Annotated in this window: 50 protein-coding genes; 27 read left to right on the forward strand and 23 right to left on the reverse strand. The window is 45.3% G+C overall.

Annotated features, from left to right (window positions below; translation table 11 throughout):
- Positions 1–79 precede the first annotated feature (79 nt).
- The 7 genes from Q0Z62_RS03545 to Q0Z62_RS03575 form a co-directional block, all read right to left on the reverse strand.
- Positions 80–514 (reverse strand): hypothetical protein, encoded by a 435-nt coding sequence (locus tag Q0Z62_RS03545; protein ID WP_298050889.1) that lies wholly within the window; start codon positions 512–514, stop codon positions 80–82.
- 77 nt (positions 515–591) lie between these two features.
- On the reverse strand, positions 592–978 hold the full coding sequence (gene mnhG, locus Q0Z62_RS03550; RefSeq protein WP_269901989.1) for a monovalent cation/H(+) antiporter subunit G: 387 nt from the start codon (positions 976–978) through the stop codon (positions 592–594).
- Entirely contained in the window at positions 975–1,256 is a 282-nt protein-coding gene (locus Q0Z62_RS03555) for a K+/H+ antiporter subunit F (RefSeq protein WP_269901990.1), read from the reverse strand. The genes mnhG and Q0Z62_RS03555 overlap by 4 nt, the downstream gene beginning before the upstream one ends.
- Positions 1,253–1,741, reverse strand: a complete 489-nt coding sequence (locus Q0Z62_RS03560; protein ID WP_298050897.1) for a Na+/H+ antiporter subunit E — start codon at positions 1,739–1,741, stop codon at positions 1,253–1,255. The genes Q0Z62_RS03555 and Q0Z62_RS03560 overlap by 4 nt, the downstream gene beginning before the upstream one ends.
- Positions 1,738–3,354, reverse strand: coding sequence for a monovalent cation/H+ antiporter subunit D (locus Q0Z62_RS03565; RefSeq protein WP_269901992.1), 1,617 nt, complete (start codon positions 3,352–3,354; stop codon positions 1,738–1,740). The genes Q0Z62_RS03560 and Q0Z62_RS03565 overlap by 4 nt, the downstream gene beginning before the upstream one ends.
- Positions 3,354–3,698 carry a Na+/H+ antiporter subunit C gene (locus Q0Z62_RS03570; RefSeq protein WP_269901993.1) on the reverse strand — a complete coding sequence of 115 codons (345 nt, stop codon included), beginning with the start codon at positions 3,696–3,698 and terminating at the stop codon, positions 3,354–3,356. The genes Q0Z62_RS03565 and Q0Z62_RS03570 overlap by 1 nt, the downstream gene beginning before the upstream one ends.
- Positions 3,698–6,616, reverse strand: a complete 2,919-nt coding sequence (locus Q0Z62_RS03575) for a monovalent cation/H+ antiporter subunit A (protein WP_298050906.1) — start codon at positions 6,614–6,616, stop codon at positions 3,698–3,700. Before Q0Z62_RS03575 ends, Q0Z62_RS03570 begins: the two co-directional genes overlap by 1 nt.
- A gap of 188 nt (positions 6,617–6,804) precedes the next feature.
- Between Q0Z62_RS03575 and hemN the strand changes: the two genes are divergently transcribed.
- Together hemN and Q0Z62_RS03585 are read left to right on the forward strand one after the other, a co-directional pair.
- Positions 6,805–8,205 (forward strand): oxygen-independent coproporphyrinogen III oxidase, encoded by a 1,401-nt coding sequence (gene hemN, locus Q0Z62_RS03580; RefSeq protein WP_298050911.1) that lies wholly within the window; start codon positions 6,805–6,807, stop codon positions 8,203–8,205.
- A gap of 12 nt (positions 8,206–8,217) precedes the next feature.
- Positions 8,218–8,907 (forward strand): Crp/Fnr family transcriptional regulator, encoded by a 690-nt coding sequence (locus Q0Z62_RS03585; protein ID WP_269901996.1) that lies wholly within the window; start codon positions 8,218–8,220, stop codon positions 8,905–8,907.
- A gap of 15 nt (positions 8,908–8,922) precedes the next feature.
- Here the strand turns inward: Q0Z62_RS03585 and Q0Z62_RS03590 are convergent, their stop codons facing one another.
- Positions 8,923–9,819 carry a recombination-associated protein RdgC gene (locus tag Q0Z62_RS03590; protein ID WP_269901997.1) on the reverse strand — a complete coding sequence of 299 codons (897 nt, stop codon included), beginning with the start codon at positions 9,817–9,819 and terminating at the stop codon, positions 8,923–8,925.
- Positions 9,820–10,078: 259 nt separating this feature from the next.
- On the opposite strand from Q0Z62_RS03590, the gene recA reads away from it, so the two are divergent.
- The gene (gene recA / locus Q0Z62_RS03595; RefSeq protein ID WP_298050922.1) at positions 10,079–11,161 is read left to right on the forward strand and encodes a recombinase RecA; all 1,083 of its coding nucleotides are present in this window, start codon (positions 10,079–10,081) and stop codon (positions 11,159–11,161) included.
- A 2-nt stretch (positions 11,162–11,163) separates the two neighbouring features.
- Positions 11,164–11,703 (forward strand): recombination regulator RecX, encoded by a 540-nt coding sequence (recX, locus tag Q0Z62_RS03600; protein WP_298050927.1) that lies wholly within the window; start codon positions 11,164–11,166, stop codon positions 11,701–11,703.
- On the opposite strand, the gene Q0Z62_RS03605 is transcribed toward recX, so the two are convergent.
- Positions 11,677–12,594, reverse strand: a complete 918-nt coding sequence (locus Q0Z62_RS03605) for a LysR family transcriptional regulator (RefSeq protein WP_298050931.1) — start codon at positions 12,592–12,594, stop codon at positions 11,677–11,679. The genes recX and Q0Z62_RS03605 overlap by 27 nt on opposite strands.
- Before the next feature lie 363 nt (positions 12,595–12,957).
- On the opposite strand from Q0Z62_RS03605, the gene Q0Z62_RS03610 reads away from it, so the two are divergent.
- From Q0Z62_RS03610 to Q0Z62_RS03625, 4 genes are all read left to right on the forward strand, one after another.
- A complete protein-coding gene (locus Q0Z62_RS03610; protein ID WP_269902001.1) occupies positions 12,958–13,521 on the forward strand; it encodes a DUF2889 domain-containing protein in 564 nt (187 codons plus the stop codon).
- Between the two features lie 75 nt (positions 13,522–13,596).
- Positions 13,597–14,757: an ADP-forming succinate--CoA ligase subunit beta gene (gene sucC / locus Q0Z62_RS03615; RefSeq protein ID WP_298050938.1), complete on the forward strand. Its 1,161-nt coding sequence runs from the start codon at positions 13,597–13,599 to the stop codon at positions 14,755–14,757.
- A gap of 18 nt (positions 14,758–14,775) precedes the next feature.
- On the forward strand, positions 14,776–15,657 hold the full coding sequence (sucD, locus tag Q0Z62_RS03620; protein WP_269902003.1) for a succinate--CoA ligase subunit alpha: 882 nt from the start codon (positions 14,776–14,778) through the stop codon (positions 15,655–15,657).
- Between the two features lie 77 nt (positions 15,658–15,734).
- A complete protein-coding gene (locus Q0Z62_RS03625) occupies positions 15,735–16,652 on the forward strand; it encodes a DMT family transporter (protein WP_269902004.1) in 918 nt (305 codons plus the stop codon).
- A gap of 56 nt (positions 16,653–16,708) precedes the next feature.
- Here the strand turns inward: Q0Z62_RS03625 and Q0Z62_RS03630 are convergent, their stop codons facing one another.
- The gene (locus Q0Z62_RS03630; RefSeq protein ID WP_269902005.1) at positions 16,709–17,542 is read right to left on the reverse strand and encodes a pyruvate, water dikinase regulatory protein; all 834 of its coding nucleotides are present in this window, start codon (positions 17,540–17,542) and stop codon (positions 16,709–16,711) included.
- A 148-nt stretch (positions 17,543–17,690) separates the two neighbouring features.
- Here Q0Z62_RS03630 and ppsA point away from each other — a divergent pair, with 148 nt between their 5' ends.
- Positions 17,691–20,054 (forward strand): phosphoenolpyruvate synthase, encoded by a 2,364-nt coding sequence (gene ppsA, locus Q0Z62_RS03635; RefSeq protein WP_269902006.1) that lies wholly within the window; start codon positions 17,691–17,693, stop codon positions 20,052–20,054.
- A 65-nt stretch (positions 20,055–20,119) separates the two neighbouring features.
- On the opposite strand, the gene Q0Z62_RS03640 is transcribed toward ppsA, so the two are convergent.
- A complete protein-coding gene (locus Q0Z62_RS03640; RefSeq protein WP_298050946.1) occupies positions 20,120–21,694 on the reverse strand; it encodes an ABC transporter substrate-binding protein in 1,575 nt (524 codons plus the stop codon).
- Between the two features lie 180 nt (positions 21,695–21,874).
- On the opposite strand from Q0Z62_RS03640, the gene Q0Z62_RS03645 reads away from it, so the two are divergent.
- On the forward strand, positions 21,875–23,176 hold the full coding sequence (locus Q0Z62_RS03645; RefSeq protein ID WP_298050949.1) for an NAD(P)/FAD-dependent oxidoreductase: 1,302 nt from the start codon (positions 21,875–21,877) through the stop codon (positions 23,174–23,176).
- Here the strand turns inward: Q0Z62_RS03645 and smpB are convergent.
- A complete protein-coding gene (gene smpB, locus Q0Z62_RS03650; RefSeq protein WP_269902009.1) occupies positions 23,173–23,634 on the reverse strand; it encodes an SsrA-binding protein SmpB in 462 nt (153 codons plus the stop codon). The two genes, Q0Z62_RS03645 and smpB, sit on opposite strands and share 4 nt — an antisense overlap.
- A gap of 55 nt (positions 23,635–23,689) precedes the next feature.
- Here smpB and Q0Z62_RS03655 point away from each other — a divergent pair, with 55 nt between their 5' ends.
- Together Q0Z62_RS03655 and Q0Z62_RS03660 are read left to right on the forward strand one after the other, a co-directional pair.
- The gene (locus Q0Z62_RS03655; RefSeq protein ID WP_269902010.1) at positions 23,690–24,127 is read left to right on the forward strand and encodes a type II toxin-antitoxin system RatA family toxin; all 438 of its coding nucleotides are present in this window, start codon (positions 23,690–23,692) and stop codon (positions 24,125–24,127) included.
- A 28-nt stretch (positions 24,128–24,155) separates the two neighbouring features.
- Positions 24,156–24,494, forward strand: coding sequence for an RnfH family protein (locus tag Q0Z62_RS03660; RefSeq protein WP_269902011.1), 339 nt, complete (start codon positions 24,156–24,158; stop codon positions 24,492–24,494).
- Here Q0Z62_RS03660 and Q0Z62_RS03665 read toward each other — a convergent pair whose 3' ends face one another.
- Complete coding sequence (locus tag Q0Z62_RS03665; protein ID WP_298050954.1) at positions 24,495–25,424, reverse strand: folate-binding protein; 930 nt, start codon at positions 25,422–25,424, stop codon at positions 24,495–24,497. It lies immediately after the preceding gene.
- 115 nt (positions 25,425–25,539) lie between these two features.
- Here Q0Z62_RS03665 and mltG point away from each other — a divergent pair, with 115 nt between their 5' ends.
- The 5 genes from mltG to Q0Z62_RS03690 are packed head-to-tail and all read left to right on the forward strand — an operon-like array spanning position 25,540 to position 29,817.
- Positions 25,540–26,544 carry an endolytic transglycosylase MltG gene (gene mltG, locus Q0Z62_RS03670; RefSeq protein ID WP_298050957.1) on the forward strand — a complete coding sequence of 335 codons (1,005 nt, stop codon included), beginning with the start codon at positions 25,540–25,542 and terminating at the stop codon, positions 26,542–26,544.
- An 8-nt stretch (positions 26,545–26,552) separates the two neighbouring features.
- On the forward strand, positions 26,553–27,191 hold the full coding sequence (tmk, locus tag Q0Z62_RS03675) for a dTMP kinase (protein WP_269902014.1): 639 nt from the start codon (positions 26,553–26,555) through the stop codon (positions 27,189–27,191).
- Positions 27,176–28,213, forward strand: coding sequence for a DNA polymerase III subunit delta' (gene holB, locus Q0Z62_RS03680; RefSeq protein ID WP_298050961.1), 1,038 nt, complete (start codon positions 27,176–27,178; stop codon positions 28,211–28,213). Before tmk ends, holB begins: the two co-directional genes overlap by 16 nt.
- An 8-nt stretch (positions 28,214–28,221) precedes the next feature.
- The gene (locus Q0Z62_RS03685; RefSeq protein WP_298050964.1) at positions 28,222–29,010 is read left to right on the forward strand and encodes a TatD family hydrolase; all 789 of its coding nucleotides are present in this window, start codon (positions 28,222–28,224) and stop codon (positions 29,008–29,010) included.
- A gap of 12 nt (positions 29,011–29,022) precedes the next feature.
- On the forward strand, positions 29,023–29,817 hold the full coding sequence (locus Q0Z62_RS03690) for an ankyrin repeat domain-containing protein (protein ID WP_298050967.1): 795 nt from the start codon (positions 29,023–29,025) through the stop codon (positions 29,815–29,817).
- A gap of 74 nt (positions 29,818–29,891) precedes the next feature.
- On the opposite strand, the gene Q0Z62_RS03695 is transcribed toward Q0Z62_RS03690, so the two are convergent.
- The 4 genes from Q0Z62_RS03695 to ugpB all read right to left on the reverse strand — a co-directional run bounded on the left by Q0Z62_RS03695 (position 29,892) and on the right by ugpB (position 34,176).
- The gene (locus Q0Z62_RS03695; RefSeq protein ID WP_298050970.1) at positions 29,892–30,977 is read right to left on the reverse strand and encodes a sn-glycerol-3-phosphate import ATP-binding protein UgpC; all 1,086 of its coding nucleotides are present in this window, start codon (positions 30,975–30,977) and stop codon (positions 29,892–29,894) included.
- A 26-nt stretch (positions 30,978–31,003) separates the two neighbouring features.
- Positions 31,004–31,849, reverse strand: coding sequence for a sn-glycerol-3-phosphate ABC transporter permease UgpE (gene ugpE / locus Q0Z62_RS03700; RefSeq protein ID WP_269902019.1), 846 nt, complete (start codon positions 31,847–31,849; stop codon positions 31,004–31,006).
- 8 nt (positions 31,850–31,857) lie between these two features.
- Positions 31,858–32,739, reverse strand: a complete 882-nt coding sequence (ugpA, locus tag Q0Z62_RS03705; protein ID WP_269902020.1) for a sn-glycerol-3-phosphate ABC transporter permease UgpA — start codon at positions 32,737–32,739, stop codon at positions 31,858–31,860.
- A 129-nt stretch (positions 32,740–32,868) separates the two neighbouring features.
- A complete protein-coding gene (gene ugpB, locus Q0Z62_RS03710; RefSeq protein WP_269902021.1) occupies positions 32,869–34,176 on the reverse strand; it encodes a sn-glycerol-3-phosphate ABC transporter substrate-binding protein UgpB in 1,308 nt (435 codons plus the stop codon).
- Between the two features lie 174 nt (positions 34,177–34,350).
- Here ugpB and proC point away from each other — a divergent pair, with 174 nt between their 5' ends.
- The 6 genes from proC to Q0Z62_RS03740 all read left to right on the forward strand — a co-directional run bounded on the left by proC (position 34,351) and on the right by Q0Z62_RS03740 (position 39,554).
- Positions 34,351–35,190: a pyrroline-5-carboxylate reductase gene (gene proC / locus Q0Z62_RS03715; RefSeq protein WP_269902022.1), complete on the forward strand. Its 840-nt coding sequence runs from the start codon at positions 34,351–34,353 to the stop codon at positions 35,188–35,190.
- A complete protein-coding gene (locus Q0Z62_RS03720) occupies positions 35,190–35,750 on the forward strand; it encodes a VUT family protein (RefSeq protein WP_269902023.1) in 561 nt (186 codons plus the stop codon). Before proC ends, Q0Z62_RS03720 begins: the two co-directional genes overlap by 1 nt.
- A 184-nt stretch (positions 35,751–35,934) precedes the next feature.
- Entirely contained in the window at positions 35,935–36,861 is a 927-nt protein-coding gene (gene livH, locus Q0Z62_RS03725; protein ID WP_269902024.1) for a high-affinity branched-chain amino acid ABC transporter permease LivH, read from the forward strand.
- Positions 36,861–38,087, forward strand: coding sequence for a high-affinity branched-chain amino acid ABC transporter permease LivM (livM, locus tag Q0Z62_RS03730; RefSeq protein WP_298050977.1), 1,227 nt, complete (start codon positions 36,861–36,863; stop codon positions 38,085–38,087). The genes livH and livM overlap by 1 nt, the downstream gene beginning before the upstream one ends.
- Positions 38,084–38,851, forward strand: coding sequence for a high-affinity branched-chain amino acid ABC transporter ATP-binding protein LivG (gene livG / locus Q0Z62_RS03735; RefSeq protein WP_298050980.1), 768 nt, complete (start codon positions 38,084–38,086; stop codon positions 38,849–38,851). Before livM ends, livG begins: the two co-directional genes overlap by 4 nt.
- Before the next feature lies 1 nt (position 38,852).
- Positions 38,853–39,554, forward strand: a complete 702-nt coding sequence (locus Q0Z62_RS03740) for an ABC transporter ATP-binding protein (RefSeq protein WP_269902027.1) — start codon at positions 38,853–38,855, stop codon at positions 39,552–39,554.
- An 80-nt stretch (positions 39,555–39,634) separates the two neighbouring features.
- Here Q0Z62_RS03740 and Q0Z62_RS03745 read toward each other — a convergent pair whose 3' ends face one another.
- Together Q0Z62_RS03745 and Q0Z62_RS03750 are read right to left on the reverse strand one after the other, a co-directional pair.
- On the reverse strand, positions 39,635–40,243 hold the full coding sequence (locus Q0Z62_RS03745) for a glutathione S-transferase N-terminal domain-containing protein (protein WP_298050984.1): 609 nt from the start codon (positions 40,241–40,243) through the stop codon (positions 39,635–39,637).
- Positions 40,240–42,135, reverse strand: a complete 1,896-nt coding sequence (locus Q0Z62_RS03750) for a S9 family peptidase (RefSeq protein WP_298050986.1) — start codon at positions 42,133–42,135, stop codon at positions 40,240–40,242. Before Q0Z62_RS03750 ends, Q0Z62_RS03745 begins: the two co-directional genes overlap by 4 nt.
- Before the next feature lie 189 nt (positions 42,136–42,324).
- Here Q0Z62_RS03750 and Q0Z62_RS03755 point away from each other — a divergent pair, with 189 nt between their 5' ends.
- Genes Q0Z62_RS03755 through fumC form a run of 3 tightly spaced genes read left to right on the forward strand, consistent with a single transcriptional unit; the run spans position 42,325 to position 45,613 of the window.
- Entirely contained in the window at positions 42,325–43,107 is a 783-nt protein-coding gene (locus Q0Z62_RS03755; RefSeq protein ID WP_298050988.1) for an SDR family oxidoreductase, read from the forward strand.
- Complete coding sequence (locus tag Q0Z62_RS03760; RefSeq protein WP_269902031.1) at positions 43,097–44,158, forward strand: glyceraldehyde 3-phosphate dehydrogenase NAD-binding domain-containing protein; 1,062 nt, start codon at positions 43,097–43,099, stop codon at positions 44,156–44,158. Before Q0Z62_RS03755 ends, Q0Z62_RS03760 begins: the two co-directional genes overlap by 11 nt.
- 51 nt (positions 44,159–44,209) lie before the next feature.
- Complete coding sequence (gene fumC, locus Q0Z62_RS03765) at positions 44,210–45,613, forward strand: class II fumarate hydratase (protein WP_298050993.1); 1,404 nt, start codon at positions 44,210–44,212, stop codon at positions 45,611–45,613.
- On the opposite strand, the gene Q0Z62_RS03770 is transcribed toward fumC, so the two are convergent.
- Positions 45,614–46,042: a universal stress protein gene (locus tag Q0Z62_RS03770; protein WP_269902033.1), complete on the reverse strand. Its 429-nt coding sequence runs from the start codon at positions 46,040–46,042 to the stop codon at positions 45,614–45,616.
- Positions 46,043–46,172: 130 nt separating this feature from the next.
- On the opposite strand from Q0Z62_RS03770, the gene Q0Z62_RS03775 reads away from it, so the two are divergent.
- The gene (locus Q0Z62_RS03775) at positions 46,173–46,508 is read left to right on the forward strand and encodes a c-type cytochrome (RefSeq protein ID WP_298050998.1); all 336 of its coding nucleotides are present in this window, start codon (positions 46,173–46,175) and stop codon (positions 46,506–46,508) included.
- Between the two features lie 74 nt (positions 46,509–46,582).
- On the opposite strand, the gene modD is transcribed toward Q0Z62_RS03775, so the two are convergent.
- Genes modD through modA form a run of 3 tightly spaced genes read right to left on the reverse strand, consistent with a single transcriptional unit; the run spans position 46,583 to position 48,822 of the window.
- Positions 46,583–47,437: a ModD protein gene (gene modD / locus Q0Z62_RS03780; protein ID WP_298051001.1), complete on the reverse strand. Its 855-nt coding sequence runs from the start codon at positions 47,435–47,437 to the stop codon at positions 46,583–46,585.
- The gene (modB, locus tag Q0Z62_RS03785) at positions 47,434–48,090 is read right to left on the reverse strand and encodes a molybdate ABC transporter permease subunit (protein WP_298051004.1); all 657 of its coding nucleotides are present in this window, start codon (positions 48,088–48,090) and stop codon (positions 47,434–47,436) included. The genes modD and modB overlap by 4 nt, the downstream gene beginning before the upstream one ends.
- Positions 48,091–48,105: 15 nt before the next feature.
- On the reverse strand, positions 48,106–48,822 hold the full coding sequence (modA, locus tag Q0Z62_RS03790) for a molybdate ABC transporter substrate-binding protein (protein ID WP_298051007.1): 717 nt from the start codon (positions 48,820–48,822) through the stop codon (positions 48,106–48,108).
- Positions 48,823–48,923: the final 101 nt, after the last annotated feature.

A 48,923-nucleotide genomic window follows, 5' to 3' on the forward strand; every position in this document is an offset into this window, starting at 1 on the left:
CGCCCACATGTCGCTGGTACACGTATTAGTATTGTCTTTCCTGGTCCTAGAATAGGCACTGGACTAAGACGTCGTTTGCCTATTCGCGCATAGGAAACGTGGCAGGAGCAGACTCAATAATTGAAGTTTGTGCAGGTTGTTGGGGTTGACCCGGGATAACAATTGTTGTTTTGCGCAGTACGCCACCGCCTTCGACAGAACCATAGACTTGGGTGTCATGTTGGCCCGTCATTTGAGCAATACAATCTGCTTTTTTTGATTCAGGCAGGGCGTCACAGCGGCTTAAGCGGTTATTTTCTGTGGGGTTAGAGCTATGCATGCGTTGATTTTTAGCTTGGTTAAAAGCTGCATTTGCATCTCGAGTACAGTTTGTTTTGGCCTCTGCCGTTAATGTGTTGCAGTGATCTAAGGCATCTTGGCGTGCTTGCTCTGGGGTGAGGGTCTGAGCCTGAATCAATCCGGATAAGCACAACCCCATTATTGCCGCACCTAGTGTCATTGTATTTTTCATCATCATAGACTCCATTTGATTTGATCAGATAGTCAGTGTAACAAGCATCTAAGTAACAGAAAGTAATAGCTTGCTGAGATTTACGTAATTTCTTTGTGACAAGCTGATTTGGTTGGCATATCCATATAGCCGGGCTCGTCCGGAGCATAATCGGCAACGCGTTGGCGCAATTCACGTTTAATTGCCGCGCGCATCAGCAAAATGGCAGTAACGGGCGAGGTAATGATTAATAAGACAGTAATAATAAATGGGTAGATCAGCAGTTGTTTGGCACTAAAGCTAGCAACTAGCGCGCAAGCTATCAGTATACAAAACACCCCTAAGGTGTTGCCTAAGGTTGGAGCATGCATTCTGGAGTAAAAATGCTTTAGTTTTACAAGACCTAAAGTGCCAACTAAGGTGATGAGTCCACTTGCTACGATGAGTAGACTAATGATGATGTTGAGCCAGAGGGGAAAATCATTCATGGTTCAATGACCTCAGCACGTAATAAAAACTTAGCCATTGCCGCAGAGCCAACAAAGCCAAAGAGGGCAATCAATAAGGCAATATCAAAATACAGGGTGGAGCCAAAACGTAGGCCTAAGGCAAGTAAAGCCATTAAGCCATTGCTGTACATCGTATCTAGAGCCAGTACACGATCTGCAGCGGTGGGTCCGGTTACCAATCTATAAGCAGAAATGCCAATACCTAAGGTGTAGCACAGAAGGGCAAATAAGCTTGCCCAGTAAATCATTACACTCATTCAAATATCTCGATTAAAGGCGCTTGATAACGTTGTTGGATGGTGTCTAACCAAAACTGTTCATCGGTTAAGTCTAAGATGTGCAGTGTCAGTATATTGGTTTTTTCATTAAAACCAGACCATACCGTTCCTGGGGTGTAGGTAATAATGCAGGCCAGTGCCGCTAAGCCGTGTGGGTCACGGAGTGTAAGGGGAATATCTAGAAAACCCGGTGTAGGCTGGGCTGATTTAGTAAAAAGAACAATATACGCGACCTCGTAGTTGGACTTTACAATATCAATGACTACGCGCCACCATAGTTTGATGACAGCAAAAGGGTGTTGCATACTGGCGCGTACAGGGCGAAATGGGATAGCAGCGATACTGAGTAAAACCGCTAAAAAAATGGCAAGGACGATCTGACCCTTTGAAAAGCCATTTAATAATATCCATAAGAATGCCAAAAGTAATGGCAGGAAAATAAAACGAAGGTGTTTTTTTATCATGGCTCAGCTCCTACCGAGCGAATCGGATCTCGGGCTAATACGGCGGAGATATAGCTGCTAGGTTGATCTAAGTAGGCAGCTGTTTGTTCTAGGTAGTTGGTAATGGGGCCCGCACGCATGGCGAGTAATGCACATAAAGTAATAAGACTGGCAACGGGTAAAGCCTCGTTAAGACGTAGTCTAGGGACTTGTAAGTCATTAAAGCTCCAAAATAACCGGATCCCAGTACGAGACAGCGCCATAATGCCTATAAAGCCAGAGATAAGTACAGCGGCGGTTAACACCCATGCATTTGTTGTGGCACCAGAAGACTTTAACGCCGCAGATAATAGAGATAATTTAGCCACAAAACCAGAAAGTGGGGGTAATCCTATAATCAATAGCGCACAAGCAATAAAGGACATACCTAAAAATACCATCGCCGCAGGAATAGCAATCCCCACTACATCATCTGAGCTATCCTCGCTTTCCGGGTCAGAAAGATCAAAGGCTTCTTGGCTGACTGCAAGTAAGTCAGCCCCAAAACTTTGGACTCGACCAATCATTTCGAGCAGCATGAAAAAAGCACCTAAAGCCAGAACGGAACTAAGTAGATAGTATAAGGCTGGACCAGTTAAAATAACGCCTGGCATGCCTAGGGCAGCTAATAACGTACCTGAGGAAATAATAATGCAGTAGCTGGCCATGCGTTCTGGTTGGTGGGCTGCAAGCATGCCGAAAGAGCCAAAGGCAAGGGTAGCAATCCCGACGGGAAACATCCACTCGCCCCCAAATGCGGCAGGCGCCCCCGTAGGAAGTAATAATGAGCCGATGCGCAATAAGGCATAGATCCCCACTTTAGTCATGATGGAAAACATGCCGGCTACAGGTGCACTTGTATTGGCGTAGGTATCAATGAGCCAATAGTTTAGAGGCCAAGCTGCCGCTTTAATTAAAAAGGCAACGCCCAAGATAGCAACTGCGGCTTCAAAGACCAGACGGTCAGAGCCCGATAACAGCCCTGCTTTTAGGGCTAAATCTGCCATATTTAAGGTACCACTAATACCGTAAATAACCGCAATAGCTATTAATAATAGAAAAGATGAAATGAGGTTGACAGCAATGTAGTGCAAACCAGCTCGTACACGATCACGGCCTGAGCCATGCAACATCAAGCCATAAGAGGCTGCCAAAAACACCTCAAAAAATACAAAAAGATTAAAAAGATCGCCTGTTAAGAATGCACCGTTTAATCCCATAATTAACAGTTGGAATAAGGGATGGAAGTGTACGCCTGAACGATCCCAGCGTGCCGTGGCATACCACCAAGTGGCACTGGCTAGAATGCTGGTGAGTACGAGCATAATGGCCGCTAAGCGATCCACAACCAGTACAATTCCAAAAGGGGCAGGCCAGTCACCTAATAAATAAACGCCAACCCCATGTAGCCAGTTCGTTTCGATAGAGCCATCAGCCATGCCCAGAAGGCTGAGTGCTACATAAAACTGTAAGGCAAGAGAGACAATGCCTAAACTGAGTTTGATGCGACGGTGTTTATCACGCAATAGCAGCATGATAGCTGCTGTCATGAGCGGAATAGCAATAGGGAAAATGGGAATATGTTGTTGCCACATCAGGCTTTCTCCTCGCGGCCATCAACGTGGTCTGTACCTGTAAAACCACGGTTAGCCAGTAGTACGACGAGAAACAACGCCGTGGTAGCAAAACCAATAACGATTGCTGTCAGTACCAAAGCCTGGGGGAGTGGGTCAGCATATAGACTCGGGTCAGCGCCCAGATCTGTGGAGAGTACGGGGGGAGCGCCTAAACGAATACGACCCATCGCAAAAATAAATAGGTTAATAGCGTAAGACAGTAACGAGAGACCCATAATAAATTGAAAGGTGCGGGGGCGTAGCACCAGCCAAATTCCCGATCCGGCTAAGATGCCAATGGCTAACGATAAAATAATTTCCATTAGGCTTCCTGTTTGTTTTTTAGGGCTTTTTGAATAGAGGGCAACTTACGGTAGAAGCGTAAAGACTGGTGGGCGATAGCGACTAGCATTAAGACGGTGGAACCAACTACAAGCATGTAAACACCAATATCAAATAGCAAAGCACTGGAGGTGTGTATGGTGCCTAACCAAGGCAACGCTATATCCCAGTTTTGAGCGGAAAGAAATGGCTTAGCATAAAACCAAACAAGCATGGCTGAGACTCCAGCGGTAAGCATACCTAGAGCTATCCATGTTTGAGGTTGAATCAATGGCCTAGACTCAACCCAAACAATGCCACCAACCATGTATTGCAAGATAATCGCGGTAGCCATGATTAAGCCACCTACAAATCCGCCCCCCGGTAAATTATGGCCTCGTAATAAGAAATAAATTGAAATTAACGCGGCAATTGGAAGTAATAGGCGAGTCAATAACGCCGGAATTTTCATAATGCCTTCAGGTAATAATGCATTCGGATCGGGCTCTTCAAAGGTGGTGTGCAAGACATTTTGTTGATTTTGACGTCGAGTTAGAGGGGCAGCAACTGTTTCAACCGGAGGACGGAATCGGCGCAATAATGCGTAAACGCTTAGGGCCACTACGCCCAGTACTGTAATTTCGCCAAAGGTATCAAAACCACGGAAATCAACAAGAATGACGTTTACCACGTTTGCACCACCGCCTAAGGGCAAGGCTTTTTCGACCAGAAAACTAGAAACACCATCGGGTTGAGGTCGGGTCATCATGGCAAAGGCTAAGGCCGCTAAACCAGAGCCGCCCAGTATTGCAACCAACAAGTCCCTGGTACGGCGAAAGCGCGCTCTAGCGCGTGAAATACCCAGTCCATCTGGTAAAGGAACACGTTTTGGTAGCCATCTTAGACCAAGTAGAATCAGTACAACGGTGACAACCTCTACTGCCAATTGTGTGAGAGCTAAGTCTGGGGCGGAGAGCCAGGCATAACTGAGGCTCGTTACCAAGCCTGCCCCACCAGAAAGCAGGAGTGCGGCAGGCCGATGAAACTTAGCATAGTAGGCGGCAGCCAAGGCGCAAGCCGCCCCTGCAACCCACATCAAAGCAAATAAGGGATCGATAGGGCTGAGTTGTTCTATAGCAAACCAAGAACCTCGGCTTAGAGGTAATAAAGCAACGGCTAGCGTGGCTAAGATGATTAATAAAACTTGGCGTTGTAGGCGCGCAGAGTAGCTGTAGTTAATGACAAAATCTGCTCCGGCCTCAATCCAGCCCATCAGCCATTCAAAGATGCGGCGTCCATTAATTTGATAAATCAGAGGCGCTCGATCTGAGCGTCCTTTACGATAGCGATTTAAGACCCAAATAAGCATCATGCCACCAAGCGTGGCGATAATACTCATAATGAGTGGTAGATTAAACCCATGCCAGACGTTCAAACTATACTCTGGGGTTTCAGCACCTAATATAGAGAAAACAGCAGTATGTAATAAAGGGCCAACGGTATAGGAGGGAAATATACCCACAATTAAACAAATGAAAACCAAAATAGCACTGGGGATAAGCATTAGCTTAGGTGGCTCATGCGGTTCACGGGGCAGACTTTTGGTAGGGGGGCCAAAGAAAACCTGTGAAATAAAGCGCAGTGAATAAGCCACGCTAAAAATACTGGCGATAACGGCCATAATAGGCAGTGCTTTGCTAAACACATCGCCATTTGAGGCAAACATGGTCTCGGTAAAGAACATTTCCTTAGAGAGAAAGCCATTGAGCAATGGAACACCTGCCATTGAGGCCGCAGCCACACAGGCTAGGGTGGCGGTGATAGGCATATAGTGACGTAAGCCAGATAGGCGATTTAAGTTTCTGGTGCCAGTTTCATGGTCTACAATGCCAGCCGCCATAAATAGCGATGCTTTAAATGTGGCGTGATTGATAATATGGAAAACAGCCGCCACCAATGCCATAGGGGTGCTAAGACCAAGCAGCAGAGTAATTAAGCCAAGATGGCTAATGGTGGAGTAAGCCAATACCCCTTTCATATCCCGCTGGAAGGTCGCCACATAAGCGCCTAGGGTTAAAGAGATTAAACCTGCCCCACTGATAACCCACATCCATTCTGGCGTGCCAGACATAACAGGCCAAAAACGCGCTAATAAAAACACGCCCATTTTCACCATAGTGGCCGAGTGCAGGTAAGCGGAAACCGGAGTGGGCGCTGCCATGGCCCTAGGTAGCCAGACATGAAAGGGGAATTGGGCGCTTTTGGTCAGAGCCCCCAACGCAATCAGTGCTAATAAAATAGGATACCAATGGTGAGATTGGATTTGTTCTCTGGCCTGTAAAACGGTGCCTAAATCATAACTACCTGCTACTTGGCCCATCATTAGTACACCCGCTAATAGGCATAAACCGCCTCCGCCAGTGATAACTAAGGACATGCGTGCGCCACGGCGTGCATCGCGACGGTGATACCAATAAGCGATCAGCATAAAGGACGACAAACTGGTTAGTTCCCAGAACACAACCAGCTGAATCAAATTGCCAGAGATAACCACCCCAAGCATGGAACCCATGAAGGCTTGTAAGAAAGCGAAAAAGCGACGGGCGGGGTCTTTGGGTGATAGGTAATAGTGGGCGTAAAGGGCAATTAACGCACCCATGGCACTGACGATTAAGCTAAATAGCCAAGCGAAGCCATCCATGCGTAAGGTGAAGTCAATGCCATAGGCGGGAATCCATTCAGAAGAAAATAGAATGGTTTGACCGTTAAATACCGCTGGTGCATAGGCCAACGTAAAAAACGCGCACAGTAGGGCAACCGCACCAGCCAGTAAAGCGTGAAGTTTTCGTTGAGAGGCGGGAAGTAGGGAGGCGATCAGGCTACCAATAAAGGGTAGCACTAAGATTATGAGCAGGTACATCAGGCTCTCAGTAGCAAAATAGATGATTTAGCCCTTAATAATACGACATTTGTGGCTATTTGCGGCAAAAAAACTACTAAATTTAATAAAGTCATTGGTTTGGGGCTTGACCTATATCAATTAGAGGCGTTGCAGTAAGAGGCATAATTACTGTCAGGATATTATTGTTTATGCAGCAGGAGCTAACTATGAGTGTCATCGCTGACCCGATTGATACGGTACAAATTTCAGAAAATCTGATTCGACGTTTTGATCGTTCGGGACCGCGTTATACCTCGTATCCCACAGCAGATCGTTTTATTGACGATTTTAGTGCAGATAATTATATAACGGCTTTAGCTCATCGTCAGCAACTTGTAAGCCCGCCCCCTTATTCGGTGTATGTGCACCTGCCTTTTTGTGCATCGCTTTGTTATTTTTGTGCTTGCAATAAAATTATTACTCAAGATCAGAGCCGTTCAGAGAGTTATGTGGCTGCCGTTTTAAATGAATTGCGACTACTGGACCCACACCTAGGAGAGCAACGACTAACAGGGCAACTGCATCTAGGAGGCGGAACGCCCACTTTTTTGCAAGAGGAGGAGCTAACAGCCTTAATGAAAGGTATTCAGCGTCATTTTCATTTTACGCCAGACGCCGAGTTAGGCATTGAAATTGATCCACGAACAGTAACCGCCCAAACTTTATCATTTTTAGCCGAATTAGGATTTAACCGCACGAGCTTTGGTGTGCAGGATTTTGACCTGAGTGTCCAAAAAGCCATTAATCGGGTGCAGCCCATAGAGATGGTTGAAATGGCTATTGCAGCCAGTCGGGCTGTGGGGTTTGAGTCGATTAATACCGACTTGATTTACGGTTTGCCTAAACAGAGCATAAACAGCTTTAGCCAAACGGTAGAGGGTTTAGTGGCATTACGTCCAGATCGAATCGCTTTGTATAACTACGCACATCTACCACAACGATTTAAAGCGCAGCGATTAATTAATCCTGACGATTTGCCTAGCGCTGATGAGCGCTTGCAGATTTTTTTGATGGCGGCTCAGCGATTGTTAGATGCAGGCTATGAGTACATCGGCTTAGATCACTTTGCTTTGCCTAATGATGAGTTAAATTTGGCACGTTTAGATCATAGCTTGCATCGCAACTTTCAAGGTTACACCACACGGGCTGATAGTGACTTGATTGGCTTGGGTGTTTCTGCCATTGGAAAGGTAGGAGGCACTCATATTCAAAATCAACGCTCTTTAAAAGCATATCGTGCTTGCATGGCAGATAATCAATTAGCCACATTTAGAGGCTATAAGATGGATCAGGATGATGTGCTCAGAGGTGACGTTATTATGACGCTAATGTGCAGTATGCCTGTTGACTTTGCCTTATTTAATCAACGTTATGGCATTGATATGGCGGCTTATTTTGCTACGGAAATTCAGGCATTAGCTCCTTACGTACAAGCTGGTTTAGTGCATGTTGATAATGAACACATTCAAGTAACAGCAAAGGGGCGTTTATTTGTACGTGCGATTAGCATGGAATTTGACCGTTATTTACGCCAAGCAACCAGTGCTACTTATTCACGTTTAATTTAGATTGAGCCCATTATGTCTACGATGTCAGAAGCTGTGCTGCTTACACCTAAACGTCTGGTTAGCCATTCGTTGTTTCAGGGTTGGGGGCAAACAGAGCTAAAGAGACTTTTTACCGAGTCGGATTTTTTGTATTTTTCGCCTAATGAGCTTATTTTTAAGCGAGGAGACTACAACACGGGTTTCTATATCATTGATGAGGGGCAGGTTCAGTTGCAGATTTCTTCACCGGGGGGCGTCACAAAAAAAATAAAAAATTTAAAGGCGGCGGATAGTTTCGGGGATGCTTGCATGTTAATGAATACGCCGCATCGAGTGGATGCTTTGACGTTGACGAAGGTGAGGGTGTTAAAAATTGCTAAAAATCTGTTTTTTGAGCGATTGGCTCAGCAGCCTGAGTTAATGCGTAACTTAATATCCACACTGAGTGAGCGTCTCTATAATGTATTAGGCGATGTATTGACTGCGAATTTGCATTCAGGCACGCAACGGGTTATTTGTTACTTAATAGGAAACGCACCCTTGCGTAATGGCATAAAAATTACGTTAAATAGTCCTAAAGCACAAATTGCCGCCTCTTTGAATTTAACGCCAGAGCATTTCTCAAGAGTGTTACATGATTTGTCTGCCCGACATTTTATTGCCGTAGATGGGCGGCAAATTGTGCTGTTAGATGTGGATGGGTTGTGTGGTTATGATCGCTAAAGAGGTTATTGGGCTTTAGATGACCTTTTTCTCGCCACCCAGAGCTTCTAGTAGTTCCGTGATTAGACCGTTAAATTCAGCACTCATAACCAAAAAGGCACTATCAAAATCTTGAGCTTCGTCTTGGGCGTTTTGCTCTTGTTGATTTGTTAACAGATCGGTGGGAGCAAGGCGTTTAATTTCTAGACCATCGGTTAAAACAAAAGAAATCTTATCTGCCCATGTCAACGCTAAACGCGTACATTGTTTACCGTCCGTGATGTGTTTGCGGATTTCATCGCTATCTAGATGGTGGCGAGCATAACGCACAACCGAACGACTTTCCCCGCTGGCTCGTAGCTCCGCATCTTGATCAATAGAAAAGGGGTAGGGGGCATTGAAATCAGCGAGCCAGCCTGTCATGGCAGCCGAAGGCGATTGCTCTGTGTAGACGGGTACGGCGGGAAATAGCTCAAAGGTTTTAGCCAGTAAGCCCATGATCTCATCTGCTGTGGCTGCGGCTGCAGCATCTACGGCTAACCATCGGTTTTCAGGGTCAATCCAAACAAATACTTGACGCTCTATGCTAAAAGCACGGGGCAAGAGCTCGGTAATTAAGTCTTCTTTTAGCTCTTTCATTTGCTTGCGGCCAACTTTATAACCTTGCTCAGCCTCTTTGTCTTTAGCACGAGCACGAGCGATTTGGTTAATGACGGTCGAAGGCAGCAGTTTTTTTTCAGCCTTAGCACACAATAAAATTTGACCATTAATGCGATGGACTAGGTCAGCCTCATCGCGTACCGAGGTCCAACCTAGGCTAAGAGGTTCTTGACTGTTTCCAGGCGTAAAGGCATGTGCGGCGACATCCTCATCAATAGAATCCATGGACCAATCAGGGTGTAGGCGGAAAAAGCGTAAATTTTTAAACCACATAATGAAGCCAAAAGTAGATTAGGGAACCGCTAGATTGTACGCGTAAAGACTACGGCGTGCAGCGGGTGGGATAAGTTTAACTATGCTTAATAATACATACAGCTAAACCCTTTTAAATAAGCTAAGCTAAAATAGCACTGGTACAACAACCTTAGCGGTTGATGCTATCGCAATTAGCTATCTGTGTTTATATACAGTATAATTGATTTTGCATTGGATATAGATATGGGCCGCGCCCATCACTACAAAGGACATTTACATGGACGATAAGCGCAATAAAGCCGTCGCCGCCGAGCGCGAAAAAGCCTTAGCTGCTGCACTGACTCAGATTGAGAAACAGTTTGGTAAAGGCTCTGTAATGCGTTATGGGGACAATCAAGTTGAACATGATATTCAAGTCTGTTCTACCGGTTCGTTAGGTTTGGATATTGCTTTGGGTGTGGGTGGCTTACCGCGTGGTCGTGTGATCGAGGTCTATGGTCCTGAATCCTCGGGTAAAACCACACTAACCCTCGAAGTTATCGCTGAGATGCAAAAAATAGGGGGTACATGTGCTTTTGTGGATGCAGAGCATGCACTTGACGTACAGTACGCTTCAAAACTGGGGGTTAATCTCAGCGACTTACTGATTTCTCAACCAGACACAGGGGAACAGGCCTTAGAGATTACCGAAGCACTGGTACGCTCTGGTTCCGTAGATTTAATTGTGGTTGACTCTGTGGCCGCTTTAACCCCAAAGGCCGAAATCGAAGGCGATATGGGTGATTCACTGCCAGGCTTACAGGCTAGACTCATGAGTCAAGCTCTACGCAAGCTCACTGCGACGATTAAGCGAGCTAACTGTATGGTTATCTTTATTAACCAGATCCGCATGAAAATTGGTGTGATGTTTGGTAATCCAGAGACCACTACAGGTGGTAATGCCCTAAAGTTCTACTCCTCAGTTCGTTTAGATATACGTCGTATTGGGGCGATTAAGCGTGGCGACGAGGTCGTAGGTAACGAAACTCGGGTCAAAATCGTCAAAAATAAAGTCGCACCTCCTTTCAAGCAGGCGGAATTCGACATTATGTACGGTGGTGGTATCTCCAGAGAGGGTGAGATCGTAGATTTGGGCGTACAGGCGGGTATTGTAGATAAGGCAGGTGCTTGGTATAGCTACGAGGGTACTCGCATTGGTCAGGGCAAAGATAATGCGCGCGAATACCTACGAGAAAATCCGGCAATGGCTCGTGATATTGAAAATAAAGTACGTGCCCATCATGGCATTGTGGCTTTAGCCGCCGTCGAAGATGCTCCTGCTCCAGCCGCTACGAAGGCACCAGAGGCCGAAGACAAATAGTTATGCATGATTTCAGTTTTGATGCCGATGAGGAATTCGAGCAGCTGGAATTTGAAAGTCTAGAAACGGATGCAGGGTTTACGGCGCCAACGGTGCGTCGTGGCCCTTCGCTAAAGGCTCGCGCTGTGGACTTTTTGTCCAGGCGCGAGCACTCCCGTGCGGAACTAAAACGCAAGCTACAACGTCACTGCGAGTCCGAGTCCGAAATAGACGCCTTACTCACAGACTTAGAAAAAGAAAATTGGCTCTCTGATGAGCGATTTGCTCATAGTTTAGTAAATCGTCGAGCCTATAAATTTGGTGCACGTCGAGTTCTACAAGAATTGCGTCAAAATGGGGTGCCTGATGAACATATTTCTACTGTCTTAGAGCAACTCCAAGACACGGAATATGATCGCGCCCTAGAGGTATGGCAGCGTAAATTTGGCTCTGCGCCCGCAGACCAGAAAGCGTACGCAAAGCAGTATCGATTTATGGCTAGTCGGGGGTTTAGTCCCGACCTCTTACGTCGAATACTAGATCGCCTCAATGATTCCCTTTAAATGACTAAAACAGGTGCTTCTGGCCTGAGTCAAAAAAGCGGTGATGTAATCGGCATCCATATCCTCGGTGCGACTGGCGGCATAAAGTGTGCGCCATATCCCTTGCTCTCCTAATTTGGCGGTGCGTAGCCAGCCGCTATGCTGATATTCACTCAAGGCCCAGTTAGGTAGTGCTGCCACACCTCTTAGGCTAGCTACCAGTTGCATAATAATAGGAGTGAGCTCTGCTTTTCTTACTTCGGCGGGCTCCACATCAGCAGGGTCTAAAAATTGAGTAAAAATATCTAAACGCTGCTTTTCAACCGGGTAGGTAATAAGGGTTTGATCTGCTAATTGGCTTGCTTCTATGTGATGATTAGAGGCCAAGGGGTGTTTAGCAGCCATAGCAAGAACCAGCTCATAGCGAAATAAAGGGGTGTAATCAATTCCCGGCATTTCCTGTGGATCAGAGGTAATCACCATATCTAGATCGCCCCGTAATAATGCTGGCAACGGTGCAAAAGAAAAGGCCGCAGACAAATCTAGACTGACATCTGGCCAGCTGACCCGAAACTCGTCTAAGGCGGGCATTAGCCATTGAAAGCAAGAGTGGCAATCTATGGCTAGATAGAGGCGGCCAGTGTGGCCGGCTGCAAGACGTTCAAGCTCACGTTCAGTGGCTTTAATTTTTGGCAAAATATCATCAGCTAGGGTCAGGATACGTAATGCCGCCGTAGTCAGTCGAGCAGGGCGTGTGCGTCGATTGAGTAATTGTACGTTTAGGCGGATTTCTAAATCTCGTAGTTGATGGGACAGAGCCGATTGAGTGACGTGCAGGGTTTCAGCTGCGTCCTGTAAGCTGCCTGTGGCTCGGATGGCGCTTAACGTCTCTAAGTGTCGAATTTCTAACATAGTCGTATATTGTGTGAGTAATTTTCATTTTTAATTATGGTGCTTGATTTTTATTTTAAACCTTAGTCAGCATAATCTTTTATCTACTCTACTTATATGTCATTTTACTATTAGCTTATGGGTTTTACCTATATGATGATTTCTCATGATTTATGCTGCCTGTTCTAGGCAGGGGAAACCTCGTATCGCTCCTCGATAACTCGTTATTTAGCCTCGTTTCTTTTCAGCACTAGGCGCTTTTTCCTTGATTCCTGCTTTTTTGCTTACAGCTTGCTGACATAGGTGGGAAAATTGCTGTGCAATACTGTAGGTGCGTTATACTTAGAGCGTTTTATTATTGGCTATTTGTTTAGGTGTATTTTTATGTCCTTGTCGAAAAAGACGGTAGCGCGTACGCCACTACATAAGCGCGCCATTACCGTAGAGGTATTTGAGCGTGAAGATGGTCTCTGGGACTTAGACGCACAACTGATTGACACCAAAGCCTATGATTTCCCCCTCTTTGAGGGCGGCGAGCATCCCGCAGGTCAGCCTGTGCATCAAATGCTAATACGTATTACTATTGATAGTACTTACACTATTATTGATGCAGGCGTAGATTATGACGCGGCACCTTATAAAATCTGCAACACCATCGCTGACAGCTATCAACAATTGGTAGGGCTAAACCTATTACGTGGTTTTAGGCATGATGTACGCACCCGGTTGGCAGGTAGGCAGGGCTGTACGCATGTCACTGAACTGACCAACGTATTGCCTACAGCGGCTATACAGGGGATTGCTACTCGATTAAATCGTGTAAAAGCAGCCCATGAGCAAACCACACGGCCATTTCATATTGATGGTTGCCATGCCTTACGTGCTGATGGTGAGATTGTGCGGGTTTACTACCCTAAGTGGTACGAGAAACCCGACTCAACGCAGTAATACGAGTTTTGCCAATTTGTAATGGTATACAAATAGGCAATTTTTTTAATGTGTTCTTAGACTGACAGGTACTAAATGAAAATTCATGAATATCAGGGCAAAGCACTGTTAAGAAAGTACGGTGTAGCAGTGCCAGAAGGCATTCCTGCGTTTTCCGTCGATGAAGCAGTTGCAGCGGCCGAAAAGCTAGGGGGCCCAGTATGGGTTGTTAAAGCGCAAATTCATGCCGGTGGTCGTGGTATGGGTGGTGGGGTTAAATTAGCTCGTTCTATGGACGAAGTAAAACAACTCGCTACTGAAATCCTAGGTATGCAATTAATTACGCACCAAACTGGCCCTGAAGGTCAAAAGGTTCGTCGTTTGCTTATCGAAGATGGCGCGGATATTAAAAAAGAATACTACGTAGGTATTGTGACTGATCGTGAGTCTCAGCGTATTTGTGTGATGGCTTCTGCTGAAGGTGGTATGGAGATCGAAGAGGTCGCCGAGTCCAACCCAGAAAAAATCCTAAAAGCCTTTGTAGATCCTAAAGTTGGTCTAACAACCGAGCAAGCCATTGGTTTAGCTGCTGGTATTGGTATCCCTGAGGCTTCCCAAGCTCAGGCCGCTGATCAGTTACAAAAACTGTACCAAGTATACTGGGATACAGATGCTTCATTGGCTGAAATTAACCCATTGATCTTGACTGGTTCTGGCGACATTATGGCGTTGGATGCGAAGTTCAACTTCGACACGAACGCTTTGTACCGTCAAGCAGACGTGGTTGAGTTCCGTGACTTAGACGAAGAAGATCCTGCCGAAGTCGAAGCCAGTAAGTTCGATTTAGCTTATATTCAACTAGACGGTAATATCGCATGTCTAGTGAACGGAGCGGGTCTAGCTATGGCAACAATGGATACCATCAAGCTATTTGGTGGTGAGCCAGCTAACTTCTTAGACGTGGGTGGTGGTGCTACAGCTGAAAAAGTAACCGAAGCATTCAAAATCATGTTGAAAAATGATGATGTGAAAGCCATTTTGGTTAATATTTTCGGTGGCATTATGCGTTGTGACGTGATTGCCGAGGGCGTGATTGCTGCGTGTAAAGCAGTGAATCTAGACGTACCTTTGGTTGTTCGCATGAAAGGGACTAACGAAGAGCTAGGTAAACAAATGCTAGCTGATTCGGGTCTACCTATCATTAGTGCAGACACCATGGCCGAAGCCGCAACCAAAGTGGTTGCCGCCGCTAAATAACCGGAAAGGATTTTTTACATGTCAATTCTGATTAACAAAGATACTAAGGTTATTACACAGGGTATTACTGGTAAAACCGGTCAGTTTCACACTCGTATGTGCCGTGAATACGGTAATGGGATGCAGGCTTTCGTAGCGGGTGTAAACCCAAAACGTGCCGGAGAGGACTTTGAAGGTGTGCCTATCTACGCTTCCGTTAAAGAAGCTCGTGATGCAACAGGCGCAACCGTTTCTGTTATTTATGTACCCCCAGCAGGCGCAGCCGCTGCTATCTGGGAAGCCGTCGAAGCAGATCTAGATCTCGTTATTTGTATCACTGAAGGTATCCCTGTACGTGATATGTTGGAATTACGCAATCGTATGCGTGAAGAAAACAAAAAAACTTTGCTGTTAGGCCCTAACTGCCCAGGTTTAATTGTTCCTGACGAAATCAAAATCGGTATTATGCCTGGTCATATTCACCGTAAAGGTCGTATTGGTGTGGTTAGCCGTTCAGGTACATTGACTTACGAAGCTGTTGCTCAGTTAACTGAGTTGGGCTTAGGTCAGTCTGCTGCTGTAGGTATTGGTGGCGATCCTATCAATGGTCTAAAACACATTGACGTATTGAAAATGTTCAATGATGATCCGGATACAGATGCTGTTATCATGATCGGTGAGATTGGCGGTCCTGACGAGGTAAACGCTGCACTTTGGGCTAAAGACAACATGACTAAACCCATCGTTGGCTTTATCGCTGGTGTAACAGCGCCTCCCGGAAAACGCATGGGCCATGCTGGCGCATTGATTTCGGGTGGCGATGACACTGCGGATGCAAAAATGGCAGTTATGGAAGCGTGCGGTATCAAAACCACACGTGATCCTTCCGAAATGGGTAAATTGCTGAAATCAATTCTATAATTGATGAAGTAGGACGCGCAGAACCCCGCTTAGGCGGGGTTTTTTGTGTCTACATAAAAAATAAACAGAGACAACTTATGGATATGACACGACGTGCTTTAGATTTACAAGCCACCACCTTGATGGTGCTGCTTTGCCTCACCTGGTCTTTGGCTCAAATTGTTTTGAAATATACAGCCGCTGATATGGCGCCTACTCTACAAATAGCACTTCGCTCAGGTGGGGCGGCGGTGTTGACATATTTACTGGTGCGATGGCGAAAAATGCCCGTATTTACGGTTGCTGGAGCGTGGAAGCCTGGTCTATTGGTAGGTGCTTTATTTGCAGGAGAGTTTTTTCTTTTAGGAGAGGCCTTGCGTTATACCACAGCGTCGCATGTGTCTATCTTCCTCTATAGTGCGCCTTTGTTTGCAGCCTTGGGTCTGCATTTTTTCTCGCCAGAAGAGCGATTAAATCGCTTGCAGTGGTTAGGGATCATTGTGGCTTTTTCTGGTATTGCCATTAGCTTTTTAGGCAGGGATGGCACATACAACACCCTTGAGAGCCCAAATATGTTGCTAGGCGATGCCTTGGCGATTTTAGGGGGGATGTTTTGGGGAGCGACTACAGTGGTAGTGCGAGGCTCACGACTCAAAAATGCCACGGCCACAGAGACATTATTTTATCAATTGATTGCGGCTTTTGTGATTTTAGGTGTGGGGGCAATGGGAATGGGGCAAACAGATATCCATTGGTCTACCCGTTTGGTGGGCAGTCTGATATTTCAGGTTGTCTTGGTGTCTTTTGTGAGTTTATTGATTTGGTTTTGGCTCTTACGTCACTATCTGGCATCTCGTTTAGGCGTTTTGTCTTTTATGTCCCCCTTGTTTGGTGTGATTCTAGGGGTGTGGTTATTAAACGAGAAAATAGACCAAAGCTTTGTGATTGGTGCGCTGTGTGTGGTGGTGGGTATTTTATTAGTGAGTGGTCAGGAGTGGTTTTTTAAGAAGAAATAAAAAGGCCTGCTAAATGTGAGTCCTTATCCATATCTAGCAGGCTTTTTTAAAAAGTCTTAATAAATTCGTTGATTTAAACCCACCTCTTCGAGGATTTTGGTGGAAATTTCCTCAATGGATTTAGTGGTGGTAGAAAGCCAGGAGATGTTCTCTAAGCGCATTAGACGCTCAGCCTCTGCTACCTCATTAATACATTGTTTTAATGAGGCATAGGTACTGTTGGGGCGTCGTTCGTTGCGTACTTCTGCTAGACGATCTGGATGAATAGATAAGCCAAATAGTTTTTTACGATAAGGCACTAATGATAGAGGTAGAGCACCACGCTCAAAGTCATCTGGAATCAAGGGGTAATTGGCAGCCTTAACCCCGTATTGCATCGCAAGATAGAGACTTGTTGGGGTTTTGCCACAACGAGATACCCCCACTAAAATAACGTCAGCTTGCTCTAAGCCATTAATAAGCTGACCGTCATCGTGAGCTAAACTGAAGTTAATGGCCTCGATGCGATTGCTATATTGTTTAGACATGACGTTGCTGTGAGATCTACCCACAGAGCGATCAGACTTAGTCCCTAGAGCACGTTCTATATGGCGCACGAAACTGCCAAATAAGTCCATAAAGATGCAGTTGGCTGCGCCAATAATGCGTGCCATTTTTGGATCTACAAGCGTGCTAAATACCAACGGTTTCTCACCCGTTTCATCAAAGCAGCGATTGATACGGCCAGCCACATCATGTGCTTTTTCAATGGTATCAATGAAGGGGACGCGTACAGCTTGGAACTTAAATTGTTGAAATTGTGATAAAACCGAATGGCTAAAGGTTTCAGCGGTAATGCCAGTGCTGTCTGAAACCACGAAGACAGTACGATCTATAGGGGAATTTGTCATATTTAATAGTACACACAAAGGCGATAAACGGTACAATCGCAAAGAGTAACAACCATTGCTTAGCTAAGCAAGGCGAGTTTGCCTAGTACATTGCGATATATCTAATGTATTACACAAACTTGCTTTTTACTTTTTTAAGGTGACTTTTATGTCTTATGTATTGCCTTTCGAGACGCTGCGCATGACAGACGTCGAAATTGTTGGTGGTAAAAACGCGTCTTTGGGCGAAATGATTAGCCAGTTGGCCAATGCCGGTGTGCGTGTGCCAGGTGGTTTTGCTACAACGGCCGAAGCATTCCGTGAGTTTTTACGTGCTGACAGCTTGGACAAGCGTATCGAAGAGCGTTTATCCACGCTGGACCCGGATGATGTACGTGCTTTGGCCGAGGCCGGTGCACAGATCCGTCAGTGGATCATTGATACGCCATTTCCTGCTTCCTTAGAACAGCAAATTCGCGATGGCTTTGCCAAACTAGATGCTGATGGTAAAGGCTCGTTTGCAGTACGTTCTTCTGCTACTGCAGAGGATTTACCAGATGCTTCTTTTGCAGGCCAACAAGAAAGCTACTTGAACGTAGTGGGTATTGATGACGTACTAGAAAAAATTCATCTGGTTTTTGCCTCTTTATACAACGACCGTGCTATTTCATACCGTGTACATAAAGGCTTTGAGCACGCTGAGGTTGCTATTTCTGCCGGTGTACAACGTATGGTTCGTTCCGATAAGGGCAGCTCAGGCGTTATGTTCACTATAGACACGGAATCTGGTTTTAAAGACGTCGTATTTATTACATCCGCTTATGGATTGGGTGAAACCGTGGTTCAGGGCGCCGTAAACCCGGACGAATTCTACGTGTTTAAACCTTCCTTAGCTGCTGGTCACGATGCGATTATTAGTCGTCGTATTGGTTCCAAGCTATTGCGGATGGAATTTGATGAAAAACGTGAAAGTGGCGAAGCAGTACGTACTGTAGATGTCCCCGTTTCCGAGCGCAATCGCTACTCCCTATCTGACGAAGAGGTGAATGAGTTAGCGCGTTACGCCATGATTATTGAAAACCACTACCAGCGTCCTATGGATATTGAGTGGGGTCGTGATGGGATTGATGGCAAAATTTATATTCTTCAAGCTCGTCCAGAAACCGTTAAATCACAACTTGGTAATAATGATGTCCAAGAGCGCTACAAACTAAAAGCGACAGGCGAAGTTCTGGTCACAGGCCGCGCTATTGGTCAAAAAATCGGTTCAGGTAAAGTCCGTTTGGTGGGTGATGCCAGCGAAATGCATCATGTTCAAGCGGGCGACGTATTAGTGACTGATATGACAGACCCGAACTGGGAACCAGTGATGAAATTGGCATCCGCCATCGTTACAAACCGTGGTGGTCGTACATGTCACGCTGCAATTATTGCACGTGAACTAGGTATTCCTGCTGTGGTTGGCTGTGCTGATGCGACAGACGTATTAAAAGAAGGCCAAGAGGTCACCGTGTCGTGTGCAGAGGGTGATGAGGGCCGTATTTACGACGGTTTACTTGAAACTGAAATCGAGGAAGTTCGTTGGGGTGAAATGCCAGAGATTGGCATGAAAGTCATGATGAACGTCGGTAATCCACAGTTAGCTTTTGATTTCTCTCAGATTCCTAATGATGGGGTAGGTCTAGCTCGTCTCGAGTTCATCATTAATAACAATATTGCTATTCACCCTAAAGCCGTTTTGGATTACCCGAATGTAGACGCTGACTTGAAAAAAGCAGTTGAGTCCGCTGCGCGTGGTTACGCCAGTCCGCGTGCTTTCTATGTGGAAAAGCTAGCCGAGGGTATTGCTACCTTAGCTGCCGCCTTTTACCCGAAAACCGTTATCGTACGTATGTCTGATTTTAAATCAAACGAATACCGTAAGTTAGTCGGTGGTTCACGTTACGAGCCCGAGGAAGAGAATCCAATGTTGGGTTTCCGTGGTGCAGCCCGTTATGTATCTGATGACTTCCAAGAGTGCTTCCGCATGGAATGTGAGGCGCTGAAAAAAGTTCGTGATGAAATGGGTTTAACTAACGTTGAGATCATGGTGCCTTTTGTGCGTACACTGACTCAAGCTGAAAAAGTGGTTAACTTGTTGGCGGATAATGGCCTAGAGCGCGGTAAAAACGGTTTACGTTTGATCATGATGTGTGAGGTTCCATCTAACGCTATTTTAGCAGAGGAATTCTTGCAATTCTTTGATGGTTTCTCTATCGGTTCTAATGATATGACGCAGTTAACTTTAGGTCTGGATCGTGACTCAGGGATGGAGTTACTTGCTGCAGATTTTGATGAGCGTGATGCTGCCGTTAAATTTATGTTGAGCCGTGCTATACAAGCATGTCGCAAGGCTGGTAAATACGTAGGTATTTGTGGTCAAGGCCCTAGCGATCATCCTGATTTAGCTGAGTGGTTACGTGATGAAGGGATTGTGTCTATTTCACTGAATCCTGACACAGTAGTAGATACGTGGCAGCGTTTAGCTAAATAAAGAAATGCTGACATAAAAACGGGGCTGATATAAAATCAGCCCCGTTTTTTATTGCTTATTAAGCACTAATCAATAGTGACCCATTTAGGGGTTAAATGATTATTGGCACGATGGACTACATGCACATTTTTAGCCATAGCCCAAGGGATAACCTGATCATGCAATGGAATATGGCCTACCTCTTTGGCATGAATCGTTAAGGCCTCATGAATGGCTGCATTCCGTTTTTGAGGGTCGGTTTCGACTTTGATTTGATCTATCAGCTGATCGACTTGGGTATTACTGTAATGCCCAAAGTTAAAAGCACCATCAGCACCTTCACCTTTACTGTGGATGAGGCTCTGTAAGGTATAAAGCGCATCAAAAGTAGGCACGCCCCAGCCAAACAAATAGGCACTTGTGTCATAGGCATGCAATTTGGGGAAGTAAATAGCACGCGGCATGGTATTTAACGTGGCTTTGACACCTGCTTTAGCCCACATGTTGATAATAGCCTGACAGATGGCTTCATCGTTGATATAGGTGTCGTTAGAGCAGTCTAGGGTGAAGCGCAACTCGTTTGGACCGTAGCCTGCTTCGGCTAATAAATGTTGCGCTTTTTTCAGATCGGGGGCGGGGCGTGCTGCTAGGGCCTCTGTCCAACCGTTAACTTGTGGGGCGATCATGGTTCCGGTGGGTAACGATGCGCCGCGCATAACGATTTTTTGAATGGCTTGGGTATCTATTGAGATATATAAAGCCTCGCGCACACGCTGGTCGGTAAAAGGGTTTTTTCCTTTAATAGAGCTGTATTTTAGCTCGGGGCTGTGTTGATCTAAACCGATGTAGATCGTACGGAACTCATTGCCTTCTATTACTTTGGCTTGTTGTTTAAGACGTGCTAGATCTTGGGCCGGAGGATCTAAAATAAAATCAATTTCGCCAGAAAGTAAGGCAGCGGTACGTGTTGCGTTTTGAGCAATAGGCGTATAGACCACACGGCTGACATTCCCTGTTTTTTCTGCTTGACCCCACCAGTTTTTATTCTCAGTATAGATAGTACGTACATCTGCCTCGCGTGACTCTAGCTGATAAGACCCTGTGCCATTGGTATGATGGGTTGCGAAATTTTCTTCTTTTTTGCCAAAGTCTTGTGGGGTAGTGGCATTATTTGCCTCTGCCCATGATTTACTCATCATGAACACATTAGTAAGTAGACGCAGTAATACAGGGTTGGGTGCAGCGGTTTCAATTTCTACGGTGTAGTCATCTATTTTTTTTATGTCTACAAATCCGTCCACATAGGCTTTGAATCCAGAGGTGGGCGACATAGCACGTTGGAACGAAAACACCACATCATCGGCAGTAAATGGGCTGCCGTCATGAAAACTAACATTTTTACGTAAATGAAAGCGCCATAAGGTATCTGATAGCTGTTCCCAAGAACGAGCTAAAGCCGGAACTATGGTGAACTCTTTATCATATTCAACTAAGGGTTCATAGACATAATTGGAAAAGTTATTAGTGACACGTTCATTTTGCGCATGGGGGTCTAAGGTCAGTAAATCCCCTTGACTAGCCCAACGCAGGGTTTTGGCATGACTAGTAAGCGGAATAAATAAGCTAGCAGTGAGGGTGGCAATAGCCAATTTTTTTAGCATGTTTTGTCTTAGTGGTAGGAGTCAATCAGGAGCATGATGGTGCCTGAGTATCGAAGAGGGTGTCAACGATAAGCATAGAACCTAAAAGTATAAAGAATGAAAGGTTTTGTTTGCCGCTTATAGGCAATGATGCCGCATTGCAGCATAATAGATAGAGATCAACATATTAAGGAGTATTCAATGACCACAAGCCCTATAGTCATCGTAGGTGGAGGTGCGGGAGGCTTAGAGTTGGCTGCTAAGTTAGGACGCCAGTATGGGCCCAGTCAAGTATATTTGATTGATAAAGATACAGACCATATTTGGAAACCGTCCCTACATGAGGTTGCCGCAGGCACATTGGATATTCATCGGGAGGGACTGTCCTATTTTATGCTGGCACGAGATTGTAACTTCACCTTTATCTTGGGCGCACTCGAACAATTAGATAAAGAAAAAAAGCAGATCCAACTTGCTCCCGCTTATAACGAGGCAGGACAACAACTATTTCCGCAGCGCACCATTACCTATGGCACATTGGTAATTGCCGTAGGTAGTAAATCAAATTTTTTTAATACGCCAGGTGCGGCTGAATATGCAATTACCCTAGATGCAACAGCTCAAGCAGAGCAATTTAGAATGCAGTTGCTGCATGCTTTAACCCAATTTCAGGGGGATGTGGTGGCGAATCAGCAGCCAGCACCATTGAATATTGCTATTGTAGGCGGTGGGGCAACCGGTGTAGAGCTGGCTGCAGAGCTGACGGAGGCGGTGGCTAGCCTACACTTTTATGGTGCTAATATGCAAACGCCAGAACGTCATTTGTCTATTACCCTAATTGAAGGGGCGGAGCGCATTTTGGTGGCTTTGCCTGCAGAACTCTCAGTCCGAGCCACTCAATTGTTGGCTTCACGCAAAATTAACGTTTGTACTGGGGTGCGGGTAACAGAAGTAAAAAAAGATCGGTTAATTGATCAAAATGGCACCAGTTATGCGGCAGACTTATGCGTGTGGGCTGCAGGGATTCAAGCTCCTGCTTTTTTAACAACCCTAGGCCTAGAGACGAATCGTATCAATCAGCTGGTCGTTAATGAGCGTTTAGAGACCGCCGACCCGCATATTTATGCCCTAGGTGACTGTGCCCAAGCCCCTTGGTTGGGTGAGCACGGCTATCTACCCGCACGTGCTCAGGTCGCGCATCAGCAGGCCAATTATCTCTATAAGGTTATTAGGCAAAAAAGACGTCAAAAGACGGTCGTAGAGCCTTTTAAATACAAAGACTACGGTTCTTTAGTGTCTGTGGGACACAGCAAGGGAGTAGGTAGTCTGATGGGCGTTTTATCAGGTAAAAGCTGGTTTGTAGAGGGATTAGTGGCTCGAACTATGTACATGAGCCTACATTTAATGCATCATGCAGCGGTTTTAGGCGTATTACGAACGGCTAGTTTGGCTTTAGGCCGATTGTTATTAAAACGCTCGGCCCCACGGGTGAAGTTGCATTAATCTTCCCGGCGACGCGTGTCATGCTTCATCCAACGCTCTTGCTCGCGTTGCCAGTCTCTATCCCTAGAGGTGTCGCGTTTATCGTGGTGTTTTTTACCCTTACCTAAGCCGATATCCATTTTGATGTGGCTGCGGCTGTAGTGCAGGTTGAGAGGAATCAGGGTGTAACCACGTTGTTCCACGCGACCGATTAGCTTACTGATTTCTTCGGATTTCAGTAAAAGCTTACGAGTTCGTGTGGCTTCGGGGGAAATATGCGTTGAGGTGGTGGCTAATGGGCTAATATGCATACCTATTACCCAGATTTCACCATCACGTATCACAATATAGCTTTCAGCTAGTTGCACATGACCACTGCGGATGGCTTTTACCTCCCAACCCTGTAATACTAAACCTGCTTCGTAGCGTTCTTCAATAAAATATTCGTGACGCGCTTTACGATTTTCAACAATACTCATGAATTCATCACCTATCTTAGGTAAAATCGATCTATTTATCCACTAAGCCAAATCGATGCATACAGTAAAACGATCCGTATTAGTTCCTTTTTCTTCTGCCCAGATGTTTGATCTGGTCGCCGATGTTGCCCGTTATCCTGAGTTCATGCCATGGTGTGGCGGGGCTGTGGTACATGAGCAGACTGAACAAGGCATGAAAGCCTCTGTCACCATTAGCATTGCCGGAATCAAGCAAACCTTTACTACCCAAAATACCCACGACTATCCGAATCATATTCGTTTACAGTTGGTCGATGGTCCTTTTTCTGACCTAAAAGGCGATTGGTATTTTACGGCCTTAGGCGAAGATGGGTGTAAGGTTGAGTTCGTCATGGAGTACGCGTTTGCGAGTCGAGCTTTAGAAATGGTGGTTGGCCCAATTTTTAATCGAGTCGCCAATAGCTTTATTGATTCGTTTACGCGTCGTGCCCATGATCTTTACGACAACGAATGAACGCGTCATATAACGGGCTGAACTAACTATGATAACAATTGAATTGCTGTTTGCGGCAAAAAATCGTGTTTGGCAGCGATTTTTAACTGTGCCTAAGGGCACTACCGTATCCCATGCCTTAGCGCAAAGTGATCTTTATCAGGTGCATCCAGAAGCCAAAGAGCTGGCTTACGGTATTTTTGGTGAGCGTTGTCAACCAGAGACGGTGTTACAGGACAAGGATCGTATAGAGGTATATAGGCCGCTGGTTTTTGATCCGATGGATTCTCGACGGCGTCGTGCTGCGCACCGCGCTGAGCAAAAGCAAAATACAAAAAAACGCCGCAAACCAAGTATTGCGGCGAGTATGATTGTTAATCGTGATTAATTAGTATTTAGCTATTTCCCAGCCATAGGGCAAGGCCATGTTTTGAATGATTTTCCCCATTTCGCTGGCTGTGCATAGTGTTTTTTGTTCAAGGCCATCAATGAGGACTTCCATTAATAAGACTTGTCTTTGCCAAATGGCGTCATAGGCGGTATTAATGATGCGCCCAAAGGGGCGTTCAGGTTGTGCTGCATCAAAAATGTCTTGGCCTGCAAGTAAATCCAGTGCCTGATCAGACGAAATAACTCCTAGTGCTGCACGACGTTTAGCCGTGGTGCGATAGTGCAGTCGTGCCACGACTTCTTGGCCAGGAAAGCAGCCTTTTTTGAAGTTGACACCCCCAATAATATCTAGGTTGATGTCCTGAGGCAAAAACGCTTCATAGGTGGATTCTTGAATCCAGGCTAAACCGGCATACATATCAGCTGTAGACCATTGTGATGCGTCTGCCGAGGCGGGTGGGGCTTTATCAGCCTCGCAAATAAGCCAAGCCCTTGCTGTTTCGTTGTGGCTTGGGGCTGCAATGAGCGTACCAAGCGGGCCTTGTTGCACAGCATAGCTAGTAGCAGGTAGGGCAAAGGCAGAGGTAGGCGCGCCTTGGCTTATTCCGAAAACACGTAAATCGCTAAGAATAAGTTCAGCTTTAGCGCGTAATAAAAACATAGAAATACGTTTACGTACGGTTTCGGCGATGGAGCGCGGTAAAATGGCATAGAGGTTCTGAGCGTCAACGGGATCTGCATACACAATCATGGTTGCCTGTAGACGACCTTTAGCTTGGCAAAAACCAGCCAGAACGGCTTGCTCTGAGCTTAGAGCGTCAACAGCATTGGTTAATTGCGCTTGCATAAACGAGCGCGCCTCAGGCCCTTTAATGTGCAATACGGCAAAATCATCAAGTGCACAGAGTTGATCAGAGGTAAAGGTCATAGTATTCATTTTTAGGCAGCACTGAAAAATTGAGTGGATTCTATATAATAGCTGTCTTAACTAAAATAGATACCTATATCACCAACGATAGGTAGGATAAACGTGGACAGTCATCATGAGAGTTAAATACATCGTAATCAGCCTAGTGACGCTAGTAGTTGGTCTTGCTAGCGCTGCTTATACAGGCTGGTGGTGGGTCACTGAGCGCCCTGTGCCTATGTCAGAGCCACGCATTGATTATGTGATTGAATCTGGGGCTGGCCCCAAGGCCATAGCCCGTACTATGCGCCAAGCGGGTATTGACATTGACGAGCAGCAGTTTGCTTTAGTCGCGCGATTGAGTGAAAAAGACAAATTGCTGCAAGCTGGCGCTTATGAGGCAGTACGTGGTGATAGTTTGTGGCGATTACTGCAACGCATGGCTCAGGGCGATATGATGCAAACACGACTTACCTTTGTCGAGGGGTGGGACTATAAACGGATTCGTCAGCATCTGGGCAGTGATGTGAATGTGAAGCAAACACTGATGGAAACCAGTGATGCTGAGCTATTGCAACGATTAGGGGCTGATGCAGATCATCCTGAGGGTTTGTTTTACCCTGATACGTATGTTTTTGTACCTGGCACCAGTGATTTTGATGTGTTACGTCGTGCCTATCAGGCACAAAAAGAGCTGCTAGAGACGCTTTGGGCGCAGCGTGATCCTGACCTGCCCTTAAAAACACCCTATGAGGCCCTCATTTTGGCGTCTATTGTAGAAAAGGAAACGGGACATAGTGCGGATAGAGACCGTGTGGCGGGCGTGTTTATTAATCGTTTGCGTATTGGTATGCTTTTACAAACGGATCCTACAGTTATTTATGGGATGGGTGAGGCTTATGATGGGCGTATTCGTAAACGAGATTTGCAAACCGACACAGCGTGGAATACGTATACGCGGGCCGGGTTACCGCCTACTCCTATAGCCAGTCCAGGCAAAGCGGCTTTGATGGCAACATTGCATCCCGAAAAACATGATTTTCTTTATTTTGTATCACGGGGTGATGGTACCAGCGAGTTCTCTAAGAATTTGAATGATCATAATCGCGCGGTTCGTAAATATATTTTAAAACGCAATTAGGCTTATACATGTCAGCAATAAAAAACGGGCTATTTTTAAGTTTGGAAGGGGTGGATGGTGCAGGAAAAAGTACGCATATCCCTTTTATTGAAACACACCTGCAGCGACTAGGCATTGAGGTGGTGGTGACAAGAGAGCCAGGTGGCACGGTGTTAGGTGAGACTTTACGTGAGCTGTTACTGCACAAGGACATGGACATAAGAACAGAGACCTTATTGATGTTTGCTGCCCGTAATGAGCACATTAAACAAGTGATTGAGCCCGCGTTAGTTCAAGGGAAATGGATCTTGTGTGATCGGTTTTCTGATGCCAGTTTTGCTTATCAGGGGGGCGGTCGAGAGTTAGGTGCGACTGCTATTGAAACCTTAGAGCAATGGGTGCATCCAGATTTGCAACCGGATCAGACATGGCTCTTTGATTTACCCCTAGAAATTGCCACTCAACGTTTACAAAATAGCCGTGTTTTAGATCGATTTGAGCAAGAACAGGCAGCATTTTTTGTGCGGACTCAACAGTTCTACCATCAACGAGCGCAACAGGATCCTCACCGTTTTTCCTTAGTGGATAGTAGTCAGCCTATTCACACCATCCAACAGCAACTGCAGCAGCAATTGCATCACCTGGTTGAATTATGGCAGAGCCGTTAACTGCATTGCAGTATTATCCTTGGCAAAAAGACGTCGCTGAACATTGGCTTTCTCATCAAGAGCGCTTTGCGCATGCCTGGTTAATTCATGGCTTAGCTGGCATTGGTAAGGTGCAGTTTGCTCTAGCAGGAGCCGCCGCCTTATTGTGTGAGCAGCCCTTGCGTCATATAGCCTGTGGTCACTGTGCCTCGTGTCAGTGGGTGTTGTCGGGTAATCATCCCGATTTGCGGTTTATTCGGCCTGATGCCGTCACCGCAGAGCAAGACCCTGAGTCGTTAGCCGGTACAAGCACGACTAAAACACCCTCTAAGCATATCCGAGTCGAACAACTCAGAGAATTATCGACTTGGTTTAATACAGCAAGCCATCGTGGGGGGTATAAAGTGGCGGTCTTGTATCCAGCCGAAAGTTTGAATGCTATTTCGGCTAATGCATTGCTAAAGGTGCTAGAGGAGCCTAATGAAAAAACCGTGTTTTTAGTGGTAGCAGACCATTACGAGCGTCTTTTACCCACGATTATCTCTAGATGTAGACGTTTGCCATTAGCTACACCAACCAAAGAGCAAAGCGTAGCGTGGCTCGACGGACAGATCGCGCAGCCAGAGCAATGGTTGGCAGCTGTTGGCGGAGCGCCTGTGGCAGCGTTAAAGGCCTCTCATACTCATCACAAGCCGTATCCAGACTGGCTAGATCAGTTATGTCAGTATTTGGCGCAAGGGCGTCATAAGGCGATTATTGCTTTAGCACCCCAACTCGAGGCAGTAGATCCCTCCATTTGGATAGAAACCTTACAGCGACTGCATGTGGACATACAGTTATGTATGCAAAACAGTTCAGTGCGTTATTACCCGCATTTACAGCCTTCACTTGAGTCTATCGCTGCACGCATGTCGGCGTTGGCTGTACAGCAGCAGTGGAAATGGCTTGTCACACAAAAACGGCATGCGGAGCATCCGCTAAACGCTAAACTATTGGTTCATACCGCCTTAGAACGTATTGCCCAAAGCCTTAGAGCAAGTTGATTTTTATTATGTATATCGATTCTCATTGTCATGTGGATTTTCCTGATCTAGCTCAAAACATAGATCAAATTTTACTCAATATGCAGCACAACCGCGTGTCTCAGGCGATGGTGGTGAGTGTTTGCTTAGAGGATTGGCCCGGCTTAATGGCATTGGTTGAGCAGCATCCGGAGTTTTTTGCTTCGGTAGGGGTGCACCCCGGCTATGATCAAGTGCCAGAGCCAAGCTATGCGGATTTATTTGAGCGAGCTCAGCATCCTAAAGTGATTGCCATTGGCGAGACGGGACTGGATTACTATCGCTTAGTGGAGCCTTTGGATTGGCAGCGTGATCGATTCGCCTTACATCTACAAGTCAGTAAAGACACTGGATTACCCAGTATTATTCATACACGTAATGCCATTGATGACACTCTGGGGATAATGCATGAGTTAGATGCAGGGCAGGTGGGTGGTGTAATGCATTGCTTTAGCGAGGACTGGGAGGCAGCGAAAAAAGCACTCGATTTAGGTTTCTATATTTCACTGTCTGGTATTGTGAGTTTTAAAAGTGCGAAGCAGGTTCACGAAGTAGCCACTAAAGTGCCTTTGGATCGTTTGCTCATAGAAACAGACTCTCCCTATTTAGCTCCGGTGCCGTATCGTGGCAAAATTAACACCCCAGCCTTAGTGGTGCATGTGGCAGAGCACATTGCTCAGTTACGTGGCATCCGAGCTGCAGATGTGGCGGCACACACCACCGAGAATTTTTACACCCTCTTTAATAAAGCTCATCCATTGACTGAGACATTGATCTAAAGGATTTACGTTATGACATTAATAAAATGGACGGCTATGCTTGGTTTAAGCCTTAGTTTGCTAAGCACGGCATATGCCGTAGAGGATGACTTTTGGTTAGATGTACAAAATAATAAATCCTCTTCGGTTATGCGTTATTTAGCGCAAGGCGTGGACCCCAATATCAAAAGCCGCGAAGAGCAGCCTGTGATTATGTGGGCGATCCAAAATGAGGCGTGGGGAGTCTATGATTTACTCGTCTCGCATCGAGCCTTTGATCCTAATGTGGTAAATGCTCACGATGAAACCCCATTGATGTATTTAGCGATTATGGGTGAGACTCAACGAGCTAATGACTTAATTACTAAAGGAGCCCAAGTCAATCGCTTAGGCTGGACGGCATTGCACTATGCGGCCTCTAAAAAGCAGGTGGACATGGCAGAGATGCTGATCAATCAAGGGGCGCTAGTAAATGCTGCCTCTGCTGATGGAACGACGGCGCTAATGATGGCTGCTCGTTCTGGTAGTAGCAAAATGGTTAATGTGCTATTGCAGCATGGTGCAGATCCCACGACACGTAGCTTAGCAAAACTTTCTGCTGCTGACTGGGCTCAATCGAATAAACAAACACGACTGGCAGAGCAATTGCGTCAGGTTGAGGCTGCATATCAAAAAGAGCGTGTAGAAAAAAAGGGGAAAGTGGGTTCATTTTCTATCCAAGATGTGGTGGAGCCTTCGGCTGAGTTATCTGGCACATCGGAACGAGCCACCCCGGGTAGCTCTCAGTATTTTGACCTAAAACGTTTTGATGAGCCAGCAACTCCGTAGTTGATAACCAAATACAAAAAAACATCCCGCTATCCTGTCAGGCAGCGGGATGTTTTTTAATGCAAAGAAAGCAATTACACGTCGATACGTTTGGTGGTTTTGGCATCAAACCAGTGCAGCTCGTAGTCCTCATTTAAACCAACTTGAATCACATCACCTATAGCGAGTGGATTCTCACGAGTTAGTTCGGTAGGAGTGCGCACCACAACGACATGATCACCATTGCGGCCATGAATTAGTTGCTCAGAGCCAAGAATTTCAATCATCTCAATGTCTACAGGGATACCTGCTGCGTGCAAAGTAATGTGTTCTGGGCGTATACCTAGAATAACATTTAGACCATGTAGAGCTGGGCTAATCAGATGCGTAGGCAGATGCAAAATCATCTCTCGATCGTTATACACGACCCCTTTTTCGTCTATGCGTACTGGTACTAAGTTCATGGGTGGGGAGCCAATGAAACTGGCCACAAAGGTCGAGGCCGGTTTTTCAAATACCTCCATGGGGGTACCGATTTGTTCTGCAATGCCTTTGTTCATCACAATCATACGTTGAGCCAAGGTCATGGCTTCGACTTGATCGTGTGTTACGTAGAGACTGGTTGTTTTAAGACGTTTATGTAAACGTTGGATTTCGAGACGCATTTGAACGCGTAGTTTTGCGTCTAGATTCGAGAGAGGTTCGTCAAACAAAAACACTTTAGGTTCGCGCACAATAGCACGTCCCATGGCGACACGTTGACGTTGTCCGCCTGATAGCTGTCGGGGGCGACGGTCTAGTAAATGAGTGAGTTCTAGAATTTGCGCAGCGACATTGACCCGTTCACGAATTTCTTCTTTGCTGTGTTTACGAATTTTTAAGCCGTATGCCATGTTGTCATACACACTCATGTGTGGGTAGAGCGCATAGTTTTGAAATACCATGGCGATATCTCGTTCTGCTGGCTCAAGCGTATTGACCACTTGATTATCAATACTGATGGTGCCACCTGTGATGCTTTCTAGACCTGCCACCATTCGCATTAGGGTGGATTTACCGCAGCCAGAGGGGCCAACGATGACGACAAACTCGCCATCCTGAACATCCATGTTAATGCCATGAATGACCTCAATATTGCCGGGATAGACCTTAGTTACGTTATTAAAAGTTAAACTTGCCATAATGTTGTAATTCCTGTGTAGTGGCCTTATTTTTCTGAGTCAACCAGACCTTTTACGAACCATTTTTGCATGAGCATGACCACCAAAGCGGGCGGAATCATAGCAAGCATGGCCGTGGCCATCACAATATTCCACTGTGTGACACTATCACCGCCTGAAATAAGGCGCTTGATACCAATCACAATGGGGTACATGTTTTCTTCGGTAGAGATAATGAGGGGCCATAAGTATTGATTCCAGCCATAAATAAACTGAATCACAAAAAGCGCTGCAATGCTGGTTTTGGATAATGGGAGCAATACGTCTTTAAAAAAACGCATGGGCCCAGCGCCATCAATTCGAGCAGCCTCGATGAGCTCATCCGGAACGGTTAAGTAAAACTGCCTAAATAAAAAGGTCGCAGTCGCCGAGGCGATTAAAGGCAGGGTTAAACCGGCATAGCTATTAAGTAAGCCTAGGTCAGCAACCACTTTAAAAGTGGGGGCAATACGTACCTCTACGGGTAGCATTAGGGTGACAAAAATCATCCAAAAAAACAGCATCCGAAATGGAAAGCGAAAATACACCACAGCAAATGCCGAGAGCATGGAGATCACAATTTTCCCAATTGCAATTACCAATGCCATAACGGTACTCACCCAAAGCATACGTGCTACAGGAGGTGCATTACTGCCTGGTTCACCAAAGAGAGCGTGTTTATAGTTTGCCCAAAAGTGATCACCTGGGAGCAAGGACATCGGAGCCTGAGCGACCTCTGCCGCGGTTTGTGTTGAGGCAACAAAGGTGATGTAGAGCGGAAAGGCAATAACCAATACACCTAAGAGCAAAATGAAATGACTAAAAAAGTCGAGTAAAGGACGTCGTTCAATCATAATGAGGCCTAGTAGTTAACACGACGGTCAATGTAGCGAAACTGAATGACGGTCAGAGCAATCACAATCAACATCAATACGACGGATTGCGCTGCGGAGGCGCCCAGATCTAAGCCACGGAAACCAACGTTGTAGACTTTATATACCAAAATAGAGGTGCTTTCACCTGGACCACCTTGTGTCATGACGTCAATGATGGCAAAGGTATCAAAGAAAGCATAAATGACGTTCACGACTAATAAGAAAAAGGTCGTAGGGGAAAGTAAGGGAAAGACAATAGACCAAAAACGACGTACTGGCCCTGCGCCATCAATGGCGGCTGCTTCGATCAATGAGCGTGGAATAGCTTGTAAGCCAGCAAGAAAGAAGAGGAAGTTATAAGAGATCTGTTTCCACACAGAGGCCATCACAACTAATAGCATGGCGTCATCCGCCTCTAAGCGTGGATTCCACGAAATACCCATCTCAAAAAGAAAAACGGCAATGATGCCCACAGAGGGGGAGAACATGAACAACCACAATACCCCAGCAACAGCGGTTGCAACGGCATAGGGCCAAATGAGCATGGTCTTATAAAAGGCCGCAGCACGAATTACCCGGTTGGCGAGTACGGCAAAAAGCAATGAGACAGCCAAGCCCACAATCGCAACCAAAAGTGAAAAGACGGCGGTAATTTTAAAGGAGTTGAGATAGGCAGATTGAGAAAACAGCTCTCTGAAGTTATCTAAGCCCACAAAGGTGGAGCTCAGACCAAAAGGATCTTCTAAGTGAAACGATTGCCATACTGCTTGACCGGCGGGTAAAAAGAAAAAAATTACCGTAATTGCCAGTTGGGGGGCAAGCAGTAGATAAGGCAGCGTTTTATGATTAAAAACGACGCGCTTTTCCATAAGGTGGTGTTAATACAAAAACGGGCGAGGGCTAAAAAAGCCTCACCTCAGAGTAAAAGAAAATACCGGAACAGAGTTATTTAGCCCTGTTCCGGTATGGATTGTAGACCAAGCAAATGATCTACGCGTTTATTTTACACTTTTCTCAAAACGCTCTAGTAGTTCGTTACTACGTGTCACCATGGTTTTTAGACCTTCCTCAGGAGTGACCTGACCGGAGAAGATCTTTTCCATTTCGCCATCTTCAATGTCACGAATTTGTGGCAAGAAGCCTAGGCGAATACCACGAGAGTTTTCGGTGGTGTTGGCGTCTAGCTGTTTAACGGCTACATCAGCACCTACGTTTTTCTCGTAAAAGCCAGAGGCTTTGGTGGCTTCGTAACCAGCGGTAGTGACAGGAACATATCCTGTGGCTTGGTGCCAAGCAGCAGCTTGCTCAGGACTAGAGATGTATTTAAAGAACTGGGTGATCCCTTTATAGACCTCATCCGATTTTTTTGCAAACACCCATAATGAGGCGCCACCAATGATGGAGTTCTGCGGTGCATTTGGCACGTCAGAGTAATAAGGCAAGGAGGTCGTACCAAATTCAAACTGACCCGTTTTGATGATATTGGCGCGGTTACCACTGGAGCCAGTAAACATGCCACATTTGCCTGCTGTAAATAGGGCATTAGGGGTGTCACCACGACCACCGTAGGTAAAGCTGCCGTCTTTAGCCATATCACTTAAGAAGGTAAGGTGCTTTACGAATAAAGGCTGATCAATTTGTAAACGTGCGTTTAAACCACCAAATCCATTGTCTTCACTGGCAAAAGGAACGTTATGCCAAGCGGCAAAGTTCTCAAGCAAAATCCAAGATGGCCATGACGAGGTGTAGCCACACTCGTAACCGGCTTCACGTACTTTTTTACCTGCAGCCGCTACCTCTTCCCACGTTTTAGGTGGATTTTCTGGGTCTAAACCTGCCTTTTTAAAGGCGTCTTTGTTGTAATACAATACGGCAGTGGAACTATTAAATGGCATAGAAACTAACTTGCCATCACTAGAGGAGTAGTAACCGCCTACTGCACCTAAAAAGGCTTTGGGGTCAATGGGGTTACCTACTTTTTCAGACATTTCCTGTACTGGCTGGATGGCGCCTTTAGCGTTCATCATGGTTGCCGTACCGACTTCGAAAACCTGTAGAATATCAGGAGCATTACCAGCGCGGAAAGCAGCAATACCTGCGTTCATGGACTCGCCGTAGTTACCTTTGTAGCTAGGTTTAACTACAAAGTCGGATTGGCTTTTGTTAAAGTTATCAACTAGCTCATTAACGCGATCGCCCAAGGCTCCTTCCATGGAATGCCAAAATTGGATGTCAGTTGCTGCTTGGGCTGAACCCATCATGGCCAAAACAGTAGCCAAAGATAAAGTAAATTGAGTAGCACGCATTTGCGTTCTCCTGGATGTGTGGTGAGTCATTAACACGTTTAGGGATAAATACGAAAAGTATATGATTTGTTTATGTCACTAGCGTGACTGTACTCAGTAAAACCTAGATTGGTCAATAACAGACAAAACTAAACACAAAGGCCAGGCCTTTTTAAACCGGATTACAATAGCTCTATGATTAATGAACAAAATACACTTACATTGGCGTTTATTGGTGGTGGCAATATGGCATCGGCCTTATCAGCTGGGCTGATTGGAAAGCGTTGCGCTGCTGATGAGGTCTTAGTTATTGACCCTAATGAGTCAGTTCGTCAAAAATGGCACCAGCAAGGAGCACGTGCGGCAGCTCAGATTGATGAGCAATTAGCTCAGCAGCGTATTTGGTTCTTTGCCGTTAAGCCGCAACAAATGAAAGCAGTGGTGCGTCAGTGTCAGCCATTTATTCAACCTAACACCTTGATTATTAGTGTGGCTGCCGGTATTGCTGCCGATGATATTGCGCGTTGGTTAGGCCAAGAGGGGCAGCCGCATCAGCGTGTTATTCGCTGCATGCCTAATACGCCCGCTCTTATTGGATGTGGGGCGACAGGCTTAATGGCACTGGATGCTGTAGATGCGAATGATAAACGCATTGCAGAAATGGTATTTAAAACGGTGGGTGAGTTCGTCTGGGTTAAAGACGATCAGGCCATTGACGCCGTGACGGCATTATCTGGCAGTGGTCCAGCGTATGTCTTTTTGTTTTTAGAGGCGTTGATTCGAGGTGGCATAGAACAAGGTCTCAGTGCAGAGCAGGCTCGCAAGCTTGCTTTAGCAACCGTCAGTGGTGCAACTGAATTAGCGGCGCTTTCCCCGTTACCTTTGGAGCAATTACGCGCCAATGTAACTTCCGAAGGCGGCACAACAGCAGCGGCACTACATGTTTTTAACCAGCAACATTTTACAACTATTATTCAACACGCTATGCAGGCGGCTAAAGATCGAGCGGCCGAATTGGCGAATGAGTTTTCTTAATGTCTATTATGCCTTCTTCACGTTTTGAGCCCATGACACTTGGGCAACAAGTACTCGCCGTTGGTCTCATGATTTTAATTGTGGTGGCCTCGAATGTCATGGTGCAATACCCCATCAATGATTGGTTGACATGGGGGGCAGTGAGCTATCCCATTGCTTTTTTGGTGGCGGATGTATTGAATCGTCGATTTGGACCAAAGTCAGCACGTCAGGTTGCGTATTTTGGTTTTATCGCCGCCTTATTGATTTCGGTTTTTGTTGCTAGCCCACGGATCGCACTAGCCTCTGGCTCTGCTTTTTTAGTGGCTCAACTCTGTGATATTTATATTTTTGATCGCTTGCGTCATCGCTCTTGGTGGCAAGCCCCTTTTGTTGGTGGTATCGCAGGGGCAACACTTGATACTTTTGTTTTCTTTAGTGTGGCTTTTGCAGGCACAGATATGCCATGGCAAACACTATTACTGGGTGATTTGGCCGTGAAACTGAGTTTGAATACTTTTATGTTGGCTCCGTTTCGTGCGTTGATGTGGAATATTGCAAAACCAAGTAATCCCCAATAGGGTATTTGTTTTATATTGCTTATACTTTAGGGGTAGTACGGAGTGACAAACCGTTGGTTTTGGTCACAATATAGAATATCTTAATTCTGGCTGTTGACTCTTTACTCAGGAGACAACAGCCCTTTTTGTAGCTATTACAGGCGGTCGTTATTATCTGCCTACACTAGCCTTTAGGAATTACATTATGTCGGATCTGCTTCCTCAGCTCGTGCAGCAGCTTTTTAATGGCTTATCTCTAGGCGCTATTTATGCCTTGATCGCCATTGGCTACACGATGGTATATGGCATTATTGGGATGATTAACTTTGCGCATGGCGAAATCTATATGATTGGAGCCTACGCTGGTTTAGTCACGTTATCGGCGATAGGCATGAGCTCAGGCTTACCTGTCATTTTAATCGTACTCATTATGCTGCTCGTAGCAGCGGCTATTACTGCAGTATATGGTTATACCGTCGAGAAAATCGCTTATGCTCCTGTCCGGGGCAGTCCTCGGTTAGTACCCCTGATTTCTGCCATTGGTATGTCCATTTTTTTACAAAACTGGGTAGCGCTAGGTCAGGGCGCACGTGATATGGCAGTACCTAACCTTGTCACTGGATCTTTACAGATACCTTTGGGTGATGACTTCACTTTCAATGCTCCTTATGCGCGTATTTTGATTATTGTGACCACAGTTGCGTTAATGGTTGCACTTAGTTTATTTATTAAATATTCACGTATAGGACGCGCTTCTAGAGCTTGTTCTCAAGACCTCGGTATGGCTAATTTATTAGGCATTGATACCAGTCGTATTATCTCCTTCACATTTATTATTGGTGCGATGTTGGCGGCGGTAGGTGGTGTATTAATTGCCCTGGCTATAGGTAAGCTGAATCCTTTCATTGGATTTATTGCTGGAATTAAAGCGTTTACGGCAGCGGTGCTGGGCGGGATCGGAAGTATTCCCGGTGCGATGTTGGGCGGTGTATTACTTGGCCTAGCCGAAACCTTTGCGGCAGCATATATCTCCTCACAATATAAAGATATTGTGGCTTTTGCCTTATTAGTATTGATTTTGCTCTTCCGCCCTACCGGATTATTGGGTAAACCAGAGGTGGAGAAAGTCTAATGGCTAAACAAATTCAACACGCTATTTTTGCTGCGATTATCGCTGGTGTCATTATTGCGCCTATTTTTGGTTTTCAAATTTTACGGGTGGGGATGGAGACCACGCTAAAACCCGATTGGCCCATGATCTTTTGGGGCATGGGTATCGTATTTGTCTTCCAGCTTATTCGTCCTAAAGTCTTAGCGCTGCTTTCTAAAAGACAACAAACGATTAGTTTACCCACCCTTAATAGCAAAACACGTCAAGGCTTAATGTTGCTGCTTGTGGCCGCTGCTTTAGTTTGGCCTTTTTTTGCTGGACGCGCTCAGATTGATATTGCGACCTTAGTCCTAATCTATGTGATGTTAGGCTTGGGGCTAAATATCGTGGTGGGCTTTGCTGGCTTATTAGATTTGGGTTTTGTGGGCTTTTATGCAGTAGGTGCTTATACTTATGCGCTGCTGTACCACTGGGCTGGTTGGGGTTTTTGGGCCTCTTTGCCAGCAGCGGGCGCCATGGCCGCGTTATTTGGTTATATTTTAGGCTTTCCTGTATTGCGTTTACGTGGTGATTACTTAGCAATTGTGACCTTGGGCTTTGGTGAGATCATTCGATTGTTATTAATTAACTTGTATCCAATTACTGGTGGGCCTGATGGGATCTCAGGGATTCCCAAGCCTACGGTCTTTGGTTATGTCATGGGGCGTAGGGCTCCAGAGGGTGAAATCACTTTCCATGAACTCGTAGGCTGGAAATTTAGCAATGTGGATGTGATTATTTATCTCTACTTGCTCGCTTTGGTTTTAGCGCTAGTGACGCTTTTTGTGTCTAATCGCTTGATGCGTATGCCAGTCGGTAGGGCTTGGGAGGCACTGCGCGAAGACGAAATCGCATGTCGATCTTTAGGATTAAATCCCACAGGCATTAAACTCTCTGCTTTTACGATTGGGGCGATGTTTGCCGGTTTTGGGGGCGCTTTTTTTGCAGCACGCCAAGGGCTGGTGAATCCGGAATCATTTACCTTTATAGAATCCGCTTTAATTTTAGCGATTGTGGTTTTAGGGGGGATGGGCTCTCAATTAGGTGTAATTTTAGCGGCTGTTTTATTGACGGTAGTACCTGAAATAGCGCGTCAATTTGCTGAATATCGAATGCTTATCTTTGGTTTAGTCATGGTGGTGATGATGGTGTGGCGTCCCCAAGGCTTGTTACCGGTTAAACGTCCGCATGTGGAGCTAAAGGCATGATTCAACCCATTTTATCGGTAAAAGATCTATGTATGCGTTTTGGTGGGTTACTCGCCGTAGACCATGTGAGCTTTGATGTAAAGCCGCATCAGGTATTTGGCATTATTGGCCCTAATGGTGCAGGGAAAACAACCGTATTTAATTGTATTGGTGGTTTTTACAAACCGTCCGATGGTCAAATCCTTCTAGAGGGTAAAACCATTCAGGGCATGCCTAGCCATAAAGTGGCTCAAAAAGGCTTAGTACGCACCTTTCAAAACGTGCGTTTGTTTAAGCAATTGACTGTCTTAGAAAACTTGTTAGTTGCTCAGCATCAACACATTAATACCAGCCTATTAGCTGGACTATTGAAAACCCCTGGCTATAAACGTTCCGAGGATCTAGCCCAGGCTCAGGCGGCAAAATGGTTGGATTTTATGGATTTGCGGCAGTATGTAAACCGAGAGGCGGGTAATTTGGCCTATGGCCATCAGCGTCGTTTGGAAATTGCTCGCTGCATGATTACTCAGCCGAAATTATTGATGTTGGATGAGCCTGCTGCGGGCTTAAACCCACAAGAAAAGCGTGATTTACAACAGTTGATTGATCAATTGCGTACTGATATGGGGGTTGCGGTTTTATTGATTGAGCACGATATGAGCTTAGTTATGGGGATTTCAGATGAAATTCTCGTCATGGAGTATGGCAAGCCCATTGCTGTGGGCGTACCTAATGACATTCAAAATAATCCACGTGTGATTAAAGCCTACTTAGGAGAAGAATAAGATGCTAGAACTCACTAACGTAAGCACGCACTATGGCGCAATTCAAGCTCTGGAAAAAGTCAGTGTGCGGGTAAATCAAGGCGAGATTGTGACGTTGATTGGCGCCAATGGCGCAGGGAAAACCACGTTGCTGATGACAGTATGTGGCTCACCCAGAGCCACAGCAGGCTCTATACGTTTTGAGGGTAAAGACATCACAAATGAGCCTACGCACATGATTATGCGCAATGGCATCGCATTGTCTCCCGAAGGCCGTCGTGTTTTTCCTGATTTAACCGTATCTGAAAATTTAAAGATGGGCGGGTTTTTCTTAGCCAAATCCGAGATTGAAGCAGGGGAAGATCATGTATATGAGTTATTTCCTCGCCTCAAAGAACGAGCCAATCAACGAGCTGGCACGATGTCAGGGGGCGAACAACAAATGCTTGCTATTGGGCGGGCGCTAATGACTAAGCCGAGGTTATTGTTATTGGATGAGCCGACCTTAGGTTTAGCTCCACTCATTATTGCTCAGATTTTTGAAATTATTCAAACGATCCGAGATGAAGGGGTGACTGTATTTCTAGTAGAGCAAAATGCGAACAAGGCGTTACAAGTTGCAGATCGAGCTTATGTACTGGAAACTGGAAAAGTCGTGATGGAAGATACCGGAACCAATTTGCTCAGTAATGATGCGGTACGTAAGGCCTATTTAGGCGCTTAATAAATACCTGTATTTAAATACAGTTTAATGGTGATCGACGTCAAAGCACTATATTGCTTGACGTCGATTTTCCATTAGGCTTAGAGCAGGCCTTCGGCGCGTAATGCTGCTTGCACGCCAGTATCTTGTTGCATACGTTCAAAGAACTCGTGTAATGCGGTAAACGAAGACATATCTAGTTGTGCACGTTGGGCCCAACGTAACGCAACAAATAAATAGGCATCGGCAATGGAACGAGACCCCGTTAAATAGCTTTTGCCCGTCATTTGCTGATTTAGCATGGCATAAAAATTATGCAGCTTAAATTTTGCATTTTTTTGTAGCTCTTGTTGGCATGCCTCGTTTTGAGCATAGCCAGCCACCCCAAACACCAAACCAATATGACGATGCACGTCCGAATTTAACATACCTAGCCAACGACGCATTTCAGCTCGTTGTTGGATGCTTTCACCCAATAAATTAGCTTCAGGGTGTTTTTCAGCAATATAGTGCAAAATGGCGGTACTTTGCGTCAGAGTAAGGTCTTCATCCACAAAGGCTGGGGCAGAACCCAATGGGTTTAAAGCTAAAAAATCAGCTTGTTTTAGTTCTTCTCGGCTAACGGCTTGCGATGCATAGGGTTTACCAATCCACTCTAAGACGACATGAATCGCCAAAGAGCATGAGCCTTGTAGGTAATAGAGTTTCATTTGTGTGTCTTCCTCTTTGGTTTAGGTTCTAAATGGTGTTCTAAAAACTGTTCCATACGTTCATAGAACTCAAATTTGTTTTCTTCGTTATGAAAACCATGGCCTTCGTTGTCTTTGACCATGTACTCCACCTCTACTTCGCGTGCTTTTAGGGCATTTACCATTTGATCACTTTCCGCTTTATTAACACGTGGATCATGGGCTCCTTGGGCGATAAATAGAGGCGTTTTAATATGTTGAGCATTTAGAGACGGCGAGGTCGCCTCTAGGCGATCCTTATCTTTTTCTGGGTGACCAACCATGGTGTACATTTTTTCAAGCAGTGGGCGCCAGTAAGGGGGAATGGTATCCATAAAGGTTAATAGATTCGACACCCCTACGTAATCAATAGCCGCTGCATAGACATCAGGGGTTTTACAAATAGCCATGAGGGTGGCGTACCCCCCGTAACTACCACCATAAATGGCAAGTTTATTAGGGTCGGCAATACGTTGTTTAAGTAGCCATGCAACACCATCACTGATGTCATCTTGCATGGCTAAACCCCATTGGCCAAAACTGGCTTCCCAAAATGCACGACCATATCCCGTGGAGCCACGGAAATTGATTTGAAGTACGGCATAGCCCCGGTTTGCTAAAAATTGTACTTCTGGATTAAAACCCCAACTGTCTCTGGCCCATGGGCCACCGTGCGGATTGACAACCACAGGCAGATCTTTGGCTTCTACTCCGACGGGTAAAGTCAGATAGCCATGAATTTCAAGACCATCACGTGCTTTAAACCGAATGGGTCGCATTGTTGCCATATGGGCTGGATTGAGGGCCGAGTTGATTTCGCCTAAATGATGGAGTTGCTGAGTGTCATCATGATAAATAAAGCGATGGCCTTGAGTGCGATCACTATAAGCAGCAACGACAAAGGTTTTTTCATCCCGGGTCGCGCTTTGTAGGCTAACTTCGTATCCAGGTAGTAAATCTTTTAGACGCTGATGGCGAATGGCGCTAATTTCATCAAAAAAGTGAAAATGTAACTTATCGGCTTCGAAAAAAGCGGCAGTTAGTACATGGCGTAGTCGAGAGTAGCCGGCTCCAAGTAGATCGTATTTCCCATTTTCAAAGATAAGTTGTTCCTCATCAGGGGTATTAGGGTCAATAAGAACTAAAGCGGCAGTATCACGCCCACGGTTACTCAACGCGTAGAATTTTTGATTATCTTTATCAAAAAACTGTGGATTTACATCTGTGCGGAAATCGGTTTGAATAATAGGTGCAAAAGGGCTGCTTTCCTCTGGGCGATAGAGAAGGGCGGTATGGAGCCCATCGCTGGCAATAGCAAGGCGTACATGGCCGTTGTGATCGGTTTGCCAGCCAATAATATTACCTGGGTTTTCAGCAACTAACGTTTGTTCACCTGTATGAATATTGACGCGATATACATCAAAGGCTTCGGGGTTACGGTCATTATGAGCAATTAGCAAATGATTAGGGTCATCTTCTAAGTCGTCTTGTATGCCCGCTCTTGCCCCATCAAAAGGGGTTAAGTCCTTTACTTCGGCTGTTTTTGCATTGACGGCTAAGACATGATAGTTTTCATCACCATTAAAATCTTTAGCATACACAATGCTATTTGGCCCTTTCCAGAAAAAACCATCTACATCCCTTTCGGTTTCTTGAGTTAGTTGGATGGCTTTACCGGCGGGCTGTCCATTTTTTAATGGCTGGACAAAGACGTTCATACGCGTATTGCCATCTACATTGACTGGCTGTAAAAACCCAAGCATTGAGCCGTCGTCAGACAAGGCATAACCACTACGCTGAGGATTTTGAAAGAAATCGCGTAATGCATAGCGCGGGGCTGGGGCATTTTGTTGTTCAGCCAAACTAAAATTCATACCTGTATCCTAAATACGTTACGATAGATAAAACGGGTGCAGTAAAGTTTAACCCTAACATAGACCGTTTGTGAGTAAAACCCATGATATAGGGCCGATCCATTAATAATTATGCCTTATGATCGGGGTGGTTGGTTTTTCAATTCGTTATGCCCGTTTGATGGGGTGGGGTACTGGGGTATTTTCTAAATGGTAACGTCTTCTTATTTACCTAATTTTCGATTAGATGGGCAGCTGGCCTTGGTGACTGGCTCAGCTCAAGGCCTGGGCAATGCTATTGCTTGGGCTTGTGCAGCAAGTGGGGCGAAAGTAATTTTAAATGGCCGGAACAAAGCACGATTATTAGCCCAACAGCAGGCAATACTGCAAGCAGGGTTTAGCGCAGAGATATTTGTACAAGATATTAGTGATACAACATCATATACGCATAATCATAATATATTATGTAAAGAATATGGGGTTCCTAGTATCCATATAAACTGCGTTGGACAGCGTTTACGTAAAGGGTTTAAGGACTGTACCCCAACAGAAATTACTGAGCATATACAAACCAACTTAACTGCAACTATTCAAATTTCCCGCTTAGCAGCCTTACAAATGCAACAAGCAGGAATTAAAGGGCGTATTATTAGTTTGTCCTCTATTGCTGGGCGTATTGCTCGTCTGGGTGACAGTATTTATCCTATAGCAAAGCAAGGGATAGAGGCCATGGTACGATCTTTAGCTGTAGAGTTTGGGGCCAGTGGCATTCTCAGTAATGGTATTGCTCCGGGCACATTTGCGACGGAGTCAAATGTATTGTTAGCTAAAGATCCGATCAGAGGGCCAATGGTATTAGGACGAAACCCACTGCAACGTTGGGCTCAACCACATGAAATAGCTGGCGCCGCCGTTTTTTTAGCTTCACCAGCCGCTTCCTATATAAATGGGCATGTTATGGTGGTTGATGGCGGATTTTCTATTGCTTTTTAATTCTTTTATTGATGTTATGCACCCTGTACGTATTGCTATAAACGGTTATGGTCGAATTGGACGCTGTGTACTACGCGCCATTTATGAGCGTGGGCTAGAGCAACAGCTTGAGATTGTCGCGATCAATGAACCCTCTGACTTAGAAACTATGTCATATCTCACTCAGTTTGACTCTACGCATGGGGTGTTTCCGGGTAAAGTCGGTCGCACAGACAATAGTTTATTGATTAATGGTAAACAAATCAGCGTCTTTCATGAAAAGGCCCCCAGTGCAATAGATTGGGAAGCCTTAGACATTGATATATTGCTTGAGTGCTCTGGTGTTTACAACACACGAACCGAACTGCAGCAGTTTATTGATGCAGGTTGCCCCCGTGTATTGGTGTCACAGCCAGCAGACAGTTCTAGCGAGGTCGATTGCACAGTCGTTCTAAGCATCAATGATGATGAGCTAAATAATAAACAAAAAATAGTGTCAAATGCCTCATGTACAACGAATGCTATTGTCCCCGTTTTAGCAGAGTTAGATAGTGCTTATGGGGTGGATTATGCATTTTTAACTACACTTCATTCCGTCATGAATGATCAGCCCATGATTGATGGTTATCACCATAGTGATTTACGGCGTACTCGATCTGCTATGCAATCAATGGTTCCTGTAGCCACGGGGCTAGCTCGTGGTGTGGAGCGCTTGTTGCCACAGCTCCAAGACAAAGTTCAAGCAAAAGCGATTCGTGTACCGATTTTGAATGTGTCTGCTATTGATATGATGGTGCGTTTACGTCGCCCCACCTCTAAAGACGAAGTCAATAATTTATTTATTCAAGCAGCACAGCGCCATCCTAATACATTAGCCTACTCTGATCGCGCTCATGCTTCTATTGATTTTAATCACGATGCTCACTCTGCCATTCTGGATGGTAGTCAAACCTGTACGAACCAAGACGGACTGGTAAATCTATTTATCTGGTTTGATAATGAATGGGGCTTTGCAAATAGAATGGTGGATATTAGCCAACTGTGGGCAAAGCGCTTTTCAGACTCACTTTAAAACGATATAGCAGTTTGTCTTGCATGTTCATCTCTTATTTAAGGAAAACTCATGCAAAACATACGTATAGAATCTGATTCAATGGGTACGATCGAAGTGCCTGCCAATCACTATTGGGGAGCTCAAACACAGCGCTCTATACAAAACTTCCCTATAGGGGTGGATCGCTTTAAGTTAACTCCAGTGTTAATTGAGTCCTTAGGGATACTAAAACAGGCAGCAGCCAAGGCAAATCGTGATTTAGCACAAATTCCGAAGGATGTGGCTGAGTTAATTATTCTGGCCGCCGATGAGGTCATTTTAGGGAAACTGAATGACGAGTTTCCTTTAGTTGTGTTTCAAACGGGGTCAGGCACACAAAGTAACATGAACAGCAATGAGGTCATTTCCAATCGAGCCATTGAAATGGCAGGGGGGGAAATGGGATCTAAAGTACCTGTGCATCCGAATGATCATGTGAATAGAGGGCAGTCATCGAATGATACTTTTCCAACAGCAATGCATATTGCAGTTGCGTTAGCGGCTCATCGACAATTATTTCCTAAAGTGCGGGCCTTACGGGATGTGCTTGCCAAACTAGCCGAGCAATACGCAGATATCGTAAAAACAGGACGTACCCATTTACAAGACGCAACGCCCATTACCTTAGGGCAAGAAATTGGCAGTTGGGTTGCTCAAATTGATTTTTCTTTATCAAATGTAGAGCTTCAATTGCAAGGTATTTATGATTTGGCAATTGGTGGGACGGCAGTTGGCACAGGGCTAAATGCACACCCCCAATTTGGGGATAAAACGGCGGCATATATTGCAGAGCAAACCGGCATGCCGTTTAAAAGCGCAGAAAATAAGTTTTTTGCCTTGTCTGCCCATGATGCATTAGTCAATTTTTCTGCTGCATTGCGAACATTAGCTGGCGCGTTATTTAAAATGGCCAATGACGTAAGATGGCTAGCAAGTGGGCCTCGTTGCGGTATTGGTGAAATTCGTATTCCTGAAAATGAGCCTGGATCTTCTATTATGCCAGGCAAGGTAAATCCGACTCAGGCAGAGGCCATGACAATGGTATGTGTGCAGGTTTTTGGTAACGACGCAGCCGTTGCTTTTGCAGGCAGCCAAGGTAATTTCCAATTAAACGTGTATAAACCTGTGATGGTGCACAATGTACTGGAAAGTATTCAGCTATTAGGCGATGCCTGCGCCGCATTTAATGAGCATTGTGCGGTAGGAATTACCCCTGATCGTGAAAAAATCACCTATTTTTTAGATCAGAACTTAATGTTAGTAACGGCATTAAATCGGCATATAGGCTATGACAAAGCGGCAGCAATTGCCAAGCTAGCGCATAAAAATCAGCTCAATTTAAAAGAGGCTGCTATAGAGTTAGGCTATGTCACAGCAGAGCAGTATGATGAATGGATCAACCCTCTGGCTATGACACAGGCTACCGCTCAGTAGTTATTTAATTAGGGTCACCGGCACTTCTACACTGCTTAGTATTTTGGTGGCGGCTGATCCTAATAACAGTCCAGGTACAGCACCTAGTCCTCTGGTTCCCATCACGATATGGTCACAGTTTTTTTGTGTCACGTAGTTTTTGACTACCTCTGCAATTTGGCCTACCTCTATATGCATCTCGTAGTTGCTATTACTGTCATTTAAGACTTCTTTTGCTTTATTTAGGGCTATCTGACCCTCGTCCTGATAGTAAGATTGCAATACATCCGCAGAAAAAAAGCGTGCGGCATTATTTGAAATGACAGGGGCTTGTACGTTTAATACATGCAAGGTGTATGTAATATTTTGTTGTTGAGTCATTTCAAGCGCGGTTTTTAATGCGCGTAGAGATGCATCGGAGCCATCTATAGGTACTAAGATGTTTTTCATAATCAACCTTTGAATAGTCATGTGAAATCAGGTGGGTATTTTAACTTTTTGTAGCATGCGATAAATGGCATTAAGTGCGATAATAGTACCCTATGCTGTTATAACAGCATTTGCAATTTAGGAGTTTTATATGAAAATCAAATATTTAGCAGCATGCTTGCCATTCGTTTTCGCTGCTGGTGCGGCTCAAGCTGATGCACCATCCTTCGAACAAGTAAGCGAAATTTTGCAAAAAAATGCCTGTTTGGCCTGTCACCAAGTCGAAACTAAGGTTGTTGGCCCTGCCTACAGAGAGGTTGCTGAAAAATATAAAGGTGATCCAGCAAATGCTGAGTTACTTGCAAAGCACATCAAAGAAGGTAGCCAAGGTGTATGGGGTGCCGTCCCTATGCCGCCAAACGTGGCTGTGACCGATGATGATTTAAATTTAGTCGTGGATTGGTTGATGGCCGGTGCACCTAACTAATTTTACATCATAATTAGTTAAAGCACTATATGATTTTTATCATATAGTGCTTTTTTTTTATGTTTAATGATTGTTTATTTTGGTTGAATGCGCACGCCAATATCAGCTGGAGCAGCGTAGTGCAAAGAGCTAGTAACCAAGCCATCTACGCCAGTTTGGGCATATTGCCCTACATTATTTACATTAATGTCGCCTGCTGCTAAAAACACACCGCTAGGCCAGTCTGCACGTAATACAGAAACCCATTGTTGTAGCTGGTTTGGATCGACTTTATCAAATTGGATTACATCAGCACCAGCTTCTATGGCTTGGTAAGCTTGTTCTACGCTTTTGGCCTCAATGACAATCTTTTTTTCGGCAAAGCCTGGTTTTTTCTTGATTAACATCTGTTTTAATTGATCCCAGCCACCGAGCAAAGCAATATGCTGTGGGAAAATTAAGATGGTTTCACTTAAACCTAAACGATGAGGTAGGGCGCCTGCACTTAGTGTCGCTTTTAAGGCAATACCACGTAATCCTGGAGCATGCTTACGGGTCGTTAATAGCGCAATGTGTGGATTGTGTTTGGCTATTTCAGCTCTCATTTTGCTGCTAGTACGAGCTACGCCGCAGGCATATTCCAACAGGTTTTGTCCTACTTTCCATGCCCGTAATACCGCATGTGCGGGGCCTTCTGCGCAAAGCAAAACATCGCCTGCTGTGACGGTTGAGCCAGAGGCAATAAGTGATTGGGTAGTAGCTCCACAATGGGTAAGAATGCGTTGTACCTCTTCGGTACAGGCAGCAATACCATCATGGCGAATCACAAATTCAATAGTGGCAGATTGTTGGCCTACCTCTAGCATATGACTGGTTAAATCCAGCAAAGGGGCATCTTCACTAATCCAACGATCAATCGTAGCATGATCAAAAAAAACAGAGTTCATCATAAAGAACCAAAACGACGTAACACATAAAAGGAAAGACCAGCAAAGGCAGCTAAAAGTAAGGACAATTCATTTGCACATGAAAACTGCCCATCCATCACCTGATTATAAATGGCTAAAGAAAGCGTTTCTGTACGCCCTGAAATATTTCCCCCCAGCATTAGTGAAATACCGACTTCACCTAAGGCGCGTCCCCCCGATAAGATCAACCCAGCCGCTAAGCCTTTACGGATTAGCGGCAAGTCTACCCGCCAAAAAATGCTCCATTTAGTATGTCCTAAGGTAGACGCAGCCTCGTGTAAACGCATAGGAACATTCGCAAAGGCCGTTTGAACAGGTTTGACCATTAATGGTAGGCCAGCAACAAAGGCGGCAAGAATTAAGCCTTGAGTGCTAAACACAACCTGAGGCTTAATCCAATCTGGCAATAGGGTGGTAATCCAACCATTACGACCTAAAGCCATCAAAAGCACATAGCCGATAACGATAGGGGGAAAGATCAATGGCATGGTTACTATGCCATCTAAAAAGCCTTTGCCCCAGAATTGTTTACGGACTAATAGCCAAGCGATGGCAGTTCCAATTAAACATTGCCAAAGTAAAGACCACAACAACACTTCTATACTTAGCTGTATAGAACGGTAGCCGCATTCCATTTTTAACTCGGCTGTCTATAAACCGTGTTGTTTTAAAATATCACGGGCTATGTCCGTTTTCATGAATTCCAGTAGGGCTTTAGCCTCTGTTGTGTCGCTACGTCCAGTTAATGGAACCGCGCTAAGCTCGATAGGGCGATAACATGCTTGAGGCATTTCTACCGGGGTAGCAAAAGCATCTGCATGCGCCATGGCCTCGCTAAGATTTACAAAACCAGCGTCCACCTCTCCAGTGGTCACATACGTGCTGACCTGTGGCAGAGTAGTAACTTCGATGAGTTTTGCATCAAGTTGGTCGGTCAACTGATAATGAGTAAAGCATTCAATTGCGGCTTTACCGTAAATAGCATTTTTTCTATCGGCGATCGCAATTTTTTGTATTTTCTCATCAGATAGACCCTGAATATCAGTGATAGGGGCTGTTTTAGGACTAACTAAAACGAGCTTACCTTGACCAATAAGTTGATGGTCTTCGGCCAAACCCATCGGCTTAATAAAGAACCAATCACCAACTAATAGTTGAATATCTGGGTTTTGTTTAGCTTGAGCTTCGATCTGCTTCATATTGCCAAAAGCACTTTCAACGTTGATACCTGTTTTTTCAGTGAAGGCGCCGTAGACTTCATTAAGTGGTTTTCTGTAGCCTGCAGCAGTAGCAACTGTGATATCAGCAGCAAAAGCGGGCGATAAAAATAAAGTAGCGAATAGGCTTAAAGCGGTACGTTTGAACATAGTAGAGACGTCGTCTTAATAATAGAGGTGATAACTGGATACTGGGTATATAGGTATATTTATATCGAGTTAAGCTTACCACTTTATCTTATGCTTATGTT

Origin of the sequence: uncultured Paenalcaligenes sp., assembly GCF_947630565.1 — a bacterium.
In the GTDB taxonomy this organism is placed as follows: domain Bacteria; phylum Pseudomonadota; class Gammaproteobacteria; order Burkholderiales; family Burkholderiaceae_B; genus Paenalcaligenes; species Paenalcaligenes faecalis.

Excerpts from the sequence above, each read along its gene's own strand:
- Q0Z62_RS03545 (WP_298050889.1), bottom strand. The coding sequence starts at position 514 with ATGATGAAAAATACAATGACACTAGGTGCGGCAATAATGGGGTTGTGC.
- mnhG (WP_269901989.1), bottom strand. The coding sequence starts at position 978 with ATGAATGATTTTCCCCTCTGGCTCAACATCATCATTAGTCTACTCATC.
- Q0Z62_RS03555 (WP_269901990.1), bottom strand. The coding sequence starts at position 1,256 with ATGAGTGTAATGATTTACTGGGCAAGCTTATTTGCCCTTCTGTGCTAC.
- Q0Z62_RS03560 (WP_298050897.1), bottom strand. The coding sequence starts at position 1,741 with ATGATAAAAAAACACCTTCGTTTTATTTTCCTGCCATTACTTTTGGCA.
- Q0Z62_RS03565 (WP_269901992.1), bottom strand. The coding sequence starts at position 3,354 with ATGTGGCAACAACATATTCCCATTTTCCCTATTGCTATTCCGCTCATG.
- Q0Z62_RS03570 (WP_269901993.1), bottom strand. The coding sequence starts at position 3,698 with ATGGAAATTATTTTATCGTTAGCCATTGGCATCTTAGCCGGATCGGGA.
- Q0Z62_RS03575 (WP_298050906.1), bottom strand. The coding sequence starts at position 6,616 with ATGTACCTGCTCATAATCTTAGTGCTACCCTTTATTGGTAGCCTGATC.
- hemN (WP_298050911.1), top strand. The coding sequence starts at position 6,805 with ATGAGTGTCATCGCTGACCCGATTGATACGGTACAAATTTCAGAAAAT.
- Q0Z62_RS03585 (WP_269901996.1), top strand. The coding sequence starts at position 8,218 with ATGTCTACGATGTCAGAAGCTGTGCTGCTTACACCTAAACGTCTGGTT.
- Q0Z62_RS03590 (WP_269901997.1), bottom strand. The coding sequence starts at position 9,819 with ATGTGGTTTAAAAATTTACGCTTTTTCCGCCTACACCCTGATTGGTCC.
- recA (WP_298050922.1), top strand. The coding sequence starts at position 10,079 with ATGGACGATAAGCGCAATAAAGCCGTCGCCGCCGAGCGCGAAAAAGCC.
- recX (WP_298050927.1), top strand. The coding sequence starts at position 11,164 with ATGCATGATTTCAGTTTTGATGCCGATGAGGAATTCGAGCAGCTGGAA.
- Q0Z62_RS03605 (WP_298050931.1), bottom strand. The coding sequence starts at position 12,594 with ATGTTAGAAATTCGACACTTAGAGACGTTAAGCGCCATCCGAGCCACA.
- Q0Z62_RS03610 (WP_269902001.1), top strand. The coding sequence starts at position 12,958 with ATGTCCTTGTCGAAAAAGACGGTAGCGCGTACGCCACTACATAAGCGC.
- sucC (WP_298050938.1), top strand. The coding sequence starts at position 13,597 with ATGAAAATTCATGAATATCAGGGCAAAGCACTGTTAAGAAAGTACGGT.
- sucD (WP_269902003.1), top strand. The coding sequence starts at position 14,776 with ATGTCAATTCTGATTAACAAAGATACTAAGGTTATTACACAGGGTATT.
- Q0Z62_RS03625 (WP_269902004.1), top strand. The coding sequence starts at position 15,735 with ATGGATATGACACGACGTGCTTTAGATTTACAAGCCACCACCTTGATG.
- Q0Z62_RS03630 (WP_269902005.1), bottom strand. The coding sequence starts at position 17,542 with ATGACAAATTCCCCTATAGATCGTACTGTCTTCGTGGTTTCAGACAGC.
- ppsA (WP_269902006.1), top strand. The coding sequence starts at position 17,691 with ATGTCTTATGTATTGCCTTTCGAGACGCTGCGCATGACAGACGTCGAA.
- Q0Z62_RS03640 (WP_298050946.1), bottom strand. The coding sequence starts at position 21,694 with ATGCTAAAAAAATTGGCTATTGCCACCCTCACTGCTAGCTTATTTATT.
- Q0Z62_RS03645 (WP_298050949.1), top strand. The coding sequence starts at position 21,875 with ATGACCACAAGCCCTATAGTCATCGTAGGTGGAGGTGCGGGAGGCTTA.
- smpB (WP_269902009.1), bottom strand. The coding sequence starts at position 23,634 with ATGAGTATTGTTGAAAATCGTAAAGCGCGTCACGAATATTTTATTGAA.
- Q0Z62_RS03655 (WP_269902010.1), top strand. The coding sequence starts at position 23,690 with ATGCATACAGTAAAACGATCCGTATTAGTTCCTTTTTCTTCTGCCCAG.
- Q0Z62_RS03660 (WP_269902011.1), top strand. The coding sequence starts at position 24,156 with ATGATAACAATTGAATTGCTGTTTGCGGCAAAAAATCGTGTTTGGCAG.
- Q0Z62_RS03665 (WP_298050954.1), bottom strand. The coding sequence starts at position 25,424 with ATGACCTTTACCTCTGATCAACTCTGTGCACTTGATGATTTTGCCGTA.
- mltG (WP_298050957.1), top strand. The coding sequence starts at position 25,540 with ATGAGAGTTAAATACATCGTAATCAGCCTAGTGACGCTAGTAGTTGGT.
- tmk (WP_269902014.1), top strand. The coding sequence starts at position 26,553 with ATGTCAGCAATAAAAAACGGGCTATTTTTAAGTTTGGAAGGGGTGGAT.
- holB (WP_298050961.1), top strand. The coding sequence starts at position 27,176 with ATGGCAGAGCCGTTAACTGCATTGCAGTATTATCCTTGGCAAAAAGAC.
- Q0Z62_RS03685 (WP_298050964.1), top strand. The coding sequence starts at position 28,222 with ATGTATATCGATTCTCATTGTCATGTGGATTTTCCTGATCTAGCTCAA.
- Q0Z62_RS03690 (WP_298050967.1), top strand. The coding sequence starts at position 29,023 with ATGACATTAATAAAATGGACGGCTATGCTTGGTTTAAGCCTTAGTTTG.
- Q0Z62_RS03695 (WP_298050970.1), bottom strand. The coding sequence starts at position 30,977 with ATGGCAAGTTTAACTTTTAATAACGTAACTAAGGTCTATCCCGGCAAT.
- ugpE (WP_269902019.1), bottom strand. The coding sequence starts at position 31,849 with ATGATTGAACGACGTCCTTTACTCGACTTTTTTAGTCATTTCATTTTG.
- ugpA (WP_269902020.1), bottom strand. The coding sequence starts at position 32,739 with ATGGAAAAGCGCGTCGTTTTTAATCATAAAACGCTGCCTTATCTACTG.
- ugpB (WP_269902021.1), bottom strand. The coding sequence starts at position 34,176 with ATGCGTGCTACTCAATTTACTTTATCTTTGGCTACTGTTTTGGCCATG.
- proC (WP_269902022.1), top strand. The coding sequence starts at position 34,351 with ATGATTAATGAACAAAATACACTTACATTGGCGTTTATTGGTGGTGGC.
- Q0Z62_RS03720 (WP_269902023.1), top strand. The coding sequence starts at position 35,190 with ATGTCTATTATGCCTTCTTCACGTTTTGAGCCCATGACACTTGGGCAA.
- livH (WP_269902024.1), top strand. The coding sequence starts at position 35,935 with ATGTCGGATCTGCTTCCTCAGCTCGTGCAGCAGCTTTTTAATGGCTTA.
- livM (WP_298050977.1), top strand. The coding sequence starts at position 36,861 with ATGGCTAAACAAATTCAACACGCTATTTTTGCTGCGATTATCGCTGGT.
- livG (WP_298050980.1), top strand. The coding sequence starts at position 38,084 with ATGATTCAACCCATTTTATCGGTAAAAGATCTATGTATGCGTTTTGGT.
- Q0Z62_RS03740 (WP_269902027.1), top strand. The coding sequence starts at position 38,853 with ATGCTAGAACTCACTAACGTAAGCACGCACTATGGCGCAATTCAAGCT.
- Q0Z62_RS03745 (WP_298050984.1), bottom strand. The coding sequence starts at position 40,243 with ATGAAACTCTATTACCTACAAGGCTCATGCTCTTTGGCGATTCATGTC.
- Q0Z62_RS03750 (WP_298050986.1), bottom strand. The coding sequence starts at position 42,135 with ATGAATTTTAGTTTGGCTGAACAACAAAATGCCCCAGCCCCGCGCTAT.
- Q0Z62_RS03755 (WP_298050988.1), top strand. The coding sequence starts at position 42,325 with ATGGTAACGTCTTCTTATTTACCTAATTTTCGATTAGATGGGCAGCTG.
- fumC (WP_298050993.1), top strand. The coding sequence starts at position 44,210 with ATGCAAAACATACGTATAGAATCTGATTCAATGGGTACGATCGAAGTG.
- Q0Z62_RS03770 (WP_269902033.1), bottom strand. The coding sequence starts at position 46,042 with ATGAAAAACATCTTAGTACCTATAGATGGCTCCGATGCATCTCTACGC.
- Q0Z62_RS03775 (WP_298050998.1), top strand. The coding sequence starts at position 46,173 with ATGAAAATCAAATATTTAGCAGCATGCTTGCCATTCGTTTTCGCTGCT.
- modD (WP_298051001.1), bottom strand. The coding sequence starts at position 47,437 with ATGATGAACTCTGTTTTTTTTGATCATGCTACGATTGATCGTTGGATT.
- modB (WP_298051004.1), bottom strand. The coding sequence starts at position 48,090 with ATGGAATGCGGCTACCGTTCTATACAGCTAAGTATAGAAGTGTTGTTG.
- modA (WP_298051007.1), bottom strand. The coding sequence starts at position 48,822 with ATGTTCAAACGTACCGCTTTAAGCCTATTCGCTACTTTATTTTTATCG.